Origin of the sequence: Rheinheimera sp. (assembly GCF_037442345.1) — a bacterium.
Taxonomy (GTDB): domain Bacteria; phylum Pseudomonadota; class Gammaproteobacteria; order Enterobacterales; family Alteromonadaceae; genus Pararheinheimera.
Window position 1 is genome coordinate 1 of sequence record NZ_JBBIQL010000013.1, and the last position, 57,671, is coordinate 57,671.

At 53.0% G+C, this 57,671-nt stretch carries 52 protein-coding genes and 1 other RNA gene (1 of these 53 running past the window's edge); 21 read left to right on the plus strand and 32 right to left on the minus strand.

Annotated features, from left to right (window positions below):
• Nucleotides 1-102 precede the first annotated feature (102 nt).
• Nucleotides 103-1,056, minus strand: a complete 954-nt coding sequence (ampE, locus tag WKJ04_RS09275; protein ID WP_337880174.1) for a beta-lactamase regulator AmpE — start codon at nt 1,054-1,056, stop codon at nt 103-105.
• Entirely contained in the window at nt 1,053-1,592 is a 540-nt protein-coding gene (gene ampD, locus WKJ04_RS09280; protein WP_337841337.1) for a 1,6-anhydro-N-acetylmuramyl-L-alanine amidase AmpD, read from the minus strand. Before ampD ends, ampE begins: the two co-directional genes overlap by 4 nt.
• A gap of 65 nt (nt 1,593-1,657) precedes the next feature.
• On the opposite strand from ampD, the gene WKJ04_RS09285 reads away from it, so the two are divergent.
• The 9 genes from WKJ04_RS09285 to yacG all read left to right on the plus strand — a co-directional run bounded on the left by WKJ04_RS09285 (nt 1,658) and on the right by yacG (nt 9,233).
• Complete coding sequence (locus WKJ04_RS09285) at nt 1,658-2,179, plus strand: TIGR02281 family clan AA aspartic protease (RefSeq protein ID WP_337880175.1); 522 nt, start codon at nt 1,658-1,660, stop codon at nt 2,177-2,179.
• Nucleotides 2,180-2,213: 34 nt separating this feature from the next.
• Nucleotides 2,214-3,089 carry a carboxylating nicotinate-nucleotide diphosphorylase gene (gene nadC, locus WKJ04_RS09290; RefSeq protein ID WP_337880176.1) on the plus strand — a complete coding sequence of 292 codons (876 nt, stop codon included), beginning with the start codon at nt 2,214-2,216 and terminating at the stop codon, nt 3,087-3,089.
• A gap of 196 nt (nt 3,090-3,285) precedes the next feature.
• Nucleotides 3,286-3,663 carry a prepilin-type N-terminal cleavage/methylation domain-containing protein gene (locus WKJ04_RS09295; protein ID WP_337841339.1) on the plus strand — a complete coding sequence of 126 codons (378 nt, stop codon included), beginning with the start codon at nt 3,286-3,288 and terminating at the stop codon, nt 3,661-3,663.
• A 72-nt stretch (nt 3,664-3,735) separates the two neighbouring features.
• Nucleotides 3,736-5,433: a type IV-A pilus assembly ATPase PilB gene (gene pilB / locus WKJ04_RS09300; RefSeq protein WP_337841340.1), complete on the plus strand. Its 1,698-nt coding sequence runs from the start codon at nt 3,736-3,738 to the stop codon at nt 5,431-5,433.
• A gap of 15 nt (nt 5,434-5,448) precedes the next feature.
• A complete protein-coding gene (locus WKJ04_RS09305; protein WP_337880177.1) occupies nt 5,449-6,669 on the plus strand; it encodes a type II secretion system F family protein in 1,221 nt (406 codons plus the stop codon).
• Nucleotides 6,670-6,680: 11 nt separating this feature from the next.
• Complete coding sequence (locus WKJ04_RS09310) at nt 6,681-7,550, plus strand: A24 family peptidase (protein ID WP_337880178.1); 870 nt, start codon at nt 6,681-6,683, stop codon at nt 7,548-7,550.
• On the plus strand, nt 7,547-8,164 hold the full coding sequence (gene coaE / locus WKJ04_RS09315; protein ID WP_337880179.1) for a dephospho-CoA kinase: 618 nt from the start codon (nt 7,547-7,549) through the stop codon (nt 8,162-8,164). The genes WKJ04_RS09310 and coaE overlap by 4 nt, the downstream gene beginning before the upstream one ends.
• 44 nt (nt 8,165-8,208) lie before the next feature.
• Entirely contained in the window at nt 8,209-8,955 is a 747-nt protein-coding gene (gene zapD / locus WKJ04_RS09320; RefSeq protein WP_337880180.1) for a cell division protein ZapD, read from the plus strand.
• A gap of 44 nt (nt 8,956-8,999) precedes the next feature.
• The gene (gene yacG / locus WKJ04_RS09325; RefSeq protein WP_337880181.1) at nt 9,000-9,233 is read left to right on the plus strand and encodes a DNA gyrase inhibitor YacG; all 234 of its coding nucleotides are present in this window, start codon (nt 9,000-9,002) and stop codon (nt 9,231-9,233) included.
• 48 nt (nt 9,234-9,281) lie between these two features.
• On the opposite strand, the gene mutT is transcribed toward yacG, so the two are convergent.
• Genes mutT through WKJ04_RS09340 form a run of 3 tightly spaced genes read right to left on the minus strand, consistent with a single transcriptional unit; the run spans nt 9,282 to nt 13,360 of the window.
• Entirely contained in the window at nt 9,282-9,683 is a 402-nt protein-coding gene (mutT, locus tag WKJ04_RS09330) for an 8-oxo-dGTP diphosphatase MutT (protein ID WP_337880182.1), read from the minus strand.
• Nucleotides 9,683-12,394: a preprotein translocase subunit SecA gene (gene secA, locus WKJ04_RS09335; protein ID WP_337880183.1), complete on the minus strand. Its 2,712-nt coding sequence runs from the start codon at nt 12,392-12,394 to the stop codon at nt 9,683-9,685. The genes mutT and secA overlap by 1 nt, the downstream gene beginning before the upstream one ends.
• Nucleotides 12,395-12,445: 51 nt before the next feature.
• Complete coding sequence (locus WKJ04_RS09340) at nt 12,446-13,360, minus strand: peptidoglycan DD-metalloendopeptidase family protein (RefSeq protein ID WP_337841348.1); 915 nt, start codon at nt 13,358-13,360, stop codon at nt 12,446-12,448.
• 29 nt (nt 13,361-13,389) lie between these two features.
• Here WKJ04_RS09340 and WKJ04_RS09345 point away from each other — a divergent pair, with 29 nt between their 5' ends.
• Complete coding sequence (locus tag WKJ04_RS09345) at nt 13,390-13,863, plus strand: DciA family protein (RefSeq protein WP_337880184.1); 474 nt, start codon at nt 13,390-13,392, stop codon at nt 13,861-13,863.
• A gap of 6 nt (nt 13,864-13,869) precedes the next feature.
• On the opposite strand, the gene lpxC is transcribed toward WKJ04_RS09345, so the two are convergent.
• From lpxC to chrA, 18 genes are all read right to left on the minus strand, one after another.
• Complete coding sequence (lpxC, locus tag WKJ04_RS09350; RefSeq protein ID WP_337880185.1) at nt 13,870-14,781, minus strand: UDP-3-O-acyl-N-acetylglucosamine deacetylase; 912 nt, start codon at nt 14,779-14,781, stop codon at nt 13,870-13,872.
• 92 nt (nt 14,782-14,873) lie between these two features.
• The gene (ftsZ, locus tag WKJ04_RS09355) at nt 14,874-16,049 is read right to left on the minus strand and encodes a cell division protein FtsZ (RefSeq protein ID WP_337841351.1); all 1,176 of its coding nucleotides are present in this window, start codon (nt 16,047-16,049) and stop codon (nt 14,874-14,876) included.
• 66 nt (nt 16,050-16,115) lie between these two features.
• Nucleotides 16,116-17,351 carry a cell division protein FtsA gene (ftsA, locus tag WKJ04_RS09360; RefSeq protein ID WP_337841352.1) on the minus strand — a complete coding sequence of 412 codons (1,236 nt, stop codon included), beginning with the start codon at nt 17,349-17,351 and terminating at the stop codon, nt 16,116-16,118.
• Complete coding sequence (locus tag WKJ04_RS09365; RefSeq protein ID WP_337841353.1) at nt 17,329-18,105, minus strand: cell division protein FtsQ/DivIB; 777 nt, start codon at nt 18,103-18,105, stop codon at nt 17,329-17,331. Before WKJ04_RS09365 ends, ftsA begins: the two co-directional genes overlap by 23 nt.
• The gene (locus WKJ04_RS09370; protein ID WP_337880186.1) at nt 18,102-19,016 is read right to left on the minus strand and encodes a D-alanine--D-alanine ligase; all 915 of its coding nucleotides are present in this window, start codon (nt 19,014-19,016) and stop codon (nt 18,102-18,104) included. Before WKJ04_RS09370 ends, WKJ04_RS09365 begins: the two co-directional genes overlap by 4 nt.
• Nucleotides 19,017-19,019: 3 nt before the next feature.
• Nucleotides 19,020-20,468: a UDP-N-acetylmuramate--L-alanine ligase gene (murC, locus tag WKJ04_RS09375; protein WP_337880187.1), complete on the minus strand. Its 1,449-nt coding sequence runs from the start codon at nt 20,466-20,468 to the stop codon at nt 19,020-19,022.
• Nucleotides 20,465-21,541 carry an undecaprenyldiphospho-muramoylpentapeptide beta-N-acetylglucosaminyltransferase gene (gene murG, locus WKJ04_RS09380; protein ID WP_337880188.1) on the minus strand — a complete coding sequence of 359 codons (1,077 nt, stop codon included), beginning with the start codon at nt 21,539-21,541 and terminating at the stop codon, nt 20,465-20,467. Before murG ends, murC begins: the two co-directional genes overlap by 4 nt.
• Nucleotides 21,534-22,733, minus strand: a complete 1,200-nt coding sequence (gene ftsW, locus WKJ04_RS09385) for a cell division protein FtsW (protein ID WP_337880189.1) — start codon at nt 22,731-22,733, stop codon at nt 21,534-21,536. Before ftsW ends, murG begins: the two co-directional genes overlap by 8 nt.
• On the minus strand, nt 22,730-24,055 hold the full coding sequence (gene murD, locus WKJ04_RS09390) for a UDP-N-acetylmuramoyl-L-alanine--D-glutamate ligase (protein WP_337880190.1): 1,326 nt from the start codon (nt 24,053-24,055) through the stop codon (nt 22,730-22,732). The genes ftsW and murD overlap by 4 nt, the downstream gene beginning before the upstream one ends.
• A gap of 3 nt (nt 24,056-24,058) precedes the next feature.
• Nucleotides 24,059-25,141 (minus strand): phospho-N-acetylmuramoyl-pentapeptide-transferase, encoded by a 1,083-nt coding sequence (mraY, locus tag WKJ04_RS09395; protein ID WP_337880191.1) that lies wholly within the window; start codon nt 25,139-25,141, stop codon nt 24,059-24,061.
• Nucleotides 25,135-26,511, minus strand: a complete 1,377-nt coding sequence (murF, locus tag WKJ04_RS09400) for a UDP-N-acetylmuramoyl-tripeptide--D-alanyl-D-alanine ligase (RefSeq protein WP_337880192.1) — start codon at nt 26,509-26,511, stop codon at nt 25,135-25,137. The genes mraY and murF overlap by 7 nt, the downstream gene beginning before the upstream one ends.
• A complete protein-coding gene (locus WKJ04_RS09405; RefSeq protein ID WP_337880193.1) occupies nt 26,508-27,989 on the minus strand; it encodes a UDP-N-acetylmuramoyl-L-alanyl-D-glutamate--2,6-diaminopimelate ligase in 1,482 nt (493 codons plus the stop codon). Before WKJ04_RS09405 ends, murF begins: the two co-directional genes overlap by 4 nt.
• On the minus strand, nt 27,979-29,742 hold the full coding sequence (locus WKJ04_RS09410) for a penicillin-binding transpeptidase domain-containing protein (protein ID WP_337880194.1): 1,764 nt from the start codon (nt 29,740-29,742) through the stop codon (nt 27,979-27,981). Before WKJ04_RS09410 ends, WKJ04_RS09405 begins: the two co-directional genes overlap by 11 nt.
• Entirely contained in the window at nt 29,739-30,044 is a 306-nt protein-coding gene (gene ftsL, locus WKJ04_RS09415; protein WP_337841363.1) for a cell division protein FtsL, read from the minus strand. The genes WKJ04_RS09410 and ftsL overlap by 4 nt, the downstream gene beginning before the upstream one ends.
• Nucleotides 30,041-30,979, minus strand: coding sequence for a 16S rRNA (cytosine(1402)-N(4))-methyltransferase RsmH (rsmH, locus tag WKJ04_RS09420; protein WP_337841364.1), 939 nt, complete (start codon nt 30,977-30,979; stop codon nt 30,041-30,043). Before rsmH ends, ftsL begins: the two co-directional genes overlap by 4 nt.
• The gene (gene mraZ / locus WKJ04_RS09425) at nt 30,979-31,443 is read right to left on the minus strand and encodes a division/cell wall cluster transcriptional repressor MraZ (RefSeq protein ID WP_337841365.1); all 465 of its coding nucleotides are present in this window, start codon (nt 31,441-31,443) and stop codon (nt 30,979-30,981) included. The genes rsmH and mraZ overlap by 1 nt, the downstream gene beginning before the upstream one ends.
• Before the next feature lie 524 nt (nt 31,444-31,967).
• Nucleotides 31,968-32,591 carry a flavin reductase family protein gene (locus WKJ04_RS09430; RefSeq protein ID WP_337841366.1) on the minus strand — a complete coding sequence of 208 codons (624 nt, stop codon included), beginning with the start codon at nt 32,589-32,591 and terminating at the stop codon, nt 31,968-31,970.
• Nucleotides 32,591-33,928: a chromate efflux transporter gene (gene chrA, locus WKJ04_RS09435; protein WP_337880195.1), complete on the minus strand. Its 1,338-nt coding sequence runs from the start codon at nt 33,926-33,928 to the stop codon at nt 32,591-32,593. Before chrA ends, WKJ04_RS09430 begins: the two co-directional genes overlap by 1 nt.
• 313 nt (nt 33,929-34,241) lie before the next feature.
• Here chrA and WKJ04_RS09440 point away from each other — a divergent pair, with 313 nt between their 5' ends.
• Nucleotides 34,242-34,820, plus strand: coding sequence for a hypothetical protein (locus WKJ04_RS09440; RefSeq protein ID WP_337880196.1), 579 nt, complete (start codon nt 34,242-34,244; stop codon nt 34,818-34,820).
• The gene (locus WKJ04_RS09445) at nt 34,817-36,442 is read left to right on the plus strand and encodes a hypothetical protein (protein ID WP_337880197.1); all 1,626 of its coding nucleotides are present in this window, start codon (nt 34,817-34,819) and stop codon (nt 36,440-36,442) included. Before WKJ04_RS09440 ends, WKJ04_RS09445 begins: the two co-directional genes overlap by 4 nt.
• A gap of 69 nt (nt 36,443-36,511) precedes the next feature.
• Here WKJ04_RS09445 and rnpB read toward each other — a convergent pair.
• Together rnpB and rsmI are read right to left on the minus strand one after the other, a co-directional pair.
• An RNA gene (gene rnpB, locus WKJ04_RS09450) (RNase P RNA component class A) lies at nt 36,512-36,873 on the minus strand.
• 95 nt (nt 36,874-36,968) lie between these two features.
• Nucleotides 36,969-37,814, minus strand: coding sequence for a 16S rRNA (cytidine(1402)-2'-O)-methyltransferase (gene rsmI / locus WKJ04_RS09455; protein ID WP_337880279.1), 846 nt, complete (start codon nt 37,812-37,814; stop codon nt 36,969-36,971).
• Between the two features lie 77 nt (nt 37,815-37,891).
• Between rsmI and WKJ04_RS09460 the strand changes: the two genes are divergently transcribed.
• From WKJ04_RS09460 to dolP, 4 genes are read left to right on the plus strand one after another with little or no spacing between them, the layout of a single operon-like run.
• Nucleotides 37,892-39,745: a penicillin-binding protein activator gene (locus WKJ04_RS09460; protein WP_337880198.1), complete on the plus strand. Its 1,854-nt coding sequence runs from the start codon at nt 37,892-37,894 to the stop codon at nt 39,743-39,745.
• The gene (locus WKJ04_RS09465) at nt 39,746-40,081 is read left to right on the plus strand and encodes a YraN family protein (RefSeq protein WP_337880199.1); all 336 of its coding nucleotides are present in this window, start codon (nt 39,746-39,748) and stop codon (nt 40,079-40,081) included.
• A 12-nt stretch (nt 40,082-40,093) separates the two neighbouring features.
• Entirely contained in the window at nt 40,094-40,681 is a 588-nt protein-coding gene (locus tag WKJ04_RS09470) for an SIS domain-containing protein (RefSeq protein WP_337841372.1), read from the plus strand.
• Nucleotides 40,682-40,683: 2 nt separating this feature from the next.
• A complete protein-coding gene (dolP, locus tag WKJ04_RS09475; RefSeq protein ID WP_337880200.1) occupies nt 40,684-41,247 on the plus strand; it encodes a division/outer membrane stress-associated lipid-binding lipoprotein in 564 nt (187 codons plus the stop codon).
• A gap of 32 nt (nt 41,248-41,279) precedes the next feature.
• Here dolP and WKJ04_RS09480 read toward each other — a convergent pair whose 3' ends face one another.
• Nucleotides 41,280-41,954 carry a DUF599 domain-containing protein gene (locus WKJ04_RS09480; protein ID WP_337841374.1) on the minus strand — a complete coding sequence of 225 codons (675 nt, stop codon included), beginning with the start codon at nt 41,952-41,954 and terminating at the stop codon, nt 41,280-41,282.
• Between the two features lie 18 nt (nt 41,955-41,972).
• On the minus strand, nt 41,973-43,889 hold the full coding sequence (locus WKJ04_RS09485; protein WP_337880201.1) for an ATP-binding protein: 1,917 nt from the start codon (nt 43,887-43,889) through the stop codon (nt 41,973-41,975).
• 168 nt (nt 43,890-44,057) lie between these two features.
• Here WKJ04_RS09485 and pyrC point away from each other — a divergent pair, with 168 nt between their 5' ends.
• Nucleotides 44,058-45,098: a dihydroorotase gene (gene pyrC, locus WKJ04_RS09490; RefSeq protein ID WP_337880202.1), complete on the plus strand. Its 1,041-nt coding sequence runs from the start codon at nt 44,058-44,060 to the stop codon at nt 45,096-45,098.
• On the opposite strand, the gene WKJ04_RS09495 is transcribed toward pyrC, so the two are convergent.
• A complete protein-coding gene (locus tag WKJ04_RS09495; protein WP_337841377.1) occupies nt 45,099-46,610 on the minus strand; it encodes a DUF3612 domain-containing protein in 1,512 nt (503 codons plus the stop codon).
• Nucleotides 46,611-46,732: 122 nt separating this feature from the next.
• Between WKJ04_RS09495 and WKJ04_RS09500 the strand changes: the two genes are divergently transcribed.
• Together WKJ04_RS09500 and WKJ04_RS09505 are read left to right on the plus strand one after the other, a co-directional pair.
• Entirely contained in the window at nt 46,733-47,227 is a 495-nt protein-coding gene (locus tag WKJ04_RS09500) for a malate synthase (RefSeq protein WP_337841378.1), read from the plus strand.
• Nucleotides 47,228-47,336: 109 nt separating this feature from the next.
• The gene (locus WKJ04_RS09505; RefSeq protein WP_337880203.1) at nt 47,337-48,275 is read left to right on the plus strand and encodes a ZIP family metal transporter; all 939 of its coding nucleotides are present in this window, start codon (nt 47,337-47,339) and stop codon (nt 48,273-48,275) included.
• Here the strand turns inward: WKJ04_RS09505 and WKJ04_RS09510 are convergent.
• From WKJ04_RS09510 to WKJ04_RS09525, 4 genes are all read right to left on the minus strand, one after another.
• On the minus strand, nt 48,272-49,087 hold the full coding sequence (locus WKJ04_RS09510) for a polysaccharide deacetylase family protein (protein ID WP_337841380.1): 816 nt from the start codon (nt 49,085-49,087) through the stop codon (nt 48,272-48,274). The genes WKJ04_RS09505 and WKJ04_RS09510 overlap by 4 nt on opposite strands.
• Complete coding sequence (locus WKJ04_RS09515; protein ID WP_337880204.1) at nt 49,087-50,808, minus strand: potassium/proton antiporter; 1,722 nt, start codon at nt 50,806-50,808, stop codon at nt 49,087-49,089. The genes WKJ04_RS09510 and WKJ04_RS09515 overlap by 1 nt, the downstream gene beginning before the upstream one ends.
• Nucleotides 50,809-51,193: 385 nt before the next feature.
• Nucleotides 51,194-53,047: a DUF4105 domain-containing protein gene (locus tag WKJ04_RS09520; protein WP_337880205.1), complete on the minus strand. Its 1,854-nt coding sequence runs from the start codon at nt 53,045-53,047 to the stop codon at nt 51,194-51,196.
• A gap of 60 nt (nt 53,048-53,107) precedes the next feature.
• Nucleotides 53,108-53,596, minus strand: coding sequence for a DUF3015 family protein (locus WKJ04_RS09525; protein ID WP_337880206.1), 489 nt, complete (start codon nt 53,594-53,596; stop codon nt 53,108-53,110).
• Between the two features lie 828 nt (nt 53,597-54,424).
• Here WKJ04_RS09525 and WKJ04_RS09530 point away from each other — a divergent pair.
• Together WKJ04_RS09530 and WKJ04_RS09535 are read left to right on the plus strand one after the other, a co-directional pair.
• A complete protein-coding gene (locus WKJ04_RS09530; protein ID WP_337880207.1) occupies nt 54,425-56,503 on the plus strand; it encodes a TonB-dependent receptor in 2,079 nt (692 codons plus the stop codon).
• A protein-coding gene (locus WKJ04_RS09535) for a heparan-alpha-glucosaminide N-acetyltransferase domain-containing protein (protein ID WP_337880208.1) crosses the window boundary here: on the plus strand, nt 56,493-57,671 show its 5' portion. It continues 9 nt past the right edge of the window; 1,179 of the gene's 1,188 nt are visible here — the first part of the coding sequence; the start codon lies at nt 56,493-56,495; the stop codon falls past the right edge of the window. Before WKJ04_RS09530 ends, WKJ04_RS09535 begins: the two co-directional genes overlap by 11 nt.

Genomic DNA, 57,671 nt, shown 5'->3' on the forward strand with positions numbered 1-57,671 from the left:
CCTTTTCGATGATAACCACCTGCTGAAGCAGGTGGTTTAGGGGCTGAAAATAAAAGGCCGATCTGAGATCGGCCTTCTGGGTGAAGCAGAATCAAGTGGTGGTCAGCTGACCCAGCCGGATAGCGTCAAAACAGCAACTAAAGCTAGAAAAAACAATACATTACGCTTTGACAGCTGCACCATGCAGGACGTTTCTTCGCTGCAGTTGTAGCTGTCTTCCGGTAATGGTTCTGCCGCTTTGGCGACAGTGGTAATCACAGTGCTGGCTGGCGCCTGAGTATTGGCAAAAAAGCCAATCAATGCAGCCGAAGCCCGCGAGAAATGCCCAACCAGAGCTAAGCCCAGGCCAAAGATCCGGGCAGGCAACCAATCAGCCCAAAACATCAGTCGCTGCAAAGGCTGCCGCTCTTGCAGCCAGCCGGAAGCTGGCTCTGGTTTTCCAGATTCCGGCGTTTCATCATCTTGTGCCTGATAAACTTCAGTCCCTTCCTCGACAGTCACCAGTTCGGTGTCCGCCACCTCTGCTGTTGCCTCGTCTTGCCACAACACAGGCTCCGACAGCTGGCGCAGCAATGCATAAGTTAAAGCGCCGGCTCCACCGAATAAAGCGAACCAAAACAACACAGCGGCATAGTAGCGGAAGTTCAGCCAGACCAGACGCTGACCATAACTTAATTCCTGTTCCGTCAGCCCCGTATCTTTGGCGATTTGCTGCATCGTCAGAAAAGCGGCTTCATTGTCGCCCCGTTCTGTCGCGTTCAGGTAGTGTTTGTATTGTTGACGGTAGTGCCAACAGCCAATACAGAGCAACAGCACCAGCGTATTGAGAACCAGCGACAGCAGGCCGCTGTCAACCAGCCAGAGCAGCAGCGCATACAAGAGCCCGGGCAATAACAGCCAAAGGTACTGACCATGAGGATGTGAAGCCAGCCGGGCAAGGCCGCTGTTCTGGCTGAATCTGAGGTATTTTCGGGCATAGGGCCAGAATTGCCAGGCATCACTGCGCACGGCCAGACGTTCCACTATCAGGGCTATCAGCATACTGATCAGCGTCATATATTGTTCTCCTTTACAGCCTGCAGGTACCTGCCCCAGTCAAAACTGGCGCCTGGGTCGGTTTTACGGCCTGGTGCAATCTGCTGATGTCCGACAATACGTTCAGCAGTAATTCCTGGGTAAAAGCGACACAATAAAGCAGTAACCTGAATCAAACTTTGGTATTGCGCTTCGGTGTAAGGCACCTGTTCCGTACCTTCCAGTTCTATACCTATCGAATAGTCATTACAGTTTGCTTGTCCTTGAAACTCGGACTGGCCTGCATGCCAGGCTCTTTTGTTAAAAGGCACGTACTGATGCACTGTACCATCACGAAAAATCACCAGATGTGCCGACACCTGCACTCCGGCCAGACTGGCAAAGCTGGGATCGGCTTCATAATCCAGCTGCCCCATAAAAAGGTCATGGATGTAAGGCGTACCAAAGTTCCCGGCGGGCAAGCTGATGCAATGGATCACCAGTAAACTCACAACTGTGCCTTGCGGTCTGTCGTTGTAATGCGGGCTTTGGTACTGCACCATCTGAACAGCGGACATCTGCCTTTTCCCGTTGCACGCTATTGGTTAAGCTATGGCTTTATTGTCAACGCGAAAAGAAATGAATGCAAGCACATGAAGGGACAACAAAAATCGGCAGGCTATTCAGCTGGATCAGCTGGTTATTGCTGCTTGGCCTGCTGTATTGGTTCTTTGCTGACTATATTTCGTTACAAATAAACCCGAACCAGCAATTGCAAAGCCAGACGGGTCTATCCGGTGAAAAAATTACTGTACTCAAACGCAACTCATCCGGTCATTATGTCGGCACGGCCTTGTTTAACGGGGTCGAAGCGCAATTTATGCTGGATACAGGCGCCACAACGGTCGCCGTCTCCGAACAAGCCGCTGTGCGCCTGGGCATGCCCAAAGGTCGGGCCTACCCGGTCAGCACGGCCAACGGCACCAGTACAGCTTATGACAGCCGGCTGAGCAGCCTGCAATTGGGTGATATTGTGTTGACCGATATCCGCGCCAGCATCAGCCCAGGCCTGGCAGGCACTGATATTTTGTTAGGCATGAGTGCACTGAAACAATTAGAATTCAGCCAACAGGGAGACGAACTCCGTCTTATTCAACGCCACTGACACCAGCTTGTCTGGTGCAAAAACGGACCGCTTTATGACGTTATTTGCTGTACCTTATGCCGACCAGCTGAAGCTGGAGATCCAACGTTCTGTCGCTGCTGCTTTAGCCGAAGATTTAGGCCATCAGGATCCGCTCAGCGGAGATATTACTGCGTCACTGATCCCGGCTGAGCAGCAGGCTGTCGCCACTATCATCAGCCGTGAAGATTGTGTGCTGGCCGGCGCCGCCTGGCTGGACCAAGTCTTTGCCCAGTTATCGCCACAAGTTCAGGTGCAATGGTTTGCCCAGGACGGTGATCACCTGACCGCCAATACCGTCTTGTGCGAGCTGACAGGGCCGGCCCGGGTTCTGCTGACCGGTGAACGCACTGCCTTAAATTTTGTGCAGACTTTAAGCGGCACTGCGACCACAACAGCACTGTACGTAGCCCATCTGGAGGGCAGCCACACCCAGCTGCTCGACACCCGCAAGACTTTGCCCGGCTTACGGCTGGCGCAAAAATATGCGGTGGCCTGTGGTGGGGGTAAAAACCACCGCTTAGGCTTGTTTGATGCGTTTCTGATCAAAGAAAACCATATTGCCGCCGCCGGTTCCATTAAAAAGGCAGTCGAAAACGCCCGCCTGAACTTTCCCGGTAAAGCCGTTGAAGTGGAAGTCGAAGATCTGATTGAGTTTGAACAGGCACTGCAGGCCGGTGCCGACATTATTATGCTGGACAACCTGCATGTGGCCGATATCCAGCAGGCCGTCAGTCTGAATAAAGGCCAGGCCAAACTGGAAGTGTCAGGCAACATCACTGCCGAAGCCCTGCGTGCGCTGGCAGCCACCGGTGTGGATTATATTTCCAGCGGTGCTTTGACCAAACATGTCCAGGCCATCGATCTGTCCATGCGGCTGCGTTCGCTGTGAAGATTTGTTCTGAGGGCGACCTGGGTCGCCCTGCCTCACCTCTCTCCAGCCGGCTTCCAGACGAATCGGCTCAATACGCCCTAATCCTTTGTTTTCTTTTCAATTTAGCAAAAGCAGGCCCCTGGACTTGCGGAATAACAAATTTTTACCACACTTAGACTGTTCTTCAGTGGACAGGACTTTCAGGAGAAGTTTCATGAAAAGAAATCAAGGCTTTACCCTTATTGAACTGATGATTGTTGTTGCCATTATCGGTATTTTGGCCGCAATAGCTTTACCTGCTTATCAGGACTACACTGCCCGCGCCCGTGCTTCTAATGCGGTCGCATCTTTGGGTGGTCAGAAGATCAAAGTAGCAGAGGCATTTGCGACCACTGGTACTTTGGGATGCACAGATTCTGCAGGCACTGCGATTCCGGATTGTACCGATGCGGGCGTATTGTCGATGGACTATGATGGTATTACCGCAACCTTAACCCCCACAGCTCCGGCCAATGCCGGCGAAAGCATCACCTGGGCTTGTACCCTCAGTGGCGATGGCGCTGTGCCCATTCAGGGTTGCACTGCAGGTTAAGCACTACATCTGAAAACGGCCCACAGGGGCCGTTTTTATCTTGATGCCGGTTTTCCTTTCTGGTCGGACAGAATGGCTCTGAATACACAGTCAGTACTGGTCAAACGTCTACAACAGTCTCAGCTGCTGGATTTACAGCTGCTGCAAAAACTGCTGCAGGAAAAGTCCCACCACTACCAAAGCCTGGTGGAGCTGTTGGTGCAGGAAAAACTAATCAGTGCCAAAGCATTGGCCGAATCGGCTGCAGCTTATACCCTGCACAGCAGTCTGGACCTGGATTTTTTTGATCTCAACGCTATTCCTGAAGCGGTCCGTAATGAAAAACTAATCCGTAAACACCAGATACTGCCTTTGGCACGACGCCACAAAACATTATTTCTGGCTGTGGCGGACCCCACAGATATGGCGCCGGTGGAAGACTTTGAGTTCAATACCGGCCTCAATGCAGAACTGGTAGTGGTGGAGTTTGATAAGTTACACAGAGCCATTGAGCAGCTGTTTGAAACCACCAGTACCGATAGTTTTTCCAATACAGAGTGGGACCTGGCCAAACTGGGTTTAACAGGGCCTGAGGACGAGGAACACAAAACCGTTGGCAGCGACAGCGAAGACCAGCCCATCATCAGCTTTATTAACAAGATGCTGCATGACGCTGTGCGTAAAGGTGCCTCCGATCTGCATTTTGAGCCTTATGAAAAGATCTACCGTATCCGCTTTCGTATCGACGGTATTTTGCATGAAGTGGCCTCTCCACCAGCGGCACTGTCAACCCGTTTGTCTGCCCGACTGAAAGTGATGTCCAGGCTGGATATTGCCGAAAAACGCGTGCCGCAGGATGGCCGGATTAAGCTCAAACTGTCGCAAAAAAAATCCATTGATTTTCGTGTCAGTACCCTGCCGACTTTATGGGGCGAAAAAATCGTGATGCGGATCCTCGACTCCGACAGTGCCATGCTGGGTATTGATGTATTGGGTTACGAAGCCGACCAGAAGCAGCTGTATTTACAGGCTCTGGAACAACCACAAGGCATGATCCTGGTCACAGGCCCAACAGGTTCTGGCAAAACAGTGTCGCTCTATACCGGGCTGAATATTCTCAATACGGAACAAACCAATATTTCCACCGCTGAAGATCCGGTGGAAATCAACCTGCCTGGTATTAATCAGGTGCAAGTGAACCCCAAAGCGGGCCTCACTTTTCCCTCCGCACTGAAGGCCTTTTTGCGTCAGGATCCGGACGTCATTATGGTTGGTGAAATCCGTGACCTGGAAACCGCTGAAATCGCTATTAAAGCGGCGCAAACCGGCCATTTGGTGCTGAGCACACTGCACACCAACTCCGCACCTGAGACCTTGACCCGTCTGCTGAATATGGGGGTGCCGGCTTATAACGTGGCAAGCTCGGTCAGCCTGATCATCGCTCAGCGCCTGGCCAGACGTTTGTGCCCGCACTGCAAGGCGCCGGAGCAACTGCCAGAAAACGAAGCGTTAAAACAAGGCTTTGAGCCCAGTCAGCTTGCGGGGCTGAAGCTGTTTAAAGCCGTGGGCTGTGATTACTGCACCGGTGGCTATAAAGGCCGGGTCGGTATTTACGAAGTGATGCCCATCACCAGCGGAATAGCTGAACAGATTATGCAAGGCGCCAATTCTTTAGACATAGCCCAACTGGCCCGCCAACAAGGGTTTGCCAGTCTGCGCCAGAGTGCGCTGAAAAAAGCCGCAGCCGGCCTGACCAGCCTGGCTGAAGTGAACCGGGTCACCAACCTCTGACGGGAACACTGACGCATGGCGCAACCTAAACTCAAAGAGCTGGACACCTTTAGCTGGAAAGGTCTGAACCGACGCGGCCAGAAAATCAGCGGTGAACTGAAAGCAGGCTCCATCGCTGACGCGCGCCAGCAATTAATCCGTCAGGGCATTAACCCAACTGCGGTGAAGAAAAAAGCCAAACCTATTATGATTGGTCAGCCGAAAGTGGGGTCGGCAGATATTGCAGTCGTCACCCGGCAAATTGCCACAATGCTGGGCGCTGGTGTGCCATTGGTGCAAAGCCTGGATTTAATTGCCAATGGCGCCAGCAATGAAACCTTACGTCAGTTGATGCTAAAAATATCGTCCAGGGTACAAGGCGGCACCCCCTTGTCAGAAGTGCTCAGAGAGCATAAAGATTACTTCGACGAACTCTTCTGTGACCTGGTGAAATCTGGCGAACAATCCGGTGCACTGGACCGGATTTTTGACCGCATTGCGCTCTATAAAGAGAAAGCGGAAGCGCTGAAGTCCAAAATTAAAAAAGCCATGTTTTACCCTATAGCCGTGGTTGTCGTGGCTGTCATTGTGACCTCCATACTGCTGATTTTTGTCGTGCCTCAGTTTGCGCAAATTTTCGGCAGCATGGGGGCCGAATTACCGGCTTTTACCCTGTTCGTACTGGGTATATCCGAGTGGATGCAGGCCTATTGGTACGTCGCATTGGGTGTGGTGATGGCGCTCATCTGGGCCTACGGCAAGGCGTACAAAAACAACCTGCAGTTTAAAATAGGCGCCGACCACGCCATGCTGAAACTACCGGTCATAGGCTCCATACTGAACAAAGCCGCAGTGGCGCGCTATGCCCGCACCCTGTCGACGACCTTTGCAGCCGGAGTGCCGTTGATTGAAGCATTGGAATCTGCAGCAGGAGCCTCAGGCAATGAAAAATACCGTGCCGCTATCCTGACGGTGCGGGAAGAGGTGGCTGCAGGCAACCAGATGAATATGGCGATGAAAACCACTCAGGCCTTTCCGGAAATGCTGAATCAAATGGTGGCCATTGGGGAAGAATCCGGCGCCTTAGATAGCATGCTGGCGAAAGTGGCAACGATTTACGAACAGGAAGTGGACGATGCTGTCGACGGCCTCACTTCCTTGTTGGAGCCCTTGATTATGGCGGTATTAGGTGTCTTAATAGGCGGCCTTATCGTGGCAATGTACCTTCCGATTTTCCAACTGGGCAGTATTGTGTAATGGATTTTTTTATGCCGTTGTTGCAGGCCATGCAACAGTCTGATTGGGTGTTTTTACCTTTGGTATTCCTGTTCAGCCTGATGGTCGGCAGTTTTCTGAATGTGGTGATTTACCGTCTGCCGAAAATGCTGGAACTCGAATGGCAACGGGACTATCAGGCGTACTTTCAACCCGATCAGCCAGCACAGACCAAACGTTTTAATCTGGCCGTGCCTGGTTCCAGCTGCCCGCACTGCGAGCATCCGCTGGCCGCCAAAGACAATATTCCGCTGCTGAGTTATCTGAGCCTGAAAGGCCGTTGCCGTTATTGCGGTGCCAGCATCAGCGCGCGTTATCCACTGGTGGAGTTGTTTACGGCGCTGTTGTCGGTGGCATTGGCCGCACATTTTGGTGTCACCCTCACCTGCCTGGTGTATCTGGTGCTGAGCTGGGGCTTGATTGCTTTAACCTTTATCGACCTGGATAAAATGCTGTTACCGGACCAGATCAGCCAACCTTTGTTATGGCTGATGTTGCTTTGCGCTGTTGCAGGCTGGACTATTCCCGTAGCGGATGCATTACTTGGGGCTGTGTTTGGGTACCTGAGCCTCTGGTCCGTGTACTGGCTATTTAAACTGGCCACCGGCAAAGAGGGGATGGGGTACGGTGACTTTAAACTGCTGGCGTTGCTTGGCGCTGGTTTGGGCTGGGCCTTATTGCCGCAGATTATTTTATTTTCCGCTTTGGTCGGTGCTGTAGTGGGCTCCATGCTGCTTTTGGTGCAAGGCAAGGACAAAGCAACCCCCATTCCTTTTGGCCCTTATATTGCGGCAGCCGGTGTCATTGCCATGTTGTGGGGCGAACAGATCAACCACTGGTATCTGGCGAGCCTGGGCTTATGAGTCAGTTTATTGTCGGCCTGACCGGTGGCATTGGCAGTGGTAAAAGCACAGTGGAGTGTTTCTTTCAGCAGTTAGGCATTCAGACTGTCGATGCCGATCTGATTGCCCGTCAGGTGGTTGAACCAGGCCAGCCAGCGCTGCAGCAAATTATCGACCACTTTGGAGCCCGGTTGCAGACAGCAGAAGGTCTGTTGGATCGGGCAGCGTTGCGCGACATTATTTTTGCCAACCCGGAAGCAAAAGCCTGGCTGAATCAGCTGCTACACCCGCTGATCAGACAACAGCTGCTGCAGCAGCTGGCCCAATGCCAGTCGGTTTACGCCATTCTGACGGCCCCTTTATTGCTGGAAAATGGTTTGCAGCAGTACTGCGACCAAGTTCTGGTCGTTGATGTTCCGGAGCAGGTGCAAATAGAGCGTACTGTGCAACGCGACCAGGTCAGCGAGCAGCAGGTACGCAGCATTCTGGCCAGTCAATACAGCAGGGCCCAACGTCGGGAACTGGCCGACCAATTAATAGATAACCATCAGAGCCTGCGGCTGGTCGAACAGAGGGTAAGACGGCTGGATGAACTCTATCGTCAGCTTGCTGAGGAAAAACTAGCCAAAGCCTGAACTTAGGTTTATGGTAATGCACATTGTTAACAAATGTTTCTGCTATGGCTGCTGTACTGTACGAACATCCGTTGAACGAAAAGGTCCGGACTTACCTGCGGGTTGAGTACCTGTTTGCCCAGGTGAAGCAGTTTTTGCCTTTAGAAACTCAGTGGCAACAACAAGGTTTTTTCACTGCACTCTTCGCGCTGATTGAAGTACTGGACCGCAACGATGTGCGGCCGGATCTGATCAAGGACATCGAGCGCTGTGAAGCCTCACTCGTCAACTGGTCACGCCATCCGCAAATCTCCGACGATGCTTTGCAGCAAGTGCTGCAAAAGGCGGTACGGTTGCAAAGCGAGTTACTGCGAGGCAGTAAATTTGCTAATTGCCTGAAAGAAGATAAATTTCTCTCTCCGCTGCGCCAACGTTTTTTTATTCCCGGCGGCACCTGCCCTTTTGATTTGCCTCAATTGCAGTACTGGTCTGAGCAAGCACACCGCATCCGCCAGCAACAGGCCAATGACTGGCTGGACCAATTGCGGCTGGTCGAATCGGCCATCACCTATGTACTGAGCTTTCTCCGTGAACGGGGCCAGTTCCACAGCCTGGTGGCTGAGAACGGTTTTATGCAAAACAACACCGAACAATTTGAATTACTGCGCATTCAGTACGACAGCCAGGCTGGCTGTTACCCCACCATCAGTGGTAATAAATACCGCTATGCCATTCGTTTTATGCAGCTTTGTGACGCGCTGGGACGCACCACCATCGACAAAAACGTCAGTTTCGAACTGGCCTGCTGCTGAGGCTTTCGTTACACTGCCACCTGTTAACAGCACAGGAGCGCCAGATGGCCACTTTAGTAAAATGCCCTACCTGCCAGACGGATGTCGTCTGGGGACCCGAAGCCCTGTTCCGACCTTTTTGCTCTGAGCGTTGCCGCTTGATTGACTTGGGCGCCTGGGCCGCAGAAGAACATCGTATTGCCGACAAAAGCCTGCAGGATCAACCGTTGACTGAAGCGCAACTGACTGAGTTAGATGAGTTATTTGCTGAGCAGGAGAATCAGTTTTTTAAAGACTGATTGCCGCAGATGGCGGCTGTATAGCACAGGCGGATAGAAAAAAGCCGCTTATAAGCGGCCAAATTCTGCAAGCAATTTGTCGAGGATGGGTTGGTTGGCATCCGGAAACTGGTACTGCCCCAGCTCAGACAGCGGCACCCAACGCACCGGCTGCCCTTCCAGCCCTTGTGCTTCCCCGCTGAAGTCCTGCACCAGATGGATATCCAGCCGGACTGTTTTTTCCGGGTAATCGTAGGTCAGGTCAAACCAGGGCGTGCTGCTGTGCACCTGCAATGCCACCTCTTCAGCCAGCTCGCGGGCCAAAGCCTGCGCTGTGCTTTCACCCGCTTCCACTTTACCGCCCGGAAACTCCCAACGCCCGCCCTGATGCAGCTTGTCAGGCCGCAGAGCCAGCAACACCTGCTGTTGGCGCAAAATAATGCCAACAGCCACATGCACTACTTTTGTCATCAGACCAACTTACCGTGACAGGCTTTGTACTTTTTCCCTGAACCACAAGGGCATGGGTCGTTACGGCCAATCTTCTCACTTTCACGGAACACAGGCGCTTTCTGTTCAGGTGCATCCGAGGCCACCGGCTCGGCTTCGTCATGCTGATACTGCACCTGTGTGCTTTCTGCCTGACGACGTTGTTCTTCCACAGCATCGACGTCTTCGGCAGCACGGATTTGCACCCGGGACAATACCCCAATGACGTCCAGTTTTAACTGATCCAACATGGTTGAAAACAGTTCAAAGGCTTCACGCTTGTATTCCTGCTTCGGGTTCTTCTGCGCGTAACCACGCAGATTAATGCCCTGACGCAGATGATCCATAGCCGCCAGATGCTCTTTCCAGTGCGTGTCCAGACTCTGCAACATCACCGATTTTTCGAACTGACGCATCACAGATTCACCCACCATCTGCTCTTTCAGCTCATAGGCTTTTTCAACAACATCCTGAATACGTTCACGCAGTTGTTCTTCAAAGAGTTTTTTATCGTCAGCCAGCCATTTGGCCACCGGCATATCGATGGCGAAGTCAGCACGCAGACGGGCTTCCAGACCAGGCACATCCCACATTTCATCCAACGACTGAGGCGGAATGTACTGGCTGATCACCGCGTCTACCACGTCGTGACGGATGGCTTTGATGGTGTCCGATACATCGCTGGCATCCATCAGCTCGTTGCGCTGCTCGTACACCACTTTACGCTGGTCGTTGGCTACATCATCGAACTCAAGCAATTGCTTCCGGATATCAAAGTTACGGGCTTCCACTTTACGCTGCGCATTTTCAATAGCACGGCTGACCCAAGGGTGTTCAATGGCTTCGCCAGGTTGCATACCCAGTTTACGCATCATGCCCGCCATACGGTCTGAAGCAAAAATACGCATCAGTGCATCGTCCAGCGACAGATAGAAACGGCTGACGCCCGGATCCCCCTGACGGCCGGCACGACCGCGCAACTGGTTGTCAATGCGGCGTGATTCATGACGCTCAGTACCGATAATATGTAAACCACCCGCTGCAATAACGGCATCATGGCGCTGTTGCCATTCGGCTTTGGCCTGTGCAACCTGTGCTTCAGTCGGGTTTTCACCCAAAGCCGCAATAGCAGCCTGTAAATTACCACCCAACACAATGTCGGTACCACGACCAGCCATGTTGGTGGCAATGGTCACAGTTCCTGGAATACCCGCCTGGGCAATAATCTGCGCTTCGTTGGCGTGAAACTTGGCATTCAGTACCTGATGCGGGATTTTGGCTTTATGCAGTAAAGATGACAGGTATTCAGAGGTTTCTATCGACGCTGTCCCCACCAGCACTGGGCGGCCGGCTGCACGGGTCTCTTCAATATCTTTGATAATGGCGTTGTATTTCTCTTCCGCCGTCAGATACACCAGGTCCGCCATATCCTTACGGATCATCGGTCTGTTGGTTGGAATCACAATGGTTTCCAAGCCATAGATTTGTTGAAACTCAAAAGCTTCAGTGTCAGCTGTACCTGTCATACCAGCCAGCTTGTCATACATCCGGAAATAATTCTGGAAGGTGATAGACGCCAGTGTCTGGTTTTCGTGATTAATGCGCACCCCTTCTTTGGCTTCAATCGCCTGATGCAGACCTTCAGACCAGCGACGGCCTTCCATGGTGCGGCCTGTGTGCTCGTCAACGATGACAATCTCACCATCTTTGATCACATAGTCGACGTCTTTACGGAACAGGTTATGGGCCCGCAAAGCGGCATAGACATGGTGCAACAAGGTGATATTGCTGGCGGAATACAGGGAATCACCGGGCTGGATCAGCTTCAGCTCGGTCAGCATCTCTTCGACCTGGATCTGACCCCGTTCGGTCAGATAAATCTGTTTGGCCTTTTCATCGATGGTGAAATGGCCATCCCCCATTTCGCCTTCTTCGTCTTCTTTTTCCTGCTTCTGCAGCTTAGGCACCACAGTATTGATCACCCGGTACAGCTCAGAGCTGTCTTCCGCCTGACCGGAGATAATCAGCGGCGTACGGGCTTCGTCGATCAGAATGGAGTCCACTTCGTCGATAATGGCGTAGGCCAGACGACGCTGCACCCGCTCTGGTGCCGAAAACGCCATATTGTCGCGCAGATAGTCGAAACCAAATTCATTGTTGGTGCCGTAGGTAATGTCGGCCTGATAAGCCTGCTGTTTTTCGTAGTGGCCCATACCAGGCACGTTGACACCAACACTCAGCCCGAGAAAACCGAACAGCGGCGCATTGGTTTGTGCATCCCGTTTGGCTAAGTAATCGTTGACGGTAATCACATGCACTGACTGACCACTCAACGCATTCAGATAAGCCGGTAAAGTTGCCGTCAGGGTTTTACCTTCCCCTGTACGCATTTCGGAGATTTTGCCCTGATGCAGCACCATACCGCCAATCAGCTGCACATCGAAATGCCGCATGCCGAATACCCGTTTGCTGGCCTCACGCACTGTGGCAAAAGCTTCAGGCAATAACTCGTCCAGCGTGGCGCCGTCAGCAAAGCGCTGCTTAAATTCTGCTGTTTTTTGCTTCAGTTCGTCATCAGACAAAGCCGCAAATGTAGGCTCAAGGCTGTTAATCAGATCGACATGCTTTCCCAGCTTTTTCAGGAAACGATCATTGCGGCTACCAAACATCTTGGTAAAAAGTTTTGCGAACATCAGTTGTTACCACTTCATAGGTTGAAACCTGCACTGGCGCAGGTCTTTTTCTTATTGGATACGGCGATTGACAAACAGCATAGGGTCAATTTGCTGGCCATTCTTTAACACTTCGTAATGCACATGGGGCCCGGTAGAGCGGCCTGTATTGCCCATCTCTGCCACCTGCTCCCCTTTGCTGACCACCTGACCTATTTGTACTGTGACTGCTTTGGCATGGGCATAACGGGTGCGATAGCCATCACTGTGTTCTATCTCCACCATTAAACCATAACCAAAACGCTCACCGGCCCAGGTTACAATGCCACCGGCTGTCGCCATAATGGCATCGCCCTCTTTACCGGCGAAGTCCACGCCGCGGTGAATAGCAGGTTCACCACTGAAGGGATCACTACGCACCCCAAAGCTTGAGGATAAATAACCGCTCAGTACAGGCCGGCCTGACAAGGCAACGCTTTTTCCGATCTGGTGATTCAGATCCAAAGATTCAAGCATCGCAAAGCGGGTTTGTTCAGACTGCAGGTTTTGCTCCAGCTCATTGAGCTGCAATAACACCGCATTAAGCTCCGCCAGACTGATCTCCGTGGAGGTCTGGGACGGCCCGCCCATCGCAGGCGCACTGTGCAGATTGAATTCTTCAGTCGGTAAATTCGCCGCATCAATCAGGCGCTCACCGACCATATTCAGCCGGTTCACTTGCGCCTGCAGTGTGGCGACTTTGGCAGTCAACGCGGCCAGCTGGTTTTCAGCACGACGGCGGATATCGGCAATTTCTTCGGTTTCAGCAGCCCGGCTTAAACGTACTTTTTCTAATTCTGCATTGCCTTGCTGGAATAAATTAGAAAAAGCAGCTCCTGCGCCTGCGGCTATACAAAACAGCATAACGGCCGACACTGTCAGCTGCCATGGCGTACTGCCAAAGCTGAAGTGCCGATGTCGGCCACGATAGAAAACTGTTACACTCATGCAACCTCAATTCGAATTTTTGTCAGACCATGGCGCGTTACAGCACTAAACCTGTCGCTTTGCATCAGCTTTTGGAACAGAACTCTTTGGCCCGTTCAGCCCAGCACACACAATTGTTGCGCCAACTTAATACCGAATTAATCCGGTTCTTGCAACTGGAACAGTCTGCTTTTTGCAAAATCAGTACCATCAAAGCAGGCCGGCTGATGATTTTATGCCAGTCACCTGCCTGGGCCACCCGGCTGAAAATGCAAAGGGACGCCATTCTAGCCAATTTTCGTCAGAAAATCCTGCCTGAATTGGCGGGTATTGATATTGAAGTCTCGCCCAACCTGCAATTGCAGTATGAAAAGCCTGCGCCTGTACCACAAAAAGATCTACCGAAAATCTCAGAGCAGGCAGCAGATTATCTGCTGGCGGCAGCAGACACTATGGACGGGAAACTGAAAGAGAAACTGCAGAAGCTGGCGGAGCTGGCACAACGCCGCTCCACCACAAACTGATCCAGCCTAGGCCAGAGAAGGCGCCAGGTAAGAGATAGGCAGGTCAGCTTCCTGTTCGAAGGTGACAAACTCGTAATTGGCTTCGTCGGCCAGCACGGCGTTCAGCAACAGGTTGTTCAGTGCATGGCCTGTTTTGTAGGCGCGGAATTCACCCAGAATGCTGTAACCGGCCATATATAAATCGCCGATGGCATCGAGAATTTTGTGTTTCACGAACTCATCGTCATAACGCAGACCGTCCGGATTCATCACCCGGAACTCGTCCAGTACCACCACGTTATCCATACTGCCGCCCAACGCCAGTTTATTGGCGCGCAGGTACTCCACTTCCTGGATAAACCCAAAGGTACGGGCACGGCTGATGTCTTTGATAAAGCTGGCGGCCGAAAACTCCATCTGCACATGCTGACGGCTTTCCGAAATCACCGGGTGGTCAAAATCGATAGCAAAGTCCAGGCGGAACCCATGGTGAGGCACGAACTCGGCCCATTTATCACCATCGTCTACCCGTACTTTCTGTTTGATACGAATAAACTTTTTCGCTTTTTTCTGAGCGCTGATGCCTGCCTGCAGTAACAGATAGACAAAAGGATTGGCGCTACCGTCCATAATAGGAATTTCCGGCGCATCGACTTCAATCAGCAGATTGTCGATGCCAAGACCGGCGATAGCGGCCATCAGGTGTTCTGTGGTCGACAGGCGCACACCTTCTTCATTGATCAAACAGGTACACATGACAGTGTCACCCACTAATTCTGGGCGCACCGGAAAATCCACGACCGGATCGAGGTCCACACGACGGAACACAATACCTGTGTTGTCAGGGGCAGGCCGGAGAGTAAGCGTAACCTTTTCCCCTTTGTGCAGGCCGACACCGACCGAACTTACCGTTTTTGTAATGGTACGTTGTTTAATCATAATTTCTTCCTGTTCAAATTTTGAACATGTCAAAATGGTGGCGCAGCATACCACAGCCTATCCATTCTGCCAACTTAGAGCCTGTGCAGGCCTTAGTCTGCCTGCTTACGCAGGAATGCCGGAATATCAAAAATATCGATATTCGCTTGTTTTTCCGCCACTGGTTTGGTGGCTGTCATTGGCATTTCCATCGCAGCAGGAGCCAGCTCGCGTGCGGCATTACCCTGGTAGGTTGTACCCGCATTGCCATAAACGTGCGCTGAACGGGCCGGTTCACGGTGGCTCTGCACCAGCGTAATGTCCGCTTTACGCTCTGCACCAATACCTGTAGCAACCACTGTGACACGCAGCTCGTCAGACATATCCGGGTCAATCACAGCACCGACAACTACGGTGGCATTTTCAGAGGCAAAGGCTTTGACTGCATTACCAACAGTTTCGAACTCTTCGATACTGATATCCAGACCCGCAGTGATATTCACCAGAATACCTTTGGCACCGGACAGATCGATATCTTCCAGCAGTGGGCTGGAAATGGCCTGCTCTGCCGCTTCCTCAGCACGGTCCGGGCCTGAAGCACGGCCAGTGCCCATCATTGCAGTCCCCATTTCTGACATCACAGTACGGACGTCAGCAAAGTCCACGTTAATCAGACCAGGACGGGTGATCAGTTCAGCAATCCCCTGCACAGCACCTAACAACACGTTGTTCGCGGCTTTGAAGGCATCCAGCAGACTGGTGCCTTTGCCCAGCACTTTGAGCAGCTTGTCGTTTGGAATGGTGATCAGGGAGTCGACATGTTTCGCCAGTTCGCTGATGCCTTCGTCGGCGTAAGTCGAACGTTTTTTGCCTTCGAACGGGAAGGGCTTGGTCACCACAGCCACCGTCAGGATACCCATTTCACGGGCCACTTCTGCAACGATAGGCGCTGCACCAGTACCAGTCCCGCCCCCCATACCGGCAGCGATAAACACCATGTCGGCCCCGGCCAACGTCTTTTTGATGGTTTCACGGTCTTCTTCGGCTGACTTGCGACCCACTTCCGGGTTGGCACCGGCACCTAAGCCTTTAGTCACATTGGCACCTAACTGCAGCGTCAGGTGAGCAGACGAATTACGCAGCGCCTGCGCGTCGGTGTTTGCAGCAACAAACTCCACACCTTCGATATTGCTGGCGACCATGTATTCGACGGCGTTACCGCCGCCACCGCCAACCCCAATCACTTTAATAACAGCTTCTTCGCTGTGGTTTTCCATTAACTCAAACATAGCTTCTCTCTCCGTTTTGTTACGCCTAAAAGCAGTGACGCTTTTTCTGTTACGCTTACTCAAAAATTAAAATTCACCTTTAAACCAGCTGGTCAGCCGCTTCATCATCGAGCCCATGCTCTCCCGCGAAGCCACAGATTTTTTCAGCTGGTTTTTCATGTCTTTGCCGTAAATCAGCAGGCCAACGACACTGGCATACGCCGGGTCGGCCACATACTCTTTCAGGCCGGTAATGCCAATGGGGTATCCCAGGCGCACTGGCATCTGAAAAATGTCTTCGGCAAACTCCACAGCCCCTTCCATCTTGGCCGTGCCACCTGTTAATACGATGCCAGCCGCAATCTGTTCTTCCAGACCGGATTTGCGGATCTCATCCAGCACCAGTTCAAACAGTTCCTGGTACCGGGGTTCCACCACTTCTGCCAGGGTGTGGCGTGACATACTGCGGGCCGGACGACCGCCGACACTGGGTACTTCAATGTTTTCTTCTTTACCGACCATGCTGCGCAGTGCACAGGCGTACTGCACTTTAATCTCTTCTGCATGGCCTATAGGGGTGCGGAATATTTTTGCAATGTCACTGGTCACCTGGTTGCCTGCCACCGGGATCACCGCGGTGTGGCGTAATGCACCATTGGTAAAAATGGAGATGTCGATGGTGCCGCCCCCCACGTCGACCACACAAACCCCCAGCTCTTTTTCATCTTCTGTCAGCACTGCATAGCTGGACGCCAGCGAGCTGAAAATCAGCTGGTCTACATGCAAATCACAGCGTTCGGCACATTTTTCAATGTTTTTTGCCATGTCGTTGGCGCAGGTGATGATATGCGCCTTGGCTTCCATCCGCACGCCGGACATGCCAATAGGGCTTTTAATACCTTCCTGCATATCCACAGAGAACTCCTGTGGCAACACATGCAGCATGCGTCGTTCGGCCGAAATAGGCACCGACTTGGCGGCATGGATCACATTGGTGACATCTTCAGCTGTGACCTCAGCGTCATTAATAGGCACCATGCCACTTTCGTTCTGGCAGCGAATATGTTTACCGGTAATGCCCAGGTACACGGACGATACCCGGCAATCCGCCATTAACTCGGCTTCTTCGACAGCACGACGTACCGACTGCACCACCAGGTTCAAATCGTTGACGCCACCTTTGTCCATACCACGGGCCACATGAGTGCCCACACCAACAATACTCAGTTGGTTGTCCGGGGTAATTTCCCCCACTAAGGCTTTTACCTGCGCCGTGCCTATATCCAGGCCTACAATCAGGTCACGTTCTGCTGACTTTGTCATCTTGTTCTCTTGTCTCTGGCGCTTCGACCCAACGCACTGCCATGCCGGTGTCGTAACGCAAATCCACCTCCGCCAGCGGCAGAGGTTTGTGTTGGCTGATCTGTGGGTACAAATCAATAAAACGTTGCACCCGTTTGACCGTATCTTCCCGCCCCAGGGTAAGCAACAAACCGTGCTCCAGCTGCAACTGCCAGGCCTGGCGGGCAGTCACTTTCAGGCCTTTGGCCTGATGCTGATGCACTTTAAGCATCTGATTTAAATTGTTGAACATGGCCAGGGCATCCTGCTCTGAGCCATCCGGCCCCTGCAACAGAGGCAATGGCTCTTTCAGCTCATTCACCGGTGCGACAAAGATCTGACCTTGTTGATTGAGTAGTGCATGATCATTCCATATCGCCACTGGTTTATGCTCCGTCACCACCACCACCAGGGTATCAGGCCATTGTTTGCGCACGGCTGCCTGAGCGACCCAAGGTTGTTGTTGCAGGAACAACTGCACCTGATCCACGTTCAAGTTAAAAAAATTGCCCAGATACTGCTGCTGCAGTTTCTGATTCAGCCCTTCGGCCTGAATATGGGCGAATTCACCATAAAGCCGGATCTGCTGAATAGGCGCACTGTTCTGATCCTGACGCCAGGCCCAGATCTGCATCGCCATCCAGCTGACCAGCCAGAGGCAGAGACAAAAAAACAGCACACCCGCCCAGTAGGGCTTGTCGATGCGTTGCCAGATTGTCAGCTGCGTTTTTTTCATAATGTCTGTTCTAAAATCTCAACCACGAGCTGTTCAAAACTCAACCCTGCCGCTTTGGCCGCCATAGGCACCAGCGATTTCTCCGTCATGCCAGGCACTGTGTTCACTTCCAGCAGGTAGAAATGCCCCTCTTCGTCCAGCATGGCGTCCACCCGGCCCCAGCCTGAAGCTCCCACGGCCTGGAAGGCGTCAACTGCCGCCTGCTGCAACAATGCGGTCTGCTCATTGGTCAAAGGCGCCGGGCACAGATACTGGGTGCTGTCGGATTTGTATTTGGCTTCGTAATCGTAAAAAGAGCGGGGCGTGCGCATTTCGACCACGGGCAACGCTTTGCCATTGAGCACAGACACGGTAAATTCACGGCCCTGGATCCACTGCTCCACCAGCACATCGGAGTCGTAGGCAAAAGCGGTGTCCAGCGCCTGCTGCAACTCGGCTGCGGTGCTGGCCGCACTCATGCCAATGCTGGAGCCTTCGTTGGCCGGTTTCACCATCACTTTGCCGTTCAGTTCTGCCAGCATAGCGGCGTGATCCGGCTGGCTGCCCGCTTTAGCGACCCGAAAGGGTGCTGTCGGTAAGCCCTGCGCCTGGAATAACCATTTGCAGCGGATTTTATCCATTGCCAGTGCAGAACCTAAAACGCGGGAACCTGTGTAAGGCAAGCCCAGCAGCTCCAGTGCACCCTGCATGGTGCCATCTTCGCCGCCACGGCCGTGTAATACGATAAAGACCCGGTCAAACCCAGCCGACAGCAGTTCTGTCAGCGCCTGGTTTTTCGGGTCAAAGGCGTGTGCATCAATACCTTGTTTTTGCAATGCCGCCAGAACGGCAGCACCAGAGCGCAGTGACACTTCACGCTCTGCGGAATGTCCACCAAACAACACAGCCACTTTGCCAAATTTGTTGCTCATACTTCAAGCTCCTTCGTTTGGTTTTAATGCAGAAATTTTCAGCTCAAGCGCCGCCAGCTGTTTGGCCAGAGCACCTATATTGCCGGCCCCTTGGGTCAGCACCACATCACCGTCCTGCAACACGTCAGCCAAAGCGGCCGGTAAATCGGCCGGGCCAGCCACATACACTGGGTCGATCTGACCCCGGGCACGGATAGAGCGGCACAGGCTGCGGCTATCGGCCCCAGGAATGGCGGTTTCACCGGCGGAGTACACTTCCAGCAGCAACAGCACATCCACCCCCGACAGCACTTTGGTAAAGTCTTCGTATAAATCACGGGTGCGGCTGTACCTGTGAGGCTGGTACGCCATCACCAGACGGCGTTCTGGCCAGGCACTGCGGGCAGCCGCCAGCGTGACCGCCACTTCACTGGGGTGATGACCATAATCATCGACCAGCAGCACTTTGCCCCGGCCGGTGTCGAACTCGCCGTATTGCTGGAAGCGACGGCCAATGCCTTCAAATTTACGCAGCGCGGCCAGAATGGCCTCTTTGCGGATGCCTTCGTCTGTCGCCACCGCAAAAGCAGCTGTGGCATTCAGCGCGTTGTGGCGGCCCGCCAGGTTCAGTTCAATGCTGTGCAGCTGACCTTGGGGGTCTTTAATCTCAAAGCGGCTTTGGGTGCCGGTCTGGCTGAAGTGGCTCAGCACATAATCAGCGTCTTCGCTAAAACCGTAAGTAATAACCACCCGGCCAATCTGCGGGATCAGTTCACGCACCACAGGGTCATCGATACAGACCACCACAGCGCCGTAAAACGGCAGGTTGTGGCAGAACTCCAGATAGGTCGATTTCATCTTTTCAAAATCGCCCTGGTAAGTGTCCATATGGTCGGGTTCAATATTGGTAATGACCGACGCCATTGGCTGCAAATGCAGGAAAGACGCATCGCTTTCATCTGCTTCCGCAATCAGGTATCGGCCTGAGCCCAGACGGGCATTGGTGCCGGCCGAATTCAGCAAACCCCCAATCACAAAAGTCGGGTCTGTACCGGCCTCGGCAAAAATGGAAGCAATCAGGCTGGTGGTGGTGGTTTTGCCATGGGTACCGGCAATGGCAATCCCATGACGGAAGCGCATCAGCTCAGCCAGCATCTCAGCGCGGCGCACCAGCGGAATACGTTGTTCCAGCGCTGTGGCCACTTCGGGGTTATCGGTTTTAATGGCGCTGGAGACCACCACCACACTGGCCCCCTGAATATTGTCAGCGGCATGACCAATAAAAATCTGTGCGCCCAACGCGGTTAAACGCTCAACCACCGGATTGCTGGAAATATCTGAACCCGACACTTTATAGCCTTCATTCAGTAACACTTCGGCAATACCACCCATACCGGCGCCACCTATGCCGACAAAGTGGATGCGCTCAACCCGGCGCATGGCTAATTTCTTTTGTTGTGTTGTCGTGCTCATTTCGTGTTACCTGCTAACTCACGGCAGACTCTGACTACTTGTTCTGCCGCATCATCTGTGGCGGCACGGCGGGCCTGTTGCCCCATCCGCACCAGCACTGTTTTGTCCTGCAGCCAGGGCTGCAGCAGAGGCACCAAAGCGCCCTGGATTAAGTCGTTTTGTTTCAGCAGTACAGCGCCCTGCTGTTGCACCAGATAATTGGCGTTTGCGGTCTGGTGGTCGTCAATGGCCGATGGCAGCGGCACAAAGACCGCCGGCAGACCGGCACAGGCCAGCTCAGACACAGTCAAAGCACCGGCGCGGCACACCACCAGATCGGCCCAGTGGTAAGCACCCGCCATATCGTCAATAAAGGCCTCCACCCGGGCCGCTAACCCCAGTTGCTGATAAGCCTGCTGCACCTGCGGCAAATTGGCCTGACCTGTCTGGTGCCAGATCTCCAGCTCACCCAAAGCGGCGAGTTGTGCAAACTGGCCGGGCAACTGCTGGTTAAATACCTGAGCCCCTAAACTGCCACCAACCACCAGCACCCGCAGCGCCTGTTGTGCTGCTTTGGCTTGGGCTGCCAGCGCCACCACTTCCTGGCGTACCGGGTTACCAACCACAAGCCCCTGGCCTAAGCCCGCCAGCGCTTGTGGAAAGGCCACCAGCACCTTGGTGGCCAGTTTCGCCAACAGCTTATTGGTGGTCCCGGCCACCGCATTTTGTTCATGCACCAAGAGCGGAATGCCCGCCAGATAAGCCGCCAGCCCGCCGGGGCCACTGGCATATCCACCAAAACCCAGCACCAGTTGTGGCTTCAGCTGACGCACTAAAGAGCGCGCCTGCGCCACGGAGCGCCATAACATCAGCGGCGCTTTCAGCAAGGATTTCAGGCCTTTCCCCCGTAAACCTGCGACCGCAATGCTGTGAAATTCATAACCAAAACCCGGCACCAGCTTCGCTTCCATCCGGTCGGCTGTGCCCAGCCAGTGCACAATCCAGCCTTCCGCCTGCAACAGATCCGCCACTGCTTTGGCCGGAAAAATATGCCCGCCTGTGCCCCCAGCCATCACCAAAGCCACCTTAGCCATGTGGAGCTCCGCCAATCGCCTGGCGGCCTTTGAGCCGCACTTCAAAATCAATACGCAGCAATAAGGCTGCCGCCATACACATAATGATCAAACTACTGCCGCCATAACTGATAAAAGGCAGCGTCAGGCCTTTGGTTGGCAACAGGCCGCTGGCCACCCCGACATTGACGCAGGTCTGAAACACAATCCAAATTGCCAGCGCATAGGCCAGAAAACCATGAAAGCTCATGCCTTTGTTCAGCGCTTTGTTACCCATCCATAAGGCACGGCAGACCAGCATAAACAGCAGGCTCAGCACCAGCATCACTCCGACCAGTCCGGTTTCTTCGGCAATGACCGCAAAGATAAAATCGGTGTGGGCTTCCGGCAGGTATTCGAGTTTTTGCACACTGTTGCCCAGGCCCTGACCAAACCAGCTGCCGCGGCCAAACGCCATCAGGGATTGAGTCAGCTGATAACCACTGCCAAAGGGGTCGGCCCAAGGGTCGAGAAAAGCCGTGACCCGGCGCCAGCGGTATTCGCTGTACACAATCAGCACACCAATAGCGGCCAGACCGGTAAAGATCAGCGCAAAAAACTGCCAGAGTTTGGCGCCGGCTAAAAACAGCAGCACCACCGAAGTGGCAAACATCACAATCACTGTCCCCAGGTCGGGCTGCATCAACAACAACACCGCCAGAATAAACAGGATAATCAGCGGCTTCACAAAACCTTTTAAGTTCTCCCGCACTTCTTCATGCCGGCGCACCAGGTAACTGGACAGGTAGACAAAGAAAAACAGCTTGGCCGGTTCTGCCGCCTGAATATTGATGGGGCCTAATGCCAACCAACGGGTGGCCCCATTTACATTGCGGCCAAGCAACAACACCGCAATCAACGAAATCACTGCAAACATCAGCAACAACAAATTGGTATTGTGCCACCAGGACACAGGCACATTCAGCACCACATAAGCAGCGCCAAAGCCTGCTGCCAGATACACCAGATGGCGCAGGGTAAAATACAGCGGGTTACCATAAAGGCGTTCAGCCACCGGTACTGAGGCGCTGGTCACCATAATCAGGCCCACACAAAGCACCAGCACCAGCAAGGTCAGGAACAAGCGGTCGTAACTGTTGATTTCATCACGGCGCCACCAGTTGCTGAACCAGGCAGTGGGTGATGGCATGAACTGCAAAACACGTTGCATCATAACCACACCTTCTGTACCGCCTGGGCAAACTGCTCACCGCGGTCCTCGTAATTCTTAAACATATCCAAACTGGCACAGGCTGGAGACAACAACACCAGATCACCTGGCTGCGCCTGAGCAGCCGCAGCTTTCACGGCCGCCATTAAGTCTTTTACCTGCTGCGCCTTTGGCACCAGAGCCGCAATAGCCGGACCGTCCTGACCCAGGGTAATCACCACATCCACCTGACTGTTCAGCACCTGCGCCAGCTCGCTGAAATCTGCACCTTTGCCATCGCCACCGGCAATCAGCATCAGCTTGCCCGTCACCTGGGCACGTAAACCGGCAATGGCCGCCAGCGTTGCACCAACATTGGTGGCTTTGCTGTCATTGACCCAACGCACCTCGTTGTGGTCCGCCACCAGCTGGCAGCGGTGTGGCAATGCGTCAAAAGTACGCAGCGCCTGAATAAGCCCTTCGCGGCTGGCGCCGGCCTGCAACGCCAGTACACAACTGACCAGCGCGTTAAACTGGTTATGGCTGCCCACCAGCGTCATCTCACGTACTGGCATTAAGGGCTCGCCGTCAATCACCAGCCAGGCATCGCCCTGCTGCTGCACAACGCCATAGTCGGCACCGTTCAGGCTCAGCTGCAATTGCGCTGTGTTGGACTGGCACCAGGTCAGTGGGTCTGCCTGATTGGCCACCGCCAGTTGGGTGCCCTGATAAACCCGCTGTTTGGACGCCGCATAAGCTGCCATGGTGCCGTAGCGGTCCATATGATCTTCGGTGACATTTAAAATACAGGCGGCTTTGCTGTGCAATGACCAGGTGGTGTCAAGCTGGAAACTGGACAGCTCCAGCACAAAAACCTCTGCATCTGCGCTCAGTGCATCCAGAATAGGCAAACCTATATTGCCGGCCGCCAGCGCATGCACACCAGAGCACTGCAGCATAAATTCGGTCAGTTTAGTAACGGTGGATTTACCATTGGCGCCGGTAATGGCCAGCACGGGTTTGGTAGTAGCAAGTGCAAACAGCTCCACATCGCCAATCAGCTGAACCCCTTGCGCCAGGGCAAAACGAATCGCCGGGTGTTTCGGGTCCAGACCCGGGCTCACCACCAGCACATCCATCTGTGCCAACCGGTTGGCATCCAGCTCCCCTAAATAAATGCCGTCAACCTTATCGGCGGGCACCTGCTCCAGACCAGCGACTTTTAAACGGGTGTCCATCAGCACAGGTTTAACGCCTTGTTTCAGTAAATAGCGCACTGTGGCCAGACCTGACAGGCCCAGTCCAATCACCGCAACACGTTTTGACTGAAACAATTTCGTGCTCATGCTTTATCTCAGTTTCAGGGTTGCCAGACCCACCAGCACAAAAATCACCGACAATATCCAGAAACGCACAATCACGCGCGGTTCCGGCCAGCCTTTAAGTTCGTAATGGTGGTGAATAGGCGCCATACGGAAAATACGCTGGCCACGCAACTTGTAAGACCCGACTTGCAGGATCACCGACAGGGTTTCCATCACAAAAATGCCACCCATAATAAAAAGCACAATTTCCTGCCGGACCAGAATGGCGATCACCCCCAGCACCGCGCCAAGCGCCAGCGAGCCCACATCGCCCATAAAAACCTGAGCCGGGTAAGTGTTAAACCAGAGGAACCCCAGGCCAGCGCCAATCAGGGCAGCACAGACCACCACCAGTTCACTGGCCTGTGGCAGGTAAGGAATATTCAGGTAAGCCGCAAAATTCACGTTACCGCTGGCATAAGCAATAATGGCAAAAGCAGCGGACACCATAATGGTCGGCACTATGGCCAGGCCATCCAGGCCATCGGTCAGGTTCACCGCATTACTGGTGCCGACAATCACGAAATAACATAAGGCGATGTAAAGGAACCCCAGTTGTGGCAGCACATCTTTTAAGAAAGGCACCACCAGGCTGGTTTCAGCCGGGCGCTCAGAGGTGGCATACAGAAAAAACGCCACCACCAGTGCAAACAGCGACTGCCAGAAGTATTTCCACTTGGCAATCAGGCCTTTCGGGTCTTTGCGTACCACTTTTCGGTAATCATCAATAAAACCAATCCAGCCGTAGGCAACCAGCACAAAAATCACCACCCAGACGTATTTGTTTTCCAGGTTGGCCCACAGCAGCACAGAGGCCAGCACTGAGCCTAAAATCAACAACCCGCCCATAGTCGGAGTGCCTTTTTTCGAGAAGTGGCTTTGTGGGCCATCATCCCGCACTGTCTGGCCTATTTGCAGTTTCTGTAAGCGGGCAATCAGCTTAGGCCCCAGGTAGAGGCTCAGCATTAATGCAGTCAGAATGCCGAGAATAAACCTGAAGGTCAGGTAGCTGAATACATTAAAGGCGTTGATATACTGGGTCAGAAACTCAGCTAACCAGACTAACATGGGCGACTCTCCTGCTGACTACGTTCTAGCAAGTCCTGTACGACTAACTCCATTTTGGCGCTGCGTGATCCTTTCACCAGCACAGTGGCTTGCGGTTGCTGGTCAAGCAGCGGACCGAGTTTCTGGATCAGTTGCTGGCGGGAGCTGAAGTGCGCCCCCTGGCCATTAAATAAATCACTGGCGCTTTGAGATAACACACCCAGGGTGAATAGCAGGTGAATTCCTTTCTGTTTGGCGTACAACCCCACTTCTTCATGATAACGCCGCGCATCTGCGCCCAACTCGCCCATATCGCCAAACACCAGCACCTGATAACCCGGATAAGTGCTCAGCAAATCAATAGCGGCTTTGACCGATTCCGAGTTGGCGTTGTAGGTGTCATCAATCAGCCGTAGCGTCGGTGTGGCCTGGATCACATTAATGCGGCCTTTCACCGGCTTCATTGACGCCAGCCCCAACTGTACGTCCGTCAGACTGGCGCCCAGCTGCAATACGGCAGCGGCTGCCGCCAGCGCATTGGCCACATTGTGTTTGCCTGGCAGGGCCAGTTGGATCAGAATGCGGCCCTGTGGGCAAACCAACTCAAAACCGGCACAGCCCTGTTCATTCAGCACTATGTGTTCAGCGTAAAAATCCGCTTTCTGCGTGGCGCTGAAGGTCAGTACCTTTTTATCGCCCAGCCGTTTCAGCCAATACTCGGCAAATTCGCTGTCCAGTGGCACCACAGCAGTACCGCCCGCAGGCAAAGCGCCATAAATTTCACCTTTGGCGCGGGCCACACCAAACAAATCCCCAAAGCCTTCCAGGTGGGCAGCACCCACATTGGTGATCACGGATACTGAAGGCTGAGATAAACCGGCGGTGTAGGCAATTTCGCCTAAATGGTTGGCCCCCAGTTCCATCACTGCATGGGTATGTTGTGCTGTTAAACGCAACAGGGTCAGAGGGGCACCAATATCATTATTAAAATTGCCGGCCGTGGCCAGCACATGGCCAATGCTGCCCAGAATAGCCGCCATCATTTCTTTCACAGTGGTTTTACCGACACTGCCGGTCACAGCCACAGTTTTCGGGTTCACCCTCTGCCGTACAGCAGCCCCCAAAGCACCTAACGCCAACCGGCAGTCTTTTACCAGAATTTGTGGCACGGCCAGATCCTGCAGCTGTTCAACCACCAAAGCGGCGGCGCCTTTGCTAACCACATCGGCGGCAAACTGATGGGCATCAAAATTCGGCCCTTTCAGTGCAATAAACAAGTCACCCGGCGCAATAGCCCGGCTGTCCGTGCTGACGCTTTCAATAGCCAAATCAGCGCCATGCAACTGGCCCTGAACTGCAGAGGCGATCTCTGCTGTAGTTAAGCGGATCATAATGGCGGCTCCGTAACCAGTTGCTGCACAAACGCGCGTTCGTCGTAAGGGATCACCGAAGTTCCGATGATCTGATAATCTTCATGGCCTTTGCCGGCGATCAACACCAGGTCTCCGGCCTGCGCCAGACTGAACGCCTGACGGATCGCAGTTTTGCGATCAGGAATAATCTGGTAATTCTGTTTGCGGCAACCCGCAGCAATATCGGCGCAAATGGCGTTCACATCTTCGGTGCGGGGGTTGTCAGCCGTAATCACCAGTTGGTCCGCCAGGCGCTCAGCAATGGCGCCCATCAAGGGTCTTTTGCCCTTATCGCGGTCACCGCCGCAGCCAAATACCAGCCATAACTGCCCCTGAGTGTGGTTGCGGCACGCCAGCAGGCTTTGTTCCAGCGCGTCTGGCGTATGGGCATAATCGACCACCGCCATCACCTGACGTGACGCCTGATAAAACTGTTCAATACGCCCTGGCACACTGCAAAGCTGAGTTAACGCCTTGACCACAGTCTGCAGCGAATGCCCCAGCTGCAGCATCGCCGCCGCTGCTGCCAGCGCGTTCTGGACATTAAATTCGCCCAGCACCTGCAATTGCACCAGCTGCGTCAAGTCAGCGCCGTTTAAACGGCTGTGCAGGATAAACTGATAACCACGAGGGGTAACAGTCAGCTCGTGATAAGCCAGATAAGCTGCATAAGGCTGGCAGTCCTGCAGGCGGCCATAAGCGATGACCGGTAATGCGGTGCGGGCGGCCAGCTGACGACCGAAGTCATCAGAAACATTGATCACCGCTTTTTGCGCCAGTTCATTGGTAAATAACAAGGCTTTCGCCTCACCGTACGCCTGCATGGTGCCGTGGTAATCCAGATGATCCCGCGTCAGGTTGGTAAACACAGCTACGGCAAACCGCAGGCCAGCCACCCGTTTTTGATCCAGTGCGTGCGACGACACCTCCAGCGCCATCAGTTGACGGTCTGCCCCGGCACTTTGTGCCAGAATACGGTGTAAATCGGCTAAATGCGGTGTGGTGTTATTCAGTGGGGTCAGCTGCTGATAATGGCCATACCCCAAAGTGCCAATGACCCCGGCGGCAGTACCCAGCAGTTGCGCCAACTGATTGACAAAAATAGCAGTGCTGGATTTACCGTTAGTGCCGGTCACGCCGACTAACTGCAATGCAGGGTGCGGGTAAAAAGCCTCAATCACGGCTGTCAGCTGAGTCATCAGCTCAGGCCAGACCATAATGCGCGCATCCGCCACAGTCACTGGCTGATTGGTCAGCACCAGCGCTGCGCCCTGCGCCAGCGCCTGAGCAATAAAGTCATTCCCATGGCGACTGGTACCAGGCAGTGCCAGGAAGACATCGCCAGGTTGCACCTCTTTGCTGCTGACACGCAGTTCGCCCAACACCTGCTGCGCCAGTGCGTCCGGAACCTGTACGGCAAACGGAGTTAACCAGGAAGCGGCGGTATTAACCTGCATGGTGACCTCCGCTGACCTGGCTGATCCGGCTGTCATTGGCGTCTGGGGCAATATTCAGTAACTGCATGGTGGCGCCCATCACGGCACCAAAGACAGGCGCAGCCACTTCGCCGCCATAATAATAATCGCCGCTGGGCTCGTTAATAATGACCACACAAGCCAGACGGGGGTTGGAAATAGGCGCAATGCCGGCGAATGAACCTATGTAATCGTCGCTGTAGCCGCGAATACCGGCTTTTTTCGCCGTACCGGTTTTACCACCTACCCGGTAACCCGGCACCACGGCCCGTTTACCACCACCACCAGGGCCAACCACAGCCTCCAGCATAGCGGCCATATTCTCGGCGTTCTGCTCGGACAAGACCCGTTCACCGGGTGGAATTTTATCCTGTTTGATAATGGTTAAAGGCCGCAGTATGCCGCCATTGGCAATGGTGGCATACATGCGGGCCAGCTGCACCGCGTTGACGGTAAAACTGTACCCAAAAGACACTGTGGCCAACGCATGTTCGCCCCAACGTTTTTGTTCACGCAGCACTCCAGGGGTTTCACCGGTCAGGTTCAGGCCTGTTTCCTGGCCTATACCCATTTTGTAGTACATACCAAGAAACTTATCGACCGGCAAATCCAGTGCCAGACGGCTGACGCCAATATTGCTGGATTTGCGCATAATGCCGGTTAAATCCAGGTCGCCATAGCCATTAATGTCCCGTACCAGACGGCCACCAATTCGCACCGGGCCATAACCTGTGGAAATGACGGTATCCATAGTGGCAGTGCCATTTTCCAATGCCGCTAATACCGGCAGCGGTTTGATGGTGGAACCAGGTTCAAAGGTATCGGTAATGGCGCGGTTGCGGTAACGGCCTGCATCCGAGTTTTTACGGTTATTCGGGTTGTAAGACGGCGCGTTGGCCATCGCCAGTACTTCACCTGTATGCACGTCGACCACCACGACAGAACCAGAGGTGGCGCCAAACTGCAGCACAGCTTTTTTCAGCTCACGGTAAGCCACCGCCTGAATACGCTGATCGATACTCAGCTGCAGGTTTTTTGAGGCTTCGCCGTCGGTTTGTTTCAGCACTTCAATTTCACGGCCTTTGGCATCTTTACGCACCGTTTTGGTGGCCGGTTTGCCGGTCAACAATTCGTTAAACTGCCGCTCCAGGCCTTCCATGCCCTGCTCATCGACGTTGGTAAACCCCAACAGATGCGCAGTGACCTCACCGGCCGGATAATAGCGGCGCGATTCCTGTTTAAAGGCAATACCTGGAATTTTCAGTTGCCGGATATAATCCACAGTGGCTGGGCTGGCCTGGCGCTGCAAATACACAAAACGTTTGTTGTCGTCTGAGCCAATTTTGTCACTGAGTTGCTGGGGAGTGATGCGCAGCATCTCGGCCAGCGCATGCCAGTGGCGTTGGTCAATTTTATTTTTATTGCGCAGCACCAGTTGCGGATCGGCCCAAATGGACTGCGAAGGCACGCTGACTGCCAGTTCTTCACCATGGCGGTCCAGGATCATGCCACGCATCGCCGCATCGGCTTTCACCCTTAAAGTGCGGGCGTCGCCTTGTTCCAGCAGCATTTCAGGTTCAATCACCTGCAGGTAAGCGGAGCGGATCACCAAGGCGCTGAATACCCCCAGTAATGCCACTATTACAAAAGCAAAACGCCAACTGATCACAGCTGGCTGTTGGTTCTTCTTCGCCTGGCGTTTTGGCACTGCGGCTTTGGCGGGCTTTTTGATCATTGCTGCACCACCACTTCCTGCGCCCCGTAGGGTCGTACCATATTCAGCTGATTTGCAGCTATATCCTCCACCCGGCTGTGTTCAGCCAGAGCGCGCTGTTCGACCAACAGATTGCGCCATTCCATTTCCAGGCTGTCCCGTTGCTGTAACAGCTTGTCTTCGGTCATGGTCAGCTGGCGGTTCATATGGGTGAATTCCACCACGGCCAGAGCAGACCCCAAACATGCCAGGATCAGCGTAATCACCAGCTTGTGACGCCAGATATCGACCAGGATCAGACGGTTCAGTTTAATGGCGCTCATGCGGTACGCTCCGCTATCCGCAGCACGGCACTGCGGGCACGGACGTTCTGCGCCAGTTCCTGCTCAGACGGCATAATGGCTTTACCAATCAGTTTCAGCGGCGTATGGCGTTTCAGCTGCTCTTCGGTTAATGGCAGCCCTTTGGGGATGGCCGGGCCTTTGCTGTACAGACGCATAAACTGTTTCACCAGCCGGTCTTCCAGCGAGTGAAAACTGATCACCGTCAGGCGGCCACCTGGTTTCAATACTGTCAGCGCGGCTTCCAATGCAGTTTTCACCTGCTCCAGCTCACTGTTGATATAAATGCGGATGCCCTGAAAACTGCGGGTGGCCGGATGTTTTTTCTCTTTGGCACTTTTCGGCACCACAGCGCTAATCAGGCTGGCCAGCTGAGCAGTGCGGGTAAAAGGGGTTTCGTCACGTTTTTCGACTATGGCATTGGCAATACGCCAGGCGAATTTTTCTTCACCGTATTCGCGCAATACAAAGCTGATTTCTTCCACATCGGCTTTGGCCAGCCAGTCGGCGGCAGACAAACCACTGGTCGGGTCCATCCGCATATCCAGCGGGCCATCCCGCATAAAACTGAAACCACGCTCGGCATCGTCCAGCTGCGGCGATGACACGCCTAAATCCAATAAAATGCCATCGACCTGCCCAGTGATTTGCTGCTGTTCCGCAATAGCGGCCAGCTCAGCAAAAGCGCTGTGCGTAATATGAAAACGCGGGTCAGTGGCAAAGGCTTTGGCGGCTTCAATGGCCGTCGGGTCACGGTCAATGGCAAAAAGCCGGCCCTTGTCAGACAGTTTGGATAAGATCACCTTGCTGTGGCCACCGCGGCCAAAGGTGCCGTCCAGGTAAATCCCGTCTGGTTTGATGGCTAATCCGTCTATGGTCTCGGCCAATAACACGGAAATGTGGGCGCTTTGATCCATCAGAGTACAAAGTCCTGCAGCCGTTCTGAGATTTCGGCGTCGGCTGGCAACTCGCGTTCAAGGGCCATGTCGTCAGCCACCCGGCGATTCCAGATCTCTTCGTCCCAAATCTCAAATTTGTTCAATTGACCGACAAGTCGGATGTTTTTGCTTAAATTGGCGTGACTTCTCAGCGGTGCCGGCAATAAAATGCGGCCGCTTTTATCCATGTCACAGTCGGACGCATGACCGATCAGTAAACGTTTGAAACGCAATTCCTGGGCATTTTGGTTAGACAGCCGTTGCAGTTGCTCTGCCACCTCTTCCCATTCCGGCAGCGGATACAACAAAAGACAGGGATCTTTAATATGGATGGTGCAGACCATGGCACCATTAGCATCGGCAAAAAGGCTGTCACGGTAGCGCGTTGGCAGCGCTAACCGTCCCTTCTCATCCAATGTTAATGAAAACGAGCCACGAAACATTTTTCATCCCACTTGTTGTTGTCAGATCCGTGAATTTGATCCACAAATACCCACAATTCTCCACTAGCAGACAGTTTAGGGCTGTGAATCAAAGCTTGTCAAGGCAAAAACCATGTGAAGCGATCGGCGCGGATCCAGTAAAAATGCGGCTTAGCGCGAAGATCCTGATTTGTGTGGGGAAAAGTGGAAGAAAAAAACGTAAAAAAACACCCAAATCTGACAGGATAAAACGCGTAACCATCAATTTCAGACCAATTCCATCCTGCCTGCGACCGGCGTGCCGGCCTTTTTGCTACACCACTAAAAGAATGAAAATTTAAGTGACTGATTTTATTTATGAATGTTAGATGAACCCCATAAATCTCAGCGCCAGCTGAGACAAAAACTCTCTGCCAGACTGAACCGCAGCAATCAGATAAAAAGCAGAAAAATTAGCAGAAAGCTTACAGAAAAAACGTAAGCAACCACTAACATTTGTTATTTTTAAAGATTATTGAAGTAAGCAAGCACTTACATGAAGAAAGTTAACGTTGCCCTGAAGCAGGCCGCTGCAGACTGAAGACTTCAGCAGCCACCCGGCTGTAGTCTGCGCCCCCCAAACGACTGATCAGATCCAGCTTTTGCGGATCGGGCCGCCCCTGCGCATTCAGCACCAGCGGGTTCAGATAAAGCGACTGCACTTCCAGCAAAATCAGCTCGCAGGACGGCTGAGCCGCCGGATAAGGTTGCAGCTGCGCCAGAGAGCACTCAAAGGCCGCTGGCGCCAGTTCCAGCCGGGGTACCGCGACTTTGGCCGACGCCACTGTCGTCAATCCAGTCAATGCCAATTCGCTTTCATCCGCAGGTAAGGCTGCTGCTGTTTGATTCATGGCATCAATTAAGGCGTAGGGCACCAGATTAATCACACACTCACCTGTCGCTTCAATATTCAGGCTGGTGTCTTTTCTGCCTCCGCCCGGTTTATGCTGAGTGGCGATCATCAGCGTTGGTGGCTGGTCGGTCACCATCTGGAAAAAACTAAAGGGTGCCAGGTTCAATACACCGGCTTTGGAATAACTGCTGACCCAGGCGATAGGCCTTGGGATCACCAGACTGGTCAGCAAGCGGTAGCAATCCAGCGCTTCGAGACTTTTCACATCAATCAGCATCAGGCCACTCCTGCGATCAGCAAACCTGACAGGGCAGAGAGCGCAATCACCCGCATCACCTCTTGTTTAAAGCGGAACAGCAATAACGCTGAGATCAACGCTATCGCCAAAGCCCACAGGTCCACCCCCTGCACTAAGCCAGCTGAATCCCCTTGCGGCCACAAGGTGTGCCAGGCAAAAAACAGTGCCAGATTGACAATCACCCCCACCACTGCGGCACTGACGGCAGTCAGTGGGCCTGTCAGTTGCCATTGCCCGACCGACGACTCCACCAGCGGACCTCCTGCCAGAATAAAAATAAAGGACGGCAAAAAAGTAAACCAGGTGACCAGCACAGCCGCTGTGACTCCTGCGAGCAGCATCTGCTCAGGCCCAAAGCTGGCCTGCAGATAAGCGCCGACAAAGGCCACAAAGACCACTACCATAATCAGCGGGCCCGGTGTGGTTTCTCCCAACGCCAGACCATCCATCATCTGGCCCGGCGTCAGCCAGCCAAATTTATCCACAGCGCCCTGATAGACATAAGGCAGCACTGCATAAGCCCCACCAAAGGTCAGCAAAGCCGCTTTGGTAAAAAACCAGCTCATTTGCGTCAGTTGATGCTGCCAGCCCAGGCTTAGTGTCAGCGCCCCCATAGGCAATGCCCAAAGCAGCACACCACAGCAAAACACCAGACTAAAACGGCTCCAGCGAAACAAGGCATGAGCAGAGGTTGGCGTGTTGTCGTCAATCAAAGCCGGGCCATAACTTTTCTGCGCGCTTGTGTGTGCACTGCCGGAAAAAGCCGCTGGGACCAGTTTACTGCCAATAAAACCAATAATGGCCGCAGACAATACAATCAGCGGAAAGGGCAACTTTAACGCAAAAATAGCGACAAAAGCCGCCGTAGCTATAGCCCAAAGCAGCGGATGCTTCATCACCCGCCCGCCGATCCGCCAGGCCGCATGCAGCACTATGGCCGCTATCGCAGGTTTAATGCCATAAAAAATACCGGCCACCCAGGGATGTTCGCCATAGACCAGATAAGCCCAGGACAGCAGCACCAGCAATACTAACGAAGGCAGAATAAATAACAGCCCGGCGACAATACCGCCCAGGGTACGGTGCATCAGCCAGCCTAAATAAGTGGCGAGCTGCTGCGCCTCAGGCCCGGGCAGCAGCATGCAATAATTCAGCGCATGCAAAAACCGGCCTTCGCTGATCCAGCGCCTTTTTTCCACCAGCTCCTGATGCATAATGGCAATTTGCCCGGCCGGCCCACCAAAGCTGATACAGCCCAGCTTTAACCAGAACCTGAAGGCTTGCCAAAAGGGGATGGCTGTTGTGAGCTGTTTCATTTTTTTCCTGCCTAAAAACGTTGCAAGCTCCAGCCTACCAAACCGGGCATGCCACAACCAGCCAAAGTGATTGAATTAACGTCACTTCTGCTACAGCTGTGGGTTAGAAATCCGGCTGGACGTGAAAAAAAATGCTGATTATTATTTCTCTATGCCAAAGGAGTGAACCTTGAGTCACTCCCTCTTTCTTCGTTGCCCCACCCGATGCAACCGAAGTCAGCTATCTGGCCTGAACAATAACAATAAATCTGGCCGCCTGATCCCAGTGCTTTGCTCAGGGATAAAGGCATAAGCCCTATCAGAGGGAAACACTATGACATCCATCATCAAACTGGGCGTAATGCTCGTTATTTCCATTGTTCTCACAGGTTGCGCCGCCGAAGCAAAGTTGGGTAAAGCCGATGTGTCAGGATTTAATGCAGCCAATGCCACTGTGCAGGTGGAGTACAGCATCCCCTCAGATGCAGAACTCACAGCCGAAGAAATGACTGAACAACAACAGCTGCGCCTGACGGAAATTCAGGATTTATTAAAACTGCATGGCTTCAAACCAGTCTCTGAAGGCAACAGCAACTTCAAAATCAAAATCAGCGAGGGCCCTGTCGAAGAAATTACCGGCGAATGGGCTGGTGCTTTGGGCGCCAATGCGGTGATCTTCACATTAGGGGTCGTACCGGCCATTTTCAGCTATCGAACACGGATCCACTATGAATTGTGGGCAGGACCGGAACAGCTGCATAAGATTGACACGCCAGCAGAATGGGATGAAGCCATAGGTTTAATTTCCGTTTCATCCACTCTCAGTGGTGCCGATGCCGCCCGCTCCAAAGCCCGCACAGAAGCCCATGACAGCGTACTGCGGTTGTGGATTGAGCAAGGTTCTTTTGAATGAAATCGGTGCAGCGCACAATACGGCCACTGCTCATCTGCCTGGCACTGCTGATAACCCCCTGGCTAAGCAACGCAGGTCGCTATCAGCCTGACAACCAATGGTTGCAGGATATCAGGACAGCAACTCCCTTTCTGCCCTACCGGCTGGGTGTGGTTGAGTTTAAAGATGGCCACAGCGACGAGTGGCTGGAGTATATGGGCGATTTGCGGGCTGTATTAAAAGCCAGTAACTTCTTTCAGTCATCACAGGCACCGCGGCTGAAGCTTCAGATAGAACGTGGTTATCAGGCTGGTGATGTGGACGAAGATGGCTGTAAAACTACGGCGGGTCGCCTGGCTCTAACCTACAGGTTTTTTGACGCTGGCAAGGAGATCAGCCGCTTTTCCATCACCACTCAGGCGCCCGTTGATGGCGATAGTAATGATTTTGATGCCGCCATGGCCGGGAATCTGAAATACCTGCTGTTGGAACTGCGAAAAAAACAGGGGGATGCAGCATTTGATACAAAGGCGGCCAGTCTGGCCAACGCCGTAGCACAACAACTGAGCGGAGGTTCCAGCTTTGGCTGCACAGTCGGTGTTGCCCTGGCAAATGGTTTTGTGGCGACAGTTGAAGGCACCATGGATGTTGTCGCAGGTATGGGCGAGGTGGCCGGAGCCGCGTTGGAAGTTGCTGCCAGTCCCGAATTCCAGAATACCTTAAACGCTGAAATGGCGAACTATCAGGCACAACAAGCGCAACAAACCGCCTATCTGAATGACTTGCAGGCACAAGCCAATGCTCAGGCTGAAGCACAGCACCGCCAGCAGCAGGCAGAACAACAAGCTGAGCAACAGGCACAGGCGGCCCAACAGCAGGCCGGTCGCGAGGCGCTGGCCAAACAATTGGCAGATGGTATTGCCTACCGCAACCTGCAGATGTCCAAAACCACAGACCCTGCCACCTTGCAGCAGCTCAAACGCGATAACGATGCCGCCATGCAGGCAGCACAGCAAATAGGCATGTACAGTCAGGTGGATAGCATGGCAACCCAAGGCACTCAGGCTGGTTATGACGAGGCCCGGGCTCAACGAACTGCCGATGAGCAGGCCGAAAAACAACAGCTGGCTGCCGAACGGCTTGAGCGGGAGCAGCAACAACGTGAGCAAGAGGCCGCACAACGGGCAGAGCAACAACGGCTGGCCGCAGAAAAAGCAGCGCAAGAGCGGGCTGAACGCCAAAGGCAATTGCAACAAGAAGCCGAAGAGCGGCGTCTGGCCGCTGAACGTGCTGAACAGCAGAAAAAACAGGCATGGAGTAACTGGCTGGCGGTATATAAACGCAGCATCCGTCTTGGCGCCAAACAATGTGATGGCAAAGACAAACCCTACCGCCTGTTCGGTGACCGGCCTTCCAACCCATTGCCAAAAGAAATTAACTATTACTCGTCTTGCATCTCAGTGCACTACGAAGCCCGCTGCCCGGGCACACCGCGAGGATCAGGCCTGCGCAGTACGCAATATAACTTCACGGGTATGGGTTTAGGTTGTTTGTCAGCAGAATCATTAATGCCGCAGCGTCTGGCTTGTAAGGACGATGCCGTGATAGTTGAGACGCTGGATGTGACAGGCTGCGGCGGATAAATAAATATAAGGCAGACCCGGTCACTGCATCTGCGCAGTGGCTGTGGTCTGGCTCAACAAAGTGAAAAAGTGTGAGTCGGCCCGATAAGCCGGGTTCTGTCGTGGACAATCATTCCTCTAGGACGTACGTCACCATACGCCTCCAGCAACCTACCCGCCCCCAACGCGGGCCACGCCAAAGGGGGCCTATTTGGTCTTGCTCCGGGTGGAGTTTACCGTGCCACGAACTGTTACCAGTCGCGCGGTGCGCTCTTACCGCACCCTTTCACCCTTACCTGATCCCAACTGTAAACAGCTGGGCCATCGGCGGTTTGCTCTCTGTTGCACTGGTCGTAGGCTCGCGCCTCCCAGGCGTTACCTGGCACCCTGCCCTATGGAGCCCGGACTTTCCTCCCCCTGCTTACGCAGGCAGCGATTGTCTGGGCCAACTCACGGCGCGCATTATACCCTTCTTCCCCGAAGCTGCAAGGTGGTTGACCACACAGCAGCAACACCTGATAAAACCGGGCGGAGTAAACTACCGCCCCTACATCCCGGTCCAGCTGAGCCCCAGTTTATACAAGGCGTTTTTCTTTTCGCCGTGAATTTCTGCTGTTAAAGCTGCGGCTTTTTTCAGGGGTAATTCACTCATTAAGAGTTTCAGAGTTTGCTGGGCCGCAGGGTTAATGTCTTCTTCAGCGGCCAGAGTCGGCGCTATCATCAGCACCATTTCGCCCTGACAACGGGCTGGGTCTTCATCTAACCAGGCTGTAATTTCTGCTGCTGTACCATAAACAAAGTTTTCAAAAGTCTTCGTCAGCTCTTTGGCCAAAACCAGTTCACTTTCAACACCAAACACCTTCACTACATCTTCTAAACAATCTTTAATACGACGCGCTGTTTCATAACAAATTAAAGTACCCACGCCTTGTGGAATAGCGCTTAGCACATTCTGACGTTGCTGACTTTTGGCGGGTAAAAAGCCGATAAAATGGAATTTGTCTGTAGGTAAACCTGCACAGCACAAAGCGCTGATTAAAGCGCAGGGGCCAGGAATTGGCACCACACGCACCCCAGCGTCACGGCATAAACGCACCAGGCTATAGCCTGGGTCGCTAATCAGCGGCGTACCCGCATCGGAAATCAAGGCAACATCTTCACCGGCCTGCAATTTTTGCAATAACGTGGCTGCCCGTTGTTTTTCATTGTGGTCATGCAGCGTCAGCATGCGTGCTGATATGCCCAAATGGCTCAGCAATTTTCCGCTGTGTCTGGTGTCTTCTGCCGCCACCCAGGCTACTTTGCTTAAGGTCTGAATAGCCCGCTGGCTGATGTCATCCAGGTTGCCGATCGGCGTGGCAACTATGTAGAGGTGTCCGATTTGTTGGGTCATAATTTGTGAATTCATTGAGCTTGGGCCCGGCTCTTTGTAAGATACCCGCATTCAAAGCCTCATTGTACCTGTGCATTGTGAAAAGCAGCAAACTCAAGCCCTTATTTCTGTTGACCGCCAGCCTGGCCCTGACCGCCTGCAGTTCCACTCCGGCGCCTGCGCCTGTGAAAGCAGTTCAGCCTGAGCTGAAAGCCAAAGTAGAAGCACAACCCGAACCGGACGTTGAAGTGGCGCCACTGACACAATCGCTGTCGGCCAGTGAGTTCCTGCAACAGGCCGAACAAAGTCAGGGCACAGAACAGCAGCAGGAGCTATTGCAGGCTGCCCGGGCTAACCTGCAACAAGGCCAGGTCGATCAGGCTCTGGCTATCCATCAGGTGCTGCAACAACAGGCAGACAGCAGCATTATGCAGCAGAACCTGCTGCCCTGGTTTGAAGCCCTGCTGGCCAAAGGCCAGCATCAGGACATTCAGCAATTTATCCAGCAGTTTCCATTGAACCAGTTCCATGTGGCCGATCAGCAGCTGTATCTGCAGAAGCAGGCACAGTACTGGACAGAGCGGCAGGAACCGAAAAAAGCCGTCGCCGCTTACCTGCAGTTGCTGCAGTTAGTGCCAACAGACCAAAGCAGCCAGTTGGCTTTATGGCAACAACTTGGCCTGTTGACCCCGCAGCAGCTGCAGCAACTGACGCAAGACAAAGAGAAAGCCGCGCAGGGCTGGGCCTCTTTGCTGCAAATCCATCAGCGGTTGCTCGGCGATCTGCCAGCCTTACAGGCTGAATTGCAAAACTGGCAAAGCAGCTTCAGCAACCTGCCCGCTCTGGCGCAATTGCCAGCAGAAATTCAGCAGTTGAGCCAGGTACAGGGCTACAACCCTCAGACCATTGCAGTGTTATTACCTTTTAACAGCAATTTTCGCCAGCATGCCGAGGCCATTCAGCAGGGGTTGCTGGCCGCATCTGTCAACCACCCGGCACGACTGCTGTTTCTGGACAGCACCTCAAGCCCGGCTGATCTGAAGCTACAGATGCAGCAGCAACAGGTTGAATTTGTTATTGGCCCTTTGCTGAAAGAACAGGTTGATAGCCTGGCCAATGACCCGGACTGGACCTGGCCCACCTTATTTTTAAACAGCCGCACTGAACAGATAGCCCCTTCAGAGCAGAAATACTACTTCGCCTTAAGCGTTGAAGATGAAGCGCACCAAATGGCGCAATGGTTCCAGCACAAAGGCTACAAACAGCCGGTGCTGATGGCAAGCCGCAACCCGCTGAGCCAGCGTATGGTCAACCAGTTCAGCCGCGACTGGCAGCAAATCACAGGCAAAGCCCCTGAGACCTATTGGGTGACGGATATGGCCTCAATGGAAAGCACCATCAAACAACTGCTGGAAACCGCTGCCAGCGAACAACGCATTCAAGAAATTGAGCGTTTGAGCGGCCAGGATGTGCGCGCTGAAACCCACAGCCGTCAGGACATCGACGCCATTTATCTGTTGGCCGACCCGGCTCAGACCCGGATGTTGAAGCCCTTTATTGATGTGTCTGTGGCGCCAGCCGCTATCAGCCTGCCCATTTATGCCAGCTCGCGCAGTCATCAGAAATCGGCGGAGCTGACCGACCGGCGCGACCTGCTGAATTTAACCTTTACCGAAATGCCCTGGATGCTAAGCCAACAGCAACAGCAGGCACTGCGTGAACAATACAACACCTTGTTTCCGCAACAGGACGAAACCCTGCAACGGTTGTTTGCCATGGGTTTTGATGCCTTCCAGTTGGTCTTTAAACTCAAACAACAGCAGCAGTTTCCGGCCTTGCCACACAGGGGCCTGACCGGCGACCTACGTCTGGCAGCCGATGGCCAGATTCAGCGCCAGTTAACGCTGGGCAAATACAGTAAGACCAGTTTACAAAGCTTGGATCAGCCTTAAATGAACCAGCAACGCGGCCAGCTTTACGAAGAACAGGCTCTGCGTTATCTGGAACAACAGGGGTTGTCCTTGCTGGAGCGGAACTACCGCACCAGCCTTGGGGAACTGGATTTAGTGATGCAGGAAGGCAGCTGCACTGTGTTTGTCGAAGTGAAATTCCGCCAGTCGCGTGCCTTTGGAGGTGGCGTGGCAGCTGTCACCCACGCCAAACAGCAAAAGCTGCGCCGCGCGGCGGCCCTGTATTTACAGCGGCATGGCCAGTGCCATTGCCGCTTTGACGTGATCGCCATTGGCGCGGACCCGGCGGATATCCGCTGGGTAAAAAACGCCTTTTAGGACCAGGAACCCATGCAGGACCATATTAAGCAGTTATTTACCGAAAATATTCAGACCATGATCGCCACAGGCGAAGCATTGGCCGCCCCGATAGAAAATGCGGCCGTGTCGATAGTGAACTGCCTGATCAATGGTGGCAAAGTAGTCTGTTGCGGTGAAGGTGCTTCGGCGGCGCTCGCCAGTCATTTTTCACAACTACTGCTGGATCAGTTTGAAGCGGAGCGTCCTTGTTTACCGGCTTTTGCGCTGGTCAGCCAAAGCAGTGCACTGCAGCCGGATAATCAGGCCAAACCTGAACACCTGGCGCGCCAGGTGCGTGCCATAGGTCAGGCAGGAGATGTGCTGGTCGTTATATCAATGACAGGGGAAGAGCACAGCCTGATCAAAGCGGTAGAAGCAGCCCTGACTCAGGATATGGCCGTGGTGGCGTTGACGGTCGACAGCAGCGGCGAGTTGTCCGGTTTATTAGGGCCACAGGATACTGAACTGCGGGTACCGGCACACAGGCCAGCCCGGGTGTTTGAATGTTACAGCTTTTTATTGCATGCGATCTGCGAGCTGATCGACATGACCTTATTCCCACAACAAGAGGATTACTGATGATGTTCCGTATCACAGCTTTAGTGTTAGTTGCCTGGTTAGTACAGGGGTGCGCAGCGGCGGTGTTGGCCGGTGGCGCCACTGCCGTCACCTCAGCAGGCGACCCTCGCACCCTGGGCAGCCAAATCGACGATAAAACCATAGTACTGCGTGCATCCAAAGCACTGGATCAAGACCCTGTCACCAAAAAAACCGGTAATATCAATATCACCAGTTATAACGGTATTGTGCTGCTCACTGGCCAGGTGCCGAATAATGGCGTACGTGAACAAGCGGCAGAGCTGGTGCGGGTCGATGGGGTGCGCGACGTGCATAACCAAATCCGGGTGGGCAGTGAAGTGACCTTTGGTACCGCCAGTCAGGATGCCTGGATCACCACCCGCGTCAAAACCAAGTTTCTGGCCGATGACGCCGTCAACGCGATGAATATAAAAATTGTCACCGAAAACGGCGAAGTCTTTCTGATGGGTTTGGTCAGCGAAGAGGAAGCCAATAAAGCGGTGAATCTGGCCCGAAATGTGGACGGTGTAGCCCGCGTGATTAAAGCCTTTGAATACAAACAATAAAGCAATGGGGTCAGACTCTGACCCCAGTTTATTCAGCATTGCTGCAAGGCTTTAAGCACCTTGGAATGAAATTCGCGATGGCGCATCACCGCCAGTACCACCACTGAAGTGGCCATAAAAGCTATGGGGTCGATAAACCAGCTTAAGGTGGCCAGTGAAAAGTAAATGGCCCGCAAACCGTAGTTAAAGGAGTGGCCAGCCAGATCGATAACTTTGGCTGTACGGTTGGCATAGAGCGCATGCTCCTCTTCAGTCAGGTTTTTTCCATCAGGCGCGGCGGTAATCAGCACACCACCAAAACCATACTGCCGAAGCGCCCAGGTAAACTGGAAAAACGCAAACACATAAATGACCGCCAGAAACAGAATTTTTACCTGAATCGCCTCCTTGCTCACCTCTCGCCAGGGGGCCAGATACGCCAGCACTTCGGCCAGACTGGTGCTGGACACCATAGCGGTCAGCAAGCCAGCCAGAATTAATAAGGTACTGGATGCAAAAAAAGACACGTTGCGCTCCAGCGTCGAAATCAGCGCCACATCGGCCATTTTGTTGTCACGGCTCAGCATTTGCTGCATCCAGTCATTGCGTTTACGCCGCATCTCAAAGGATAAACAACTGACAGTACGGGCTTTGCGCTTGGCGTAGAAGGTGTAACCGCCCCACAACAATAAAAACCAGAGGACAGCAGCAGCGTCGATCAGGGTCATGAATGCTCCATGGTGATGTTAAAACAATTGGGTTGCCAGTGGCAGGCGGAAATAGAAGCAGGCGCCGCCCTGCTCCGTTTGGCGGTAACCTATTTCGCCCTGCATAGCCTTCACCAGCTCCTTGCAAATCGCCAGCCCAAGGCCGGTGCCGCTGATGGCCCGTCGGTCTGAAGCATCCGCCTGTGAAAACTTCTGAAACAGCCTGGGGACAAATTCAGGCGGTACTCCGCTGCCTTGATCAATCACCGACACAGTGACCTGAGTCTGTTGCAGTTCAATCCGTATTTTCACCTGCCCTTTCACAGGGCTGTGGCGGATGGCATTGGCCAGCAGGTTGGCCATCAGTTGCTGAAAACGGGTGTCGTCCACTTCCACCCAGGCATCAGCCTGGTCCGGGTCGTCGAGCAGTAATTGCACCTGCCTGGCCAAAGCAACGGGCTGATTCAGCTCAAGTGACTGATGCAACAGGTTTTGCAGGGGCCAAAGTTTAAACTTAAACGGCATCTTATTCACCGCCAGTTTTTCAATATCCAGCAGATCATTGATTAAATTCGCCAGACGCTGGCTGTTTTGTTGTGCCAGAGACAACATATGCTGCTGTTTATCGGTCAGCGGCCCCAGCACCCCGCCCAAGGTCAGGCCCAAAGCCCCATTGATGGATGTCAAAGGCGTACGCAATTCATGACTGACCGTCGAGACAAACTCGTCTTTCAGTTGCTCCACCTCTTTACGGGCAGAAATATCCCGCAGCAACCAGACGTAACGGCGTTGGCCGCCGCGTTCAGTTTCCCGTCGCGACAATTCCAGTGCAAACAGCTCACCGGACTTACGCACCCCTATAGTCTCCTGCAGTGGCAGTTGCCCTTCATTCCAGCCGGGCTCGGCCGCTTGCAGCAATAAACGGAAATCTTTTCCCAATAACTCAGGCTGCAGGTAACCAAACACCACAGTCACCGCCTGATTCATCCGTTCAATCCGGCCTTGCAGGTCTGTGGTGATAATCACATCAGAAACGGCATCGAGAATACGCCGGCCATAGGTTTCAGTTTCCTGCAATGCTTCCGAAAACTGATAGCTGCGCCGGAACGAAAACAATAACCAGCCCAGCATCAGGCAAAACAGCAGGGACACCGAGCCACCCGCCAGGCGCCACTGCCACAATCCCCAACCTTCAGTGTCATCCAGTGAGCGAATGGCCATCTGCCACTGCGCACCACGTAAACTCAAGTCCAGCGTCAGGGTGGCGTCCTGAAACCACTCGCTGCGGCCAACAAAAGCCTCAGTTTCACCGGCATACCTTAATGCCAGCAACACCTGGTAGCTGTTACTTTGCTGCGCCAGGTTTTGCCAGAGCGCATTCAGATCCAGCACTGTGCTGATTAAGCCCCAGTAGCGGCCGTCATTCAGAAATACCGGCACCCGGTAGATAAAGCCGGTACCGCCCTGCACCAGTGACACAGGGCCAACCAGCCTGGCTTTCTTTTCGGCAATAATCTGCTGAATCGCAGGCCATTGTTGTGGCAGATTCGCGTAATGGACGCCAAGCGCCCGCTCATTGCCTTCCACAGGAAAAACAAGAGTCAACACATTGTCGGGGGCCAACGCCAGATTGCGGATATGTTTGCCTTGTTCCAGCAAGCCTGCCAACAGCAGTAAAGTGTCTTTTGGATCCGGCTGACCGCCACTGGCCTGCACATGCGAGGCCAGCCCTAAACTCAGATACAGCGGCGTATTGACTTCAGATTCAATAAAGGAGCGCAGCTGACCCGCCACACTGACAAGCTGCTTCAGTTGCCGGTGCTGCTGGCGAGCCACAATCTCACGGGCCTGATATTCTGTCAGCACCAGCGCACAGGCCAGGCAGAACAAAGGCAACACCCAGGACCAAAGCTTCAGTCTTAACAACGGCCCTTGCGGCAATGAGTTGCCCTGCATCCTGACTCCAAAGTGGCAAAATAAACTGAAGTTTCAAAACTATAACTCATTCTTTCCGGCTTTGACCATGCACAGCCAAACAAGCATAAAACTTTACTGCGGCAGCCGCAGCGACCATGCTAAACTGCGCCGCCCTGACGGCATGAACTTAGACCCGAGGAGAGAACTGTGACCACTCTGACCATTCAGACCCCTGACGACTGGCATTTACATTTCCGTGATGGCGATATGCTCAAAGAAACCGTAGCAGCCACGGCCCGTTGTTTCCGCCGTGCCATTGTCATGCCAAATCTGGTTCCTCCTGTCACCAACGCTGTTGAGGCCATGGCCTACAAAACCCGTATTCTGGCAGCCCGCCCGACAGGCAGCAGCTTTGAACCTTTGATGGTGCTGTATCTGACCGACCAGACCAGTGCTGACGACATCAAAGCGGCCAAAGCGGCTGGTGTGGTTGCCGCCAAACTCTACCCGGCTGGCGCCACCACCAACTCGCATTCAGGTGTCAGCAGTTTAAGCAAGCTGTACCCGGTACTGGAAGTGATGGCTGAGCAACAGATGTTGCTGTTGGTTCACGGCGAAGTGACCGACAGCCATGTTGATATTTTCGACCGTGAAAAAGTATTTATTGACCTGCACTTATCGCAGATTGTTGAAAAAGTGCCAGGCCTGAAAGTGGTGTTTGAACATATCACCACCGCCGACGCGGCTGAATTTGTCAAAGCCGCCCCAGAGCGGGTGGCTGCCACCATCACACCGCAACATTTGTTACTAAACCGCAATGATCTGCTGGTTGGCGGTGTCAGGCCCCATAATTATTGTCTGCCTGTCTTAAAGCGCCGTACGCACCAGGAAGCCTTACGCGCTGTGGTGGCCTCCGGCCATTCACGCTTTTTCCTCGGCACCGACTCAGCCCCGCATGCCCGTCACAAAAAAGAAGCGGCCTGTGGTTGCGCCGGTTGTTACAGTGCCTGGAGTGCGATTGAGCTGTACGCACAAGTGTTTGAAGAGCTGGGTTGCCTGAACAAACTGGAAGCATTCGCCAGCCACTATGGCCCGGATTTTTACAACCTGCCGCGCAACAGTGGCACCATTACGCTGGTGAAAGAAAGCTGGACAGTGCCAGCTGAAATCAGCCTGCCAGACGGCAGCCCTATAGTGCCGTTTTTCGCTGAGCAGAAGTTAAGCTGGAAACTGCAACAAGGTCTGTGATCAGACCTTGTGCTGACAACTCTGATAACAGCCCGGCTGCCGGGGGCAACTGCCGCCTCTGGCACAAATCAGCTGGGCTGGTTTTTCCATACTGCGTTGCACCCACTGAATATTCAGCACATTGGCCACTGTATTTAAAGTGCTGCGAATGGCTTTAGGCACCATCACGCCGCCCTGCGCCGTGACACACAACTGTTTCAGTTCCAGTGCCATTGTATCCGCATCTATGCCCTGTGCGGCGATCGCCGGGTTTAAGTCCACTCCGGCACAGAGCACATGGGCATTGCCTGCCAGGTCCGTCACTTTGGTGGATTCACAGCAATAAATCCGTGGTTTTCCCTGCACATCCAGCAACGACAACTGGGCTGACGAACCGGTATCCGGCTGGCCAAACATGCGGAATACCGCCCAGTGCTGGCAAGGATCGGGCACCTGACGCATATTGCCCCAAGGCAGAGGGATACCATTGCCACGGTACACGGCCTTGAGTTTGCCCGGCGTATAGGCATCAAAATAATGCCAGTACCTGTAGGGCGAAACCGCCGTCATCCGGCGCATGGCCACCGAGGCAGACACGCCCGCCAGTTCATGGCTGCTGATGGCATAACCTGTCCTGTCCAACAGTTGGCGGAAGGGCTGTTTCGGACAGAGCAAAGCGCCGGCAAAAAAACTGGATTCAAAATCACGCCAGGCCTGCAATATATCCTGCGGTGCCATAGAGGCGGTATCTGTGCTTTCACTGTCGTAAGCACCGCCCACCTGCATGCTGCTTTTCACCCTGTCTTTGCCATGCAACACCGCATGGCCTATGTGCACCGCCAGCTCATACTTGAGCCGGGTTGGCCATTGCTGCAGCAACTGGTTCAGGTGCAGCTGATTCGGAGGCAAAAAATACGAGGTGGGCACATTTTGACTGCGCACCCCCAGTTCATCCAGTACTTCAGATGGCGTTTCACTGAACCAGTGCAGCTCCAACCCCAGCTGGCGACAAATCTGCAGCAGCTCATCCAGGTTCAGTGGCATTCGTTTTAAACCGACTTCTTCGGCCGCCCGTTCCAGTTCGGGAAAATGGTTCTGGTGATGTTCCTGATGGGCCCGGATCAACAGCTGCGCAAACTGTCGGCCGCTGATACCGGTTTGTGACAACATCTCCGGTATCGCAATTTGCAAAATGTCCTGGGTGAATAAAAAGCCAGGCTCCAGCGGCATACCGGACACACCGCCTTTGCTGCTGAATTTGGCCGGTGTCAGGTCCAGCTGCTGCTCATCGCCATCCAGAAACCAGTCCGCTTCCTTCTGAAACACCTGGGCTATCACTTCCAGCATTTCGCGCGATGGCGTACGTTTGCCGTTTTCAATCATCGACAGGTACGACACAGACGGCGCGTATTCCGGACTGATACGCACACAACGGGTGGATAAATCCTCCATCGTCAGTTGGTTGCGTTTACGTAAATTGCGCACTTTGGTGCCCAAAAAATGCGACTGTCGGCTCAGGCTGGATTGGCTCATTTTGTAAAATTCACAGTGTGAAGTTTTTATTGTGAAATTTGTCAGATTTTCAGACTAGACTGTTTTTCACACAGTGACAACTGGTGTGACCACCCTACACAGAAAATAACGAGGAACAAACCATGAACAATACAGCCCTGACCCCAAAGGAGCAGCCCTTCCAGCAACAGTGCCAGATGATTGCGGAATTTAATGTGATGCACCGCCGTCAGATCCTGGATTATTCCAAAGCCTTCCTCGACAAAGTCTTTCCACTGGACAGAGGCAGCCATCAGGATGTGCAGAGTTATGTGGTGTATTACCAGCATTTATTGGTGTTTTTTGCTGACGGCAGCCAGACCGGCCTGCAAAACCCGGCGCAACTGGTGGCTTTTGGTGGCGCCGAAGAAAAACCGCAAAGCCTGCTGCTGAGCGATAATGGCCGCCACGTCGAGTTACTGTTTTGCCGTGCAAGCAGTGAAGATAAAGCCGGCATCAGTGACATTCTGCTGCAGCTGTCGGACGGCCAGTGGTTCAGCATGTTAAGAGGCAACACCACACCGGCAGCCTGTGTCAGCCCGGCGCAGCACAGCCCGTGCTTCCGGAGCCTGCAAGGCGGTTTTTATCAGCCCCAATAAGGTTGTATCGTTTTAAGCGAAAACCACCATCGTTTTATCTCAGCCAGCTGCTGTTGCACTTGGGCCCCAAAACAGGTTTTACTGGGGCCAGTGCAACAGGAGCCTTACGATGAACACGCCAACCTCCTTATCCCTGAGCGGCCACAGCTGGTGGCCTGAACTTCGCAGCCATATTGTTGATCACAAACTGGCAGCCTTTGGTTTGGCTGTGGCGCTGCTGGCTGTGCTGCTGTTGCTTGGCCAAAGTCTGTTGCATTTGTCTGACAGCCCCAGCAGCGACAACCTGAAACTGGCGCTGTTGGGTGGCACTGCGGGTTTTGTGGCAACGACACTGGGCGCTGTACCTGCGTTATTTTTCCGCCGCCTCAATGCCGTAGTGGAAGACAGCCTGCTGGGGCTGGCGGCCGGTATGATGCTGGCTGCCAGCGCCTTTTCCCTGATACTGCCCGGCATCGAAGCCGGCTCCGAACTGCTGCACAGTGACGCTTTGGGTTCTTTTGTCGTGGTGGGCGGTATGGCTTTGGGTGTGCTGCTGATGTTAGGGCTGGATGCTTTTACTCCGCACGAACATGACAAAACTGGCCCTTGTGGCCCGGGGCACCAGAAATGCGACCGCATCTGGCTCTTTGTATTTGCCATCGCCTTACATAACCTGCCGGAAGGTATGGCGGTCGGTGTCAGTTTCGCCAATGGGGATATGAGTGTGGGTCTGCCGCTGGCCACCGCCATCGCATTGCAGGATATTCCTGAAGGTTTAGCTGTGGCCCTGTCACTGCGGGCCGCAGGTTTTAATCCTGGTCTGGCCGTGCTGGTGGCTGCAGCCAGCGGTATTCTGGAACCTTTGGGAGCGCTGATGGGCGTGGGGTTATCCAGCGGCTTTGCGCTGGCCTACCCTGTAGGGCTTGGCCTGGCTGCAGGAGCTATGCTCTTTGTGGTGTCACATGAAGTGATACCGGAAACTCACAGAAATGGTCATCAGACACCGGCCACTTTGGGCCTGATGCTGGGTTTTGCCGTGATGATGGTGCTGGACACCAGTCTGGGTTAAGCCTGCGGCGAGGGTATTTTACCTTGTTGCAGATACTGCTGAATCCTCAGGTAAGTGTCGGTCCAATACAGGGATTGATGCTGTTTCAGGTAATCCAGAATGGCCTGATGGGTTTGCACCGACACCGCCATATGATCGCCTCCGACGCCATGAAACAACAGATTGGCTAACGCGCCCTGCGCGGCCGCCTGCAGCAGAAAGGATTTAATTTCTGCAAAGCTTTGTTGTTCAACGACCAGAAACAGGTTTGGCACACTGACACCATTGTAGCTGGTCCACTGCTGGATCTGATTGGTTTTGGCTGCCAGTAAAAAGGGCGGCAATCTGGCCCAGTAATGGCCGTCTTTGGCCTGAAAGTCAAAACAAGGTGGCGTGAAGGTACGCAGTGCTTGCCGATCCAATGCGGCCAGCGCCTGATGCGCCTCCAGCAGCTCCTGCTGCATTTGCGCCACAGTGCGCCGGTTTAAATCCTGCTCTGGCGTCACCCAGGGCCTGCCTTCAGGGCGACAGGGATGGCTGACACTATGATTCCCCAGCTCATGCCCCTGCTCAGCGACCTGCCGCCACTGTGACAAATGCTGCCGGAATACCGGGAAGGCGGTTGGCAGATAAAAGCTGGCTTTCAAACCAGCCTGGTTTAATGCGGGCACTGCATGTTCCAGCTGACTCAGCAAAGCATCGTCATAAGACAGACTGACCGCCGCTTTGGCCCCTTGCGGCCACTGAAATTCAGCCGCTGCTGACACAGACGCAGAGAAAGCCGCATAAAGCCAGATACTCAACCAGACACAAAGCAGTTTCACCTTCAGCATCAGTCAGACTCCAGCGGCTTCACCCCGATTTTTTTCACCTTGCCGTTATCCAGCTCAGCGATGGTCCACAGCATATTACTCCATTGGCAGGTATCACCGACCACAGGTTTACCACCGACCAGTTCGGTTAACAGATCACCTATATTGTCGAATTTATCCATCCCAGTCAGGTCCAGAGCATAGAATAAGGCCATGTCCGTCAGTCTGGCGTTGCCTTCAATCATAAAGTCGCCAAAGAAACCAAAATCGAAGTTACGTTGTGGGGTTTCGCTGAACATCCGCCCCAGCACAGGTAAATCAGCGTCATGGGCCATCACACAAAGAATATCGCCTTCGAGCAATGTGGTACTGCCGCTTGGGTGCAACAGCATTTGCTCGCGGAACAAAGCCACAATACGGGTATTTTCCGGCATATTCAGCTCACGCAATTCGGCGCCGATACACCATTTTTCGGCGCCCAGCTTGTAGACAAAAATTTCCCACTGACTGGTCAGATGCACATTGATACCGGCTCGGGACACCGGCATCGGCATAGGCGGCACCACCACTTTGGCTTTTTGCGCAGCCAGACTCAGCGTGGTGCCCTGAATCAGCAAAGACACCAGCACAATAAAAAACGCCACATTAAAAAACAGATGGGCATGCTCAAGGCCCGCCATCAGCGGGAACACAGCCAGAATCACCGGCACTGCCCCCCGTAAGCCAACCCAAGAGATGAACAGCCGCTCTTTCAGTTTAAAGCTGCGAAACGGCAGCAAACCGACAAAGACGGATAAAGGCCGGGCAAAGAAGATCATCCATAACGACAGAATCAGTGCAGGAATGGCGATGGGCAGCAGTTCTGACGGCGTCAACAGCAGCCCCAACACCAGAAACATACCGATCTGGCTGAGCCAGGCCAGCCCGTCAAACATATGCAAAATACCATGGCGATTGCGGATCGGTTTATTGCCGAGCATCAGGCCCAGTACATAGACCGTCATAATGCCGCTGCCACCCACTGCACTGGAAACGGCATACAACAGAATGCCGCCGCTGACGGCCAGCAAAGGGTACAGACCATCGGCAATTTCCAGCTTATTGATCAGCTGCAACATCATCCAGCCGCCGCCCAGCCCGAGCAGAATACCCACACCAAACTGCTGCACCAGATCCACCAGAATCATCAGCTCAAAACTGCTTTTGCCCTGAGCGATCATCGCAATCAAAGTGACGGTTAAAAACATCGCCATCGGATCGTTGGTGCCGGATTCAATTTCCAGTGTCGAACCAACCCGCTCGTTCAGCCCTTTGCCATTGAGCAGGTTAAATACCACTGCGGCATCGGTGGAACCAACAATGGCCCCAATCAGCAGGCCTTCAATCAGTTCCAGATTAAATAACCAGGCCGCCACCACACCGGTTAAGCCAGCGGTAATGGCCACCCCCAAAGTCGCCAGCGACAACGATGGCCAGAGCGCCACCCTGAATGTTTTCACATTGGTACGCATCCCGCCGTCCAGCAGAATGACCGCCAGCGCCAGGTTACTGACCAGATAAGCGAGGGAATAGTCGTTGAATTCAATACCACCGGGACCGTCGACACCAGCCAGCATGCCCACAGCAAGGAAAATAACCAGAATAGGCACACCAATTTTGCTGGCCACCGAGCTGACCATAATGCTGGACGCAACAAGCAAGGCACCAATCAGTAATAAGTTATTGATGGTAATAGCATCCAAAATGCGGCCTCCTGTTGCTGTGCTGTTTTTTCAAGATACCAGATCTTTGCTGGTTATCTATGGGCTTTATGATAAAAAATCATGGCCAAATTAATGCTATAGCAAGAAATATTTTTTTAGTTACTTATTTTCAATAAGTTACTTCGAAACATTTTTAACTAAACTTCAGATTAAACAGCCCTTAACCTGCGAATGATAAAAAATAAAACCAGGTTTTCACCATAAAAACTCAGTTCGACAGGGATGGTGCAAGAAACCGACTAAATTCATCAGCACAAGCCTGGTTGCCGGCTCAAAAAAGAAAAAAGCTGCCAGAAGGCAGCTTAAAGGTCTGATGCGCTAGTTCGATCTATTCTGTACCGAATAGCACAGCTTCAGTTTTTAACTACCAATACCAACCCACAGATAATACCAATTCTTTTCCTTGGTTCTTCTGAATCTCAAGTCGACTATCAAAATCTGAAGTCCATGCATAACGTAGCTGCAGGGAATAGAGTACATCCTGTCTAGGCTCCACGAACCAACGCTGTTCAGCAGCAAGCCGCATCGCCCAATGTTCGGAAAGATACCAATTGGCCGTCGCCTGCGCAGAACTGTAGATCCCTCTGCTCAGTAGTCGATCATCCAGAAACCCGGCCCCGACATATGCCCCCAGTACCAGTTGTTGCTGAAAAGGAGCCACCGCATAACCAATTCCAGAATTGATTTTGGCTTGCAGGCAATCATCACAACTCAGATCACGTTGTGCCGCCCCCACATCCAGATACCATGAATAGTGCTGATCCCCAGGTAAGCCAGTTAAATTGCTGCGAACGCTGTCAATCCTCAGCAAATTGATCTCATGCACACGTAAATCGCCGGAATAAACAGATAACTCCAATTCTCCCATAGTTAACCCAGAATGCGGCACATGGCCATAGCTTGCATCCAATGGGTCGTAATAGGCAGGACGCATCCTGAAGCGAAACGCATTGCCCTGCTCAGTTCTGGCAACTGAGGTATTGAGATAACTCGGTGGTCTGCCTAATTCAGGATGATTATCCGAATCAAATTCGGCCCGACTCCCCGCCGGGGGCAACAAAAACCTTTGTTGCAGTGCCTGCAGGTAGTCCTGATTAGCAACATCAGCGATGCCTGCTTTCTCATCACGGATCACCTGATAATAATCAATCAATGTATCTACAACTGCGTGTTGTCCGGCCGAAGGCAATTCCTGTAACAACGCAGGGCGTTCATTAGCTAAGGTTGCGACCCACTGATGCACTTTCTCCTGTTCCACGCTACTGAGCTGTTGATACCGCTGGTAAAGCCTGGACTGTCGGGACGGATGAAACCGGATTGCCCGGACCAACGCTTGTTCGCCGTTTCTTGCGTTGGCAATTCGTTGTACAACGCCTTGAGGAGTTTCCCAGCCTGCCGAGGGCCTAATAAGTTCTTTTTGAGTGAAGAGTTGTAACACCTCACCCATACGGTATGCGCAGTTGCGATTAAAAAAATAGTAGGTGAAATCTGCACCAAGAACTTCCCAAATGTGGCCAACCAACAGCTTCAATTGGTCTGGGTTCAAATTCAGCTGATATTCCCACAGATCCCTGAGCTCAGACTCCCCATAGTTATGTGAATGATAAAAATACTGCAGATGGGTAAATGAAGACTGATAGCCTCCAACCAAGCCTTTGGCTATGTAAAACAGCATGTTCTCGTCAGCTGGCACATCTGCACCGAAATTAACGGCTGTATCTTCCAGCTCCGAACTGCTTTGATTTGCTGCTGTATTCAGCCGAAGTAACAAATGTCCATAGTAGGATGCAGGGTTGCCTAAAAAACCTGTGGCAAAAATGACACTGACCGAATCCACCGAATTCTGACCTGTGAATTCAGTCAGTCCTGGACAGTTCAATTCGACAACGGGTTCAGGGATGACACCTTGTTGTTGCAACCACCTGAAACGGCCAGCAAAACGGCATTGTGCATGCTCATCAGGTTTATGCAGATCCTGGGTTAATGAAAAGGCGTTAATGGTAGCGATTAATTCTGCCTGAGCATCGGTACGACCGACAGGGCTTAAAAAAAAACCGTCACTGTTGATCGAGCTTTGGCCCGACTTGTCGTAATGCAGCAGGGCTCTCCAGCCTGAAGATTCAGACAATAGCTGCAGATCGGCAGCTTCTGCAAAAAAGTTTAAATGTACTGTCAGAAAAATCAGTAAACACCGGCTCAGCCGCAAAGGATATGACATAAAAAACTTCTGAAATGAACAACAGGCCAGCCAAAGCCAGCCTGTAAAAACCACCACAGATTAAACTGCGTTATGAGCTGCTATAGCTGAATTGAAGTACTGAGCTGATTTTTCTATCTTGCCTGCAGACAAATACTGTGCCGAGGCCAGATTGGCCGCCATGGACTGACGTAAGCTGGTAATGACCGCTGCTTTATCTTGAGCTGACACTTCCATCATTCCCAACAGGGTATCCAGATGCTTGCCTTGACCACGGGCAGTATCTTCCATTAACGGGTCATAACTTTGCAGAATGAAGGTAGCGACCGCCACTTTTTTACCATTGCAGGTTTCCGGGCTCGCCGTTGCAGAAGTTACAGCTGTAGTCCCCAAATCCCAAATGACGTTTGAAGTCACAGCCAGCGCTTTAGTTTCAGTAAACAGTGCAGCGCCAATACCACAATCCGCGTATGGATTCGGCCCTGAACCTACCGGCTTATCCTCTGCCATGACTGAGGTCGCTGACAATAAAGACAGAACTAACGCAGAAAACATCATCGTTTTTTTCATTTTTATTCCTTTAGTGTATTTTTCCTGAAGCGGCATTGAAATGTTGCAATGCCGTAATCAAATTACCCAACTGGAAACAGATACCAAAGCTTTATTTTCATAACTCGCTTCGATCGGTCAAATAACAAGCAACACAACACTACACAATGTTTAATGATACCAAGCGTTCACATTGATCTTATTTAACCTGAACCCGGGATAACGAGCGCCTACCAAATTAATCTTATAAAAATCAGCAAGATATACGTTTTTCATTTTTGCAGCTGCTTATGGCCTGACTGGATAAGCAACTTTTCCCGGGGTCGGGTTATGTACATCAGCACACTGTTGTTGCAGATCCGGCCTTTTCGCCCAGGATTTCAAAAAGCCTTTGCCTGCAGATTGGTACCAGCCACAACCTGTGAAGGAAGCAAGAACAATGTATTTTCTAAATTAAATCATGCGCTTAACTTTCATTTTTTCTAACTAAGCTTTTAGCTGAACAGCATTTCAACCAGAGATCATCAGACGTAAACCGAGACTTTCTCCCGCTAAACTCATTTAGGACGCTGTGATGCGGAAAACTGAATAAATTCTGAGGGATAGCCGCGGGGCCATTCCCGCCAAAAGAAAAAAGCTGCCAGAAGGCAGCTTAAAGGTCTGATGCGCTAGTTCGATCCATTCAGACCCTGTCAGTGTGCCTGAACAGAAGCAAAATAAACATAAACAAATTGTTAATCAATGTAACAAGTGAATAGCCCCTGATTCCCGTTATTTCATCGGCAATGACTCGAACTCCTCAGGTGAAAAGTGATACTATCACATCACTTTTTTATTGAAGGAACCATCATGCCCCGCTTGTCCCTTGTTGCCGCCTTAGTGTCAGGCTCTGTTGTTGCCAATGCTGCTGAAACCTCCGTTGAACATATTCAGGTACACCACCACCAGGCTTATCGTGGCAATGTGCCGGCCGAACATCTGCCGCAGGCCATTGACGTGCTGTCACGGGACGAGTTTGATCAGCTGGCCCTGAGCCGGTTTCAGGATGCTCTGGACAGCTCGGCCAGTATTGCCCGGCAAAACAATGGCGGTGGTTTATGGGACAGTTATTCATTACGCGGATTTCCGGGCAACGAAAATATACCTTCCGGTTATTTGATTAATGGGTTTAATGGCGGCCGCGGTTTTAGCGGTCACCGCGATTTATCCAATGTTGAATATGTCGAAATACTGAAGGGGCCTGGTTCCGCTTTGTATGGCCGCTCAGAACCTGGTGGCACCATTAATATAGTCACCCGTAAACCGGCGTTTGATACTCAGGGTTATATCAAAGCCAGCCACGGCCGTTTTGAGCAAAATCGCGTTGAAGCCGACTACACAACGGGCCTTTCCGATGCAATGGCGTTTCGGGTCAATGGCGCTGTGCAGGATTACGGCAGCTTCCGCGACTATGTCAGTTCAGACAAAAAAGTGGTCACACCGTCACTGCTGTGGCAAATCAACGCCGACAGCTCCTTGCTCTATGAATTTGAGTATCTGCAGCAATCCCAGCTGTTTGACCGTGGTTTAGTGGTGCTGAATAACAATTTTGACACCCTGCCACGCGAGCGTTATCTGGGGGAACCCAATGATGGCCCGACCGAGATCAGCGCCCGCGGCCACCAGCTCACTTACCAACAGGATCTGGCCAATGGCTGGGCATTTAATGCCGGCGTCAGTTACCGCGACTCTGATTTGTCTGGTTTTTCTTCCGACGCGGAACTGGCCGTTTCCCGCCAGTCCTTATACGACGATGGCCAGACCCTGACCCGCCAGCGCCGTTTCCGTGATTACTGGTCTGAAGATTTGTCAGTCCGGGCCGAAATCAGCGGCAGCCTGCAGTGGCTGGGGCTTACGCATCACCTGATGCTGGGTGCTGATGGTTACGACTATGAACTCTACACTTACCTGGGCCGTTACCGTGGCAGCAAAGGCAGTTACGCACTGGATATTTTTAACCCGCAGTATGGCGTCGCTGTACCAGGCACAGTCAACCCGCTGTACGCCAATTTAGAGCAGCAGAAAGCTCATGGTGTGTATGTACAGGATAGTATCCGCTTGCATCCGGACTGGCAGCTGTTAGTGGGTCTGCGGCTGGATAACGTCCGACAGAATCTGGAAGAACAAACCAAAGGCACCAGGGCAGATAAATCCTTTACCGAGCGCAGCCCACGTTTAGGTCTGGTGTACGATGTGACAGCCCATGTGCAATGGTATGCCAGTTATTCTGAGGGCTTTTTACCGCTCAGCGGTGCCGATTATCTGGGCCGGGGTTTCGACCCTGAGAGCAGCCGCTCGAAGGAGATGGGACTGAAATGGCATGAAGAAGGCGCCAGCTGGACTCTGGCACTGTTTGATGGCACCAAAACCAATATTCTGACCTCAGACCCTGTCAACGTCGGTTTTGCTGCGCCTCTGGGTGAAGCCCAAAGCACGGGGGTGGAACTGGACCTGCGTTACCCGCTGACCAAAGATTTAACACTGGATCTGTCCTACGCCTGGCTGGACAGCCGCACCTTAAACAACGCGCTGAGCCTGGACTGGGGTGTCGAGATCCCGGCGGGCAGCCGCCTGGTGAACGTGCCGAAACACAACCTGAGCCTGGCGCTGAACCAGCACTTTGCCGCTTTGGGTTACCAGCACAATGCGGGTGTGCGCTGGCGTTACCAGAGCGAGCGGCTGGGAGATTCAGTGCAGCCGTCTTACCTGCTGCCGTCCTACAGCCTGACCCATTTGTTTTTACACAGTGAGCTGAGTGCAAACTGGCAGCTGGAGCTGAATATCGACAACCTGTTTGATAAGCACTATGTACTGAACTCTTATTCAGCGCTGTGGACAGTGCCGGGAGAACCCCGCAGCTACCGTGTCGGGGTCCGTTATGGTTTCTGAAGGTAGCATGGGGGCCAATCATCAGTACGCTGCCCAAGACCATTCCAGGCGTATATTGTCTATCGACGCAATGCGGGGGTTAATCATCATTTTTATGATGTTAGACCATATCAAAGAACGCTTTGCCCTGCATATTCCGATACTGGATCCAATGGATATTACAGCCACCTCTCCCGGTATGTATTTTTCCCGTTATCTGGCGCATCTGTGTGCACCTATGTTTGTATTTTTAACCGGGTTATCTGCCTGGCTTTATGCCCATCCGGCGAATAAAGCCTTTCGCTCACCCACAGGTTTTTTGGCTAAACGCGGTTTGTTTTTAATTTTTCTGGAACTGACGGCGGTCTATCTGGTGTGGGCGGGCTCCATCAGCACAATTTTCCTGCAGGTGATCTGGGCTATCGGCTTGTGTATGTTGGCGCTTTCAGTGCTGAGTAAACTGAATTATTGGCTGATTGGTGTGTTGGGTTTTACCATTGTGGTGGGGCATAACTTACTTTCACCTGTGCATTTCACGCCCGATGAATGGGGATACAATCTGTGGACATTGCTGCATGACAGAGGCTACCTGACAGATACAGGCCCTGTGACCATCAGAGTGTCTTATCCGGTATTGCCATGGATAGGGGTAATTCTGGTCGGCTATTTCGCCGGGCCTTTGTACGCACATGCGCGGTCGCCGGAAAACCGCAAGAAACTGCTGCTCGCTTCAGGCCTGGGCTGTTATGTGTTGCTGGCCCTGCTGCGGGGGTTCAATCTCTATGGCGAAAGCTTGCCCTGGCATCCCCAGCAAACCCTGGTGCTTACTGTGATGGCCTTCTTCAACTTTACCAAATACCCGCCATCCTTAGATTTTCTGCTGATCACCATTGGGACAGGGTTGTTGTTGCTCCGCCTGTTTGAATCCATCGAGAATCCATTTACCAGGGCCCTGACGGTGTTTGGCTCTGCACCTATGTTTATTTATCTGCTCCATCTGTATGTGATACTGCTCATCTACAGCATTTTTTACCTTATTTTTGGTGCCAACCAAGGCGACAGATTTGGTGTCGATTCCTATTACTTTATTTGGGCATTTGCCATCATTTTACCCATAGTACTGTACAAACCTACAAAATGGTTTGCGCACTACAAACACCGGGAAAAACACACAAAACCCTGGCTGACT

Bases quoted from the DNA above. Each gene is read 5' to 3' on its own strand.
- ampE (WP_337880174.1), bottom strand. From the start codon at position 1,056: ATGACGCTGATCAGTATGCTGATAGCCCTGATAGTGGAACGTCTGGCC.
- ampD (WP_337841337.1), bottom strand. From the start codon at position 1,592: ATGTCCGCTGTTCAGATGGTGCAGTACCAAAGCCCGCATTACAACGAC.
- WKJ04_RS09285 (WP_337880175.1), top strand. From the start codon at position 1,658: ATGCAAGCACATGAAGGGACAACAAAAATCGGCAGGCTATTCAGCTGG.
- nadC (WP_337880176.1), top strand. From the start codon at position 2,214: ATGACGTTATTTGCTGTACCTTATGCCGACCAGCTGAAGCTGGAGATC.
- WKJ04_RS09295 (WP_337841339.1), top strand. From the start codon at position 3,286: ATGAAAAGAAATCAAGGCTTTACCCTTATTGAACTGATGATTGTTGTT.
- pilB (WP_337841340.1), top strand. From the start codon at position 3,736: ATGGCTCTGAATACACAGTCAGTACTGGTCAAACGTCTACAACAGTCT.
- WKJ04_RS09305 (WP_337880177.1), top strand. From the start codon at position 5,449: ATGGCGCAACCTAAACTCAAAGAGCTGGACACCTTTAGCTGGAAAGGT.
- WKJ04_RS09310 (WP_337880178.1), top strand. From the start codon at position 6,681: ATGCCGTTGTTGCAGGCCATGCAACAGTCTGATTGGGTGTTTTTACCT.
- coaE (WP_337880179.1), top strand. From the start codon at position 7,547: ATGAGTCAGTTTATTGTCGGCCTGACCGGTGGCATTGGCAGTGGTAAA.
- zapD (WP_337880180.1), top strand. From the start codon at position 8,209: ATGGCTGCTGTACTGTACGAACATCCGTTGAACGAAAAGGTCCGGACT.
- yacG (WP_337880181.1), top strand. From the start codon at position 9,000: ATGGCCACTTTAGTAAAATGCCCTACCTGCCAGACGGATGTCGTCTGG.
- mutT (WP_337880182.1), bottom strand. From the start codon at position 9,683: ATGACAAAAGTAGTGCATGTGGCTGTTGGCATTATTTTGCGCCAACAG.
- secA (WP_337880183.1), bottom strand. From the start codon at position 12,394: ATGTTCGCAAAACTTTTTACCAAGATGTTTGGTAGCCGCAATGATCGT.
- WKJ04_RS09340 (WP_337841348.1), bottom strand. From the start codon at position 13,360: ATGAGTGTAACAGTTTTCTATCGTGGCCGACATCGGCACTTCAGCTTT.
- WKJ04_RS09345 (WP_337880184.1), top strand. From the start codon at position 13,390: ATGGCGCGTTACAGCACTAAACCTGTCGCTTTGCATCAGCTTTTGGAA.
- lpxC (WP_337880185.1), bottom strand. From the start codon at position 14,781: ATGATTAAACAACGTACCATTACAAAAACGGTAAGTTCGGTCGGTGTC.
- ftsZ (WP_337841351.1), bottom strand. From the start codon at position 16,049: ATGTTTGAGTTAATGGAAAACCACAGCGAAGAAGCTGTTATTAAAGTG.
- ftsA (WP_337841352.1), bottom strand. From the start codon at position 17,351: ATGACAAAGTCAGCAGAACGTGACCTGATTGTAGGCCTGGATATAGGC.
- WKJ04_RS09365 (WP_337841353.1), bottom strand. From the start codon at position 18,105: ATGAAAAAAACGCAGCTGACAATCTGGCAACGCATCGACAAGCCCTAC.
- WKJ04_RS09370 (WP_337880186.1), bottom strand. From the start codon at position 19,016: ATGAGCAACAAATTTGGCAAAGTGGCTGTGTTGTTTGGTGGACATTCC.
- murC (WP_337880187.1), bottom strand. From the start codon at position 20,468: ATGAGCACGACAACACAACAAAAGAAATTAGCCATGCGCCGGGTTGAG.
- murG (WP_337880188.1), bottom strand. From the start codon at position 21,541: ATGGCTAAGGTGGCTTTGGTGATGGCTGGGGGCACAGGCGGGCATATT.
- ftsW (WP_337880189.1), bottom strand. From the start codon at position 22,733: ATGATGCAACGTGTTTTGCAGTTCATGCCATCACCCACTGCCTGGTTC.
- murD (WP_337880190.1), bottom strand. From the start codon at position 24,055: ATGAGCACGAAATTGTTTCAGTCAAAACGTGTTGCGGTGATTGGACTG.
- mraY (WP_337880191.1), bottom strand. From the start codon at position 25,141: ATGTTAGTCTGGTTAGCTGAGTTTCTGACCCAGTATATCAACGCCTTT.
- murF (WP_337880192.1), bottom strand. From the start codon at position 26,511: ATGATCCGCTTAACTACAGCAGAGATCGCCTCTGCAGTTCAGGGCCAG.
- WKJ04_RS09405 (WP_337880193.1), bottom strand. From the start codon at position 27,989: ATGCAGGTTAATACCGCCGCTTCCTGGTTAACTCCGTTTGCCGTACAG.
- WKJ04_RS09410 (WP_337880194.1), bottom strand. From the start codon at position 29,742: ATGATCAAAAAGCCCGCCAAAGCCGCAGTGCCAAAACGCCAGGCGAAG.
- ftsL (WP_337841363.1), bottom strand. From the start codon at position 30,044: ATGAGCGCCATTAAACTGAACCGTCTGATCCTGGTCGATATCTGGCGT.
- rsmH (WP_337841364.1), bottom strand. From the start codon at position 30,979: ATGGATCAAAGCGCCCACATTTCCGTGTTATTGGCCGAGACCATAGAC.
- mraZ (WP_337841365.1), bottom strand. From the start codon at position 31,443: ATGTTTCGTGGCTCGTTTTCATTAACATTGGATGAGAAGGGACGGTTA.
- WKJ04_RS09430 (WP_337841366.1), bottom strand. From the start codon at position 32,591: ATGCTGATTGATGTGAAAAGTCTCGAAGCGCTGGATTGCTACCGCTTG.
- chrA (WP_337880195.1), bottom strand. From the start codon at position 33,928: ATGAAACAGCTCACAACAGCCATCCCCTTTTGGCAAGCCTTCAGGTTC.
- WKJ04_RS09440 (WP_337880196.1), top strand. From the start codon at position 34,242: ATGACATCCATCATCAAACTGGGCGTAATGCTCGTTATTTCCATTGTT.
- WKJ04_RS09445 (WP_337880197.1), top strand. From the start codon at position 34,817: ATGAAATCGGTGCAGCGCACAATACGGCCACTGCTCATCTGCCTGGCA.
- rsmI (WP_337880279.1), bottom strand. From the start codon at position 37,814: ATGACCCAACAAATCGGACACCTCTACATAGTTGCCACGCCGATCGGC.
- WKJ04_RS09465 (WP_337880199.1), top strand. From the start codon at position 39,746: ATGAACCAGCAACGCGGCCAGCTTTACGAAGAACAGGCTCTGCGTTAT.
- WKJ04_RS09470 (WP_337841372.1), top strand. From the start codon at position 40,094: ATGCAGGACCATATTAAGCAGTTATTTACCGAAAATATTCAGACCATG.
- dolP (WP_337880200.1), top strand. From the start codon at position 40,684: ATGTTCCGTATCACAGCTTTAGTGTTAGTTGCCTGGTTAGTACAGGGG.
- WKJ04_RS09480 (WP_337841374.1), bottom strand. From the start codon at position 41,954: ATGACCCTGATCGACGCTGCTGCTGTCCTCTGGTTTTTATTGTTGTGG.
- WKJ04_RS09485 (WP_337880201.1), bottom strand. From the start codon at position 43,889: ATGCAGGGCAACTCATTGCCGCAAGGGCCGTTGTTAAGACTGAAGCTT.
- WKJ04_RS09495 (WP_337841377.1), bottom strand. From the start codon at position 46,610: ATGAGCCAATCCAGCCTGAGCCGACAGTCGCATTTTTTGGGCACCAAA.
- WKJ04_RS09500 (WP_337841378.1), top strand. From the start codon at position 46,733: ATGAACAATACAGCCCTGACCCCAAAGGAGCAGCCCTTCCAGCAACAG.
- WKJ04_RS09505 (WP_337880203.1), top strand. From the start codon at position 47,337: ATGAACACGCCAACCTCCTTATCCCTGAGCGGCCACAGCTGGTGGCCT.
- WKJ04_RS09510 (WP_337841380.1), bottom strand. From the start codon at position 49,087: ATGCTGAAGGTGAAACTGCTTTGTGTCTGGTTGAGTATCTGGCTTTAT.
- WKJ04_RS09520 (WP_337880205.1), bottom strand. From the start codon at position 53,047: ATGTCATATCCTTTGCGGCTGAGCCGGTGTTTACTGATTTTTCTGACA.
- WKJ04_RS09525 (WP_337880206.1), bottom strand. From the start codon at position 53,596: ATGAAAAAAACGATGATGTTTTCTGCGTTAGTTCTGTCTTTATTGTCA.
- WKJ04_RS09530 (WP_337880207.1), top strand. From the start codon at position 54,425: ATGCCCCGCTTGTCCCTTGTTGCCGCCTTAGTGTCAGGCTCTGTTGTT.